Source organism: Paenibacillus sp. XP01, assembly GCF_057364885.1.
The window spans coordinates 1,605,242-1,662,912 of record NZ_CP139481.1; the positions used below are offsets into that span (position 1 = coordinate 1,605,242).

48 protein-coding genes and 2 pseudogenes (2 of these 50 running past the window's edge) are annotated in these 57,671 nt (G+C 46.0%); 43 read left to right on the forward strand and 7 right to left on the reverse strand.

The features are described 5' to 3' along the window. Window positions 1-694 carry the 3' portion of a glycosyltransferase family 2 protein gene (locus SNR34_RS07320; RefSeq protein WP_486181535.1) on the forward strand. The gene continues 410 nt to the left of window position 1, outside the view, so 694 of the gene's 1,104 nt are visible here — the last part of the coding sequence; the start codon falls outside the window, past its left edge; it ends in the stop codon at window positions 692-694. A 158-nt stretch (window positions 695-852) separates the two neighbouring features. Here the strand turns inward: SNR34_RS07320 and SNR34_RS07325 are convergent, their stop codons facing one another. Then, window positions 853-1,368: a hypothetical protein gene (locus SNR34_RS07325; protein ID WP_486181536.1), complete on the reverse strand. Its 516-nt coding sequence runs from the start codon at window positions 1,366-1,368 to the stop codon at window positions 853-855. Between the two features lie 350 nt (window positions 1,369-1,718). Here SNR34_RS07325 and recQ point away from each other — a divergent pair, with 350 nt between their 5' ends. The 15 genes and pseudogenes from recQ (at window position 1,719) to SNR34_RS07400 (ending at window position 17,899) form a co-directional block, all read left to right on the forward strand. Beyond that, a complete protein-coding gene (gene recQ / locus SNR34_RS07330) occupies window positions 1,719-3,599 on the forward strand; it encodes a DNA helicase RecQ (RefSeq protein WP_236414965.1) in 1,881 nt (626 codons plus the stop codon). Window positions 3,600-4,508: 909 nt separating this feature from the next. Continuing rightward, complete coding sequence (locus SNR34_RS07335; protein ID WP_486181537.1) at window positions 4,509-6,515, forward strand: B12-binding domain-containing radical SAM protein; 2,007 nt, start codon at window positions 4,509-4,511, stop codon at window positions 6,513-6,515. Window positions 6,516-7,148: 633 nt separating this feature from the next. Beyond that, window positions 7,149-7,778 carry a GrpB family protein gene (locus SNR34_RS07340; protein ID WP_486181538.1) on the forward strand — a complete coding sequence of 210 codons (630 nt, stop codon included), beginning with the start codon at window positions 7,149-7,151 and terminating at the stop codon, window positions 7,776-7,778. Between the two features lie 301 nt (window positions 7,779-8,079). Further along, window positions 8,080-8,611 (forward strand): annotated as a pseudogene (locus SNR34_RS07345) (GNAT family N-acetyltransferase). A gap of 294 nt (window positions 8,612-8,905) precedes the next feature. Beyond that, window positions 8,906-9,286 (forward strand): GNAT family N-acetyltransferase, encoded by a 381-nt coding sequence (locus SNR34_RS07350; RefSeq protein ID WP_486182422.1) that lies wholly within the window; start codon window positions 8,906-8,908, stop codon window positions 9,284-9,286. Between the two features lie 273 nt (window positions 9,287-9,559). Beyond that, on the forward strand, window positions 9,560-10,033 hold the full coding sequence (locus SNR34_RS07355; RefSeq protein WP_236414961.1) for a hypothetical protein: 474 nt from the start codon (window positions 9,560-9,562) through the stop codon (window positions 10,031-10,033). Between the two features lie 214 nt (window positions 10,034-10,247). Beyond that, on the forward strand, window positions 10,248-10,739 hold the full coding sequence (locus tag SNR34_RS07360) for a hypothetical protein (protein ID WP_236414959.1): 492 nt from the start codon (window positions 10,248-10,250) through the stop codon (window positions 10,737-10,739). Between the two features lie 116 nt (window positions 10,740-10,855). After that, window positions 10,856-11,152: pseudogene (locus SNR34_RS07365) on the forward strand (serine/threonine protein kinase); the annotation flags it as partial. 157 nt (window positions 11,153-11,309) lie between these two features. Then, a complete protein-coding gene (locus tag SNR34_RS07370) occupies window positions 11,310-11,741 on the forward strand; it encodes an NUDIX hydrolase (protein WP_236414958.1) in 432 nt (143 codons plus the stop codon). Window positions 11,742-12,461: 720 nt separating this feature from the next. Continuing rightward, complete coding sequence (gene yqeK / locus SNR34_RS07375) at window positions 12,462-13,073, forward strand: bis(5'-nucleosyl)-tetraphosphatase (symmetrical) YqeK (protein WP_236414956.1); 612 nt, start codon at window positions 12,462-12,464, stop codon at window positions 13,071-13,073. Window positions 13,074-13,174: 101 nt separating this feature from the next. Beyond that, window positions 13,175-13,531, forward strand: coding sequence for a nucleotidyltransferase family protein (locus SNR34_RS07380; RefSeq protein WP_486182423.1), 357 nt, complete (start codon window positions 13,175-13,177; stop codon window positions 13,529-13,531). Window positions 13,532-13,599: 68 nt separating this feature from the next. Continuing rightward, window positions 13,600-14,109, forward strand: a complete 510-nt coding sequence (locus tag SNR34_RS07385) for a DUF6933 domain-containing protein (RefSeq protein ID WP_486181539.1) — start codon at window positions 13,600-13,602, stop codon at window positions 14,107-14,109. 135 nt (window positions 14,110-14,244) lie between these two features. Further along, the gene (locus SNR34_RS07390) at window positions 14,245-15,285 is read left to right on the forward strand and encodes an ABC transporter substrate-binding protein (protein ID WP_486181540.1); all 1,041 of its coding nucleotides are present in this window, start codon (window positions 14,245-14,247) and stop codon (window positions 15,283-15,285) included. A gap of 1 nt (window position 15,286) precedes the next feature. Then, window positions 15,287-16,063, forward strand: a complete 777-nt coding sequence (locus SNR34_RS07395; protein WP_486181541.1) for a ferric iron reductase — start codon at window positions 15,287-15,289, stop codon at window positions 16,061-16,063. 114 nt (window positions 16,064-16,177) lie between these two features. Then, window positions 16,178-17,899: a helix-turn-helix domain-containing protein gene (locus SNR34_RS07400; protein WP_486181542.1), complete on the forward strand. Its 1,722-nt coding sequence runs from the start codon at window positions 16,178-16,180 to the stop codon at window positions 17,897-17,899. Window positions 17,900-18,199: 300 nt separating this feature from the next. Here SNR34_RS07400 and SNR34_RS07405 read toward each other — a convergent pair whose 3' ends face one another. Beyond that, entirely contained in the window at window positions 18,200-20,530 is a 2,331-nt protein-coding gene (locus tag SNR34_RS07405; protein ID WP_486181543.1) for a helix-turn-helix domain-containing protein, read from the reverse strand. Between the two features lie 347 nt (window positions 20,531-20,877). Between SNR34_RS07405 and SNR34_RS07410 the strand changes: the two genes are divergently transcribed. From SNR34_RS07410 to SNR34_RS07425, 4 genes are all read left to right on the forward strand, one after another. Continuing rightward, on the forward strand, window positions 20,878-22,440 hold the full coding sequence (locus tag SNR34_RS07410; protein WP_486181544.1) for an extracellular solute-binding protein: 1,563 nt from the start codon (window positions 20,878-20,880) through the stop codon (window positions 22,438-22,440). Between the two features lie 82 nt (window positions 22,441-22,522). After that, window positions 22,523-23,422 (forward strand): ABC transporter permease, encoded by a 900-nt coding sequence (locus tag SNR34_RS07415; protein ID WP_236414948.1) that lies wholly within the window; start codon window positions 22,523-22,525, stop codon window positions 23,420-23,422. 19 nt (window positions 23,423-23,441) lie between these two features. Then, window positions 23,442-24,311 (forward strand): carbohydrate ABC transporter permease, encoded by an 870-nt coding sequence (locus SNR34_RS07420; protein ID WP_183522861.1) that lies wholly within the window; start codon window positions 23,442-23,444, stop codon window positions 24,309-24,311. 51 nt (window positions 24,312-24,362) lie between these two features. Next, entirely contained in the window at window positions 24,363-28,877 is a 4,515-nt protein-coding gene (locus tag SNR34_RS07425; protein ID WP_486181545.1) for an Ig-like domain-containing protein, read from the forward strand. Between the two features lie 237 nt (window positions 28,878-29,114). On the opposite strand, the gene SNR34_RS07430 is transcribed toward SNR34_RS07425, so the two are convergent. From SNR34_RS07430 to SNR34_RS07440, 3 genes are all read right to left on the reverse strand, one after another. After that, window positions 29,115-30,089 carry an alginate lyase family protein gene (locus SNR34_RS07430; RefSeq protein ID WP_486181546.1) on the reverse strand — a complete coding sequence of 325 codons (975 nt, stop codon included), beginning with the start codon at window positions 30,087-30,089 and terminating at the stop codon, window positions 29,115-29,117. Window positions 30,090-30,167: 78 nt separating this feature from the next. Continuing rightward, window positions 30,168-34,160, reverse strand: a complete 3,993-nt coding sequence (locus tag SNR34_RS07435; protein ID WP_486181547.1) for a glycoside hydrolase family 2 TIM barrel-domain containing protein — start codon at window positions 34,158-34,160, stop codon at window positions 30,168-30,170. 30 nt (window positions 34,161-34,190) lie between these two features. After that, window positions 34,191-34,847 (reverse strand): hypothetical protein, encoded by a 657-nt coding sequence (locus SNR34_RS07440; protein WP_236414944.1) that lies wholly within the window; start codon window positions 34,845-34,847, stop codon window positions 34,191-34,193. A gap of 76 nt (window positions 34,848-34,923) precedes the next feature. Between SNR34_RS07440 and SNR34_RS07445 the strand changes: the two genes are divergently transcribed. After that, the gene (locus tag SNR34_RS07445) at window positions 34,924-35,784 is read left to right on the forward strand and encodes a helix-turn-helix domain-containing protein (RefSeq protein ID WP_339276788.1); all 861 of its coding nucleotides are present in this window, start codon (window positions 34,924-34,926) and stop codon (window positions 35,782-35,784) included. A gap of 70 nt (window positions 35,785-35,854) precedes the next feature. Here the strand turns inward: SNR34_RS07445 and SNR34_RS07450 are convergent, their stop codons facing one another. Further along, entirely contained in the window at window positions 35,855-36,724 is an 870-nt protein-coding gene (locus tag SNR34_RS07450; protein ID WP_486181548.1) for a helix-turn-helix transcriptional regulator, read from the reverse strand. A 158-nt stretch (window positions 36,725-36,882) separates the two neighbouring features. Here SNR34_RS07450 and SNR34_RS07455 point away from each other — a divergent pair, with 158 nt between their 5' ends. The 17 genes from SNR34_RS07455 (at window position 36,883) to SNR34_RS07535 (ending at window position 53,153) form a co-directional block, all read left to right on the forward strand. After that, the gene (locus tag SNR34_RS07455; protein ID WP_486182424.1) at window positions 36,883-38,856 is read left to right on the forward strand and encodes an alpha-amylase family protein; all 1,974 of its coding nucleotides are present in this window, start codon (window positions 36,883-36,885) and stop codon (window positions 38,854-38,856) included. A 26-nt stretch (window positions 38,857-38,882) separates the two neighbouring features. Next, window positions 38,883-40,025, forward strand: a complete 1,143-nt coding sequence (locus SNR34_RS07460; RefSeq protein WP_486181549.1) for a serine hydrolase domain-containing protein — start codon at window positions 38,883-38,885, stop codon at window positions 40,023-40,025. 11 nt (window positions 40,026-40,036) lie between these two features. Next, window positions 40,037-40,837 (forward strand): polysaccharide deacetylase family protein, encoded by an 801-nt coding sequence (locus SNR34_RS07465; protein ID WP_486181550.1) that lies wholly within the window; start codon window positions 40,037-40,039, stop codon window positions 40,835-40,837. 82 nt (window positions 40,838-40,919) lie between these two features. Further along, on the forward strand, window positions 40,920-42,092 hold the full coding sequence (locus tag SNR34_RS07470; RefSeq protein WP_486181551.1) for a glycoside hydrolase family 88 protein: 1,173 nt from the start codon (window positions 40,920-40,922) through the stop codon (window positions 42,090-42,092). Between the two features lie 463 nt (window positions 42,093-42,555). Beyond that, window positions 42,556-42,975 carry a contact-dependent growth inhibition system immunity protein gene (locus SNR34_RS07475; RefSeq protein ID WP_486181552.1) on the forward strand — a complete coding sequence of 140 codons (420 nt, stop codon included), beginning with the start codon at window positions 42,556-42,558 and terminating at the stop codon, window positions 42,973-42,975. Between the two features lie 149 nt (window positions 42,976-43,124). Beyond that, window positions 43,125-43,724 carry a hypothetical protein gene (locus SNR34_RS07480; RefSeq protein ID WP_486181553.1) on the forward strand — a complete coding sequence of 200 codons (600 nt, stop codon included), beginning with the start codon at window positions 43,125-43,127 and terminating at the stop codon, window positions 43,722-43,724. 130 nt (window positions 43,725-43,854) lie between these two features. Beyond that, complete coding sequence (locus SNR34_RS07485) at window positions 43,855-44,328, forward strand: DinB family protein (RefSeq protein ID WP_486181554.1); 474 nt, start codon at window positions 43,855-43,857, stop codon at window positions 44,326-44,328. A 49-nt stretch (window positions 44,329-44,377) separates the two neighbouring features. Further along, window positions 44,378-44,713 (forward strand): hypothetical protein, encoded by a 336-nt coding sequence (locus SNR34_RS07490; protein WP_486181555.1) that lies wholly within the window; start codon window positions 44,378-44,380, stop codon window positions 44,711-44,713. A 717-nt stretch (window positions 44,714-45,430) separates the two neighbouring features. Further along, complete coding sequence (locus SNR34_RS07495) at window positions 45,431-46,201, forward strand: nucleotidyltransferase domain-containing protein (protein WP_486181556.1); 771 nt, start codon at window positions 45,431-45,433, stop codon at window positions 46,199-46,201. 120 nt (window positions 46,202-46,321) lie between these two features. Further along, window positions 46,322-46,465: a GrpB family protein gene (locus SNR34_RS07500; RefSeq protein WP_486182425.1), complete on the forward strand. Its 144-nt coding sequence runs from the start codon at window positions 46,322-46,324 to the stop codon at window positions 46,463-46,465. Between the two features lie 231 nt (window positions 46,466-46,696). Beyond that, complete coding sequence (locus SNR34_RS07505; RefSeq protein WP_486181557.1) at window positions 46,697-47,350, forward strand: lysozyme inhibitor LprI family protein; 654 nt, start codon at window positions 46,697-46,699, stop codon at window positions 47,348-47,350. 283 nt (window positions 47,351-47,633) lie between these two features. Continuing rightward, on the forward strand, window positions 47,634-49,433 hold the full coding sequence (locus tag SNR34_RS07510) for a serine hydrolase domain-containing protein (RefSeq protein ID WP_486181558.1): 1,800 nt from the start codon (window positions 47,634-47,636) through the stop codon (window positions 49,431-49,433). A gap of 132 nt (window positions 49,434-49,565) precedes the next feature. Then, window positions 49,566-49,892 (forward strand): hypothetical protein, encoded by a 327-nt coding sequence (locus tag SNR34_RS07515; protein WP_486181559.1) that lies wholly within the window; start codon window positions 49,566-49,568, stop codon window positions 49,890-49,892. Window positions 49,893-50,372: 480 nt separating this feature from the next. Continuing rightward, window positions 50,373-51,188, forward strand: coding sequence for a site-specific tyrosine recombinase/integron integrase (gene xerA, locus SNR34_RS07520; RefSeq protein WP_486181560.1), 816 nt, complete (start codon window positions 50,373-50,375; stop codon window positions 51,186-51,188). A 197-nt stretch (window positions 51,189-51,385) separates the two neighbouring features. After that, window positions 51,386-51,979, forward strand: a complete 594-nt coding sequence (locus SNR34_RS07525; RefSeq protein WP_343259918.1) for a zinc dependent phospholipase C family protein — start codon at window positions 51,386-51,388, stop codon at window positions 51,977-51,979. A 301-nt stretch (window positions 51,980-52,280) separates the two neighbouring features. Further along, entirely contained in the window at window positions 52,281-52,637 is a 357-nt protein-coding gene (locus SNR34_RS07530) for a hypothetical protein (protein ID WP_236414921.1), read from the forward strand. Between the two features lie 150 nt (window positions 52,638-52,787). After that, window positions 52,788-53,153, forward strand: a complete 366-nt coding sequence (locus SNR34_RS07535; RefSeq protein ID WP_486181561.1) for a DUF3024 domain-containing protein — start codon at window positions 52,788-52,790, stop codon at window positions 53,151-53,153. A gap of 496 nt (window positions 53,154-53,649) precedes the next feature. Here the strand turns inward: SNR34_RS07535 and SNR34_RS07540 are convergent, their stop codons facing one another. Continuing rightward, the gene (locus SNR34_RS07540; RefSeq protein ID WP_486181562.1) at window positions 53,650-54,024 is read right to left on the reverse strand and encodes a hypothetical protein; all 375 of its coding nucleotides are present in this window, start codon (window positions 54,022-54,024) and stop codon (window positions 53,650-53,652) included. Window positions 54,025-54,520: 496 nt separating this feature from the next. Here SNR34_RS07540 and SNR34_RS07545 point away from each other — a divergent pair, with 496 nt between their 5' ends. The 5 genes from SNR34_RS07545 to SNR34_RS07565 all read left to right on the forward strand — a co-directional run. Next, window positions 54,521-54,877, forward strand: coding sequence for a hypothetical protein (locus SNR34_RS07545; RefSeq protein ID WP_486181563.1), 357 nt, complete (start codon window positions 54,521-54,523; stop codon window positions 54,875-54,877). Between the two features lie 348 nt (window positions 54,878-55,225). Further along, window positions 55,226-55,951, forward strand: coding sequence for a hypothetical protein (locus SNR34_RS07550; protein ID WP_486181564.1), 726 nt, complete (start codon window positions 55,226-55,228; stop codon window positions 55,949-55,951). Between the two features lie 129 nt (window positions 55,952-56,080). Next, on the forward strand, window positions 56,081-56,698 hold the full coding sequence (locus SNR34_RS07555; RefSeq protein ID WP_486181565.1) for a hypothetical protein: 618 nt from the start codon (window positions 56,081-56,083) through the stop codon (window positions 56,696-56,698). A 264-nt stretch (window positions 56,699-56,962) separates the two neighbouring features. Beyond that, the gene (locus SNR34_RS07560; RefSeq protein WP_486182426.1) at window positions 56,963-57,559 is read left to right on the forward strand and encodes a chloramphenicol phosphotransferase CPT family protein; all 597 of its coding nucleotides are present in this window, start codon (window positions 56,963-56,965) and stop codon (window positions 57,557-57,559) included. 74 nt (window positions 57,560-57,633) lie between these two features. After that, window positions 57,634-57,671 carry the start of an ABC transporter substrate-binding protein gene (locus SNR34_RS07565; protein ID WP_486181566.1) on the forward strand. It continues 340 nt past the right edge of the window, so only the first 38 of its 378 coding nucleotides appear in the window; it begins with the start codon at window positions 57,634-57,636; its stop codon lies off the right edge, out of view.

Genomic DNA, 57,671 nt, shown 5'->3' on the forward strand with positions numbered 1-57,671 from the left:
CGACGCAGGCTGCCGCTGGCATGGGCGGCTGCACGAGCAGTTGACTTTCCCGCCGCAAGGCACGGTGACGGCAGACATTGCCGTCACGCATCGCCGCGAAGCGGACCATCATTCGGCGCGAAACGTGCGCATTCTGCGCAAATGGGTCGCCGAAAAAGGGATAGGGCATGGACGCCTGCTGTATTATTATGCGGGCGAATGTTATGACCGCCGGCGTTACGCGGCTGCGGCGCGGGCGTACGCCGAGCTGTTAAGGCGGCCGGAAGGGCATGCCGAAGACCGGCTCATCGCCTGCGCCCGGCTGGCGGATTGCTACGGGCGGCTGGGCGATCCCGGCATGAAGCTGGGCAGTCTGCTGCAGTCGTTTCAGTACGATCTGCCGCATCCCGATTTCTGCTGCGCCATCGCCGCTTGTTTCCAAGACAGGCAGGAGTGGATAGCCGCCATCTATTGGTATATGCAGGCGCTGGACGTCGGCAGTCGCGATCCGGGGCTGCGCCCGGTGCCCGTTGCTTGCCGGACCTGGCTGCCTCATGCGGGCTTATCGTTTTGTTACGCCCATACGGGACACATCGGGCAGGCTTTGCTGCATAACGGCAAGGCGTTGGAGTATGTACCCGATGACCCCGGTTTGCTGAGCAACAGAGCCAAACTGGAAGCCATACTGAGCCAAAGCCAGAACGGAAAGCCTTGATATTACGGCGGCTGGAGCAGTGCCCTAGTGTGATTGACTAGTGTGGTTTATACAGTACAACCAAGTGTCGGATCAACCTGTATCATTTCCTGCGAAAAAATGGATGCAAAAATGGAAAAGGGACGGCAAGCATGTGCGCCGTCCCTTTGGTTTATGGTTTATTCGTCTGGTCCGTAGCAGCGGACGTATTCATCCTTCATGCGCAGGCTTTTGCAGGCAAAGCCCCAGCCGTCGTAAATGTCCTCCTCGATGTTCAGCGTCACGCTGTCATCGCGGAACTCGCTCCAATTTTCGATCCGGAGCGTATGCTCGTTTTCCCATTGCAAATGGTTGTTTCCTTGATATTCCGCACGGTAGATCGTCTTGGTGGTCCAAAGGTCATCAGAGCCCCGTTTTTTTACATCGACCCACTGGGTTACGCCGCCCGGGGCGCCGCCGTATGGCACGCCGTACATTTCGGCGACAAGTTCACCGCTTGGCGAAGGCATGGAGTAGACGAGGTCTCCCTGGCGGGAGCGGTCAAAGGTGGAAAAGTAGGGACGCAGGTTAATGTACAGCATCGTTGCGACAACGAGTCCGATCAACAAAAAAGTGAACGCGGAAAAAAGCGGATGACGGTGGATCCAGGGCTGACGCGAAGTTTCGCTGGTCTGGTCGTTAACGTTATGATCCATGCAGCAGAGGCCTCCGTAAAAAGAAATATATTACATATAATACCATATTTGGCGAAGGGGACCATGGGAACTTGCTTCGACTTTGTGACAGAACGAAGAGGATAGAATAGAGTGAATGGTAATCTGGCGGATGTCTTGCGCCGGATTTGTCTCACTTGCCCGGAACTGCAAAACACGGTTGCTCATTCGGGCGTGGAACGTTAAACTAGAAGAAGCGGCGTTTGCTTGACGGACAAGTCATGAGAACGCCATTTTGTTGTCAAGGATACGGCATTTATGCCGTGATCGATGTCAGAATCGGATGAACGAAGCCGGCAATGAACGCCGGTGACACAGTTAGGAGTCTTTAGATGAGCGTGCACATGGCGACCTTGGAAGAAGCGCAGGGTCTTCTGCAAAAATATTATGGATACCCCGATTTCCGCGAGGGTCAAAAAAAGATTGTGGCGAGCCTGCTTGAACAGGCGGACACGCTGGGCATCATGCCGACCGGGGGCGGAAAGTCGATCTGTTATCAGATCCCTGCCCTCTTGTACCCGGGACTGACCCTGGTGGTCTCCCCGCTGATCTCGTTGATGAAGGACCAGGTCGATGCGCTGACGACGGCGGGCATTGCCGCGGCATACATCAACAGCACGCTGAGCGGTCGCGAGGTGAACGACCGCATTCGCGCGGCGCAGCGCGGGGAGCTTAAGCTGCTCTACGTCGCGCCGGAGCGGCTGGAGCTGGATTGGTTCCGCGACGAGATGGCGCAGCTGCCCATCTCCTGCGTGGCCGTGGATGAGGCGCACTGCGTATCGCAGTGGGGCCATGATTTCCGGACGAGCTACCTGGCGGTAGCGCCGTTCGTGGATAGTTTGCCGGAGCGGCCGGTGGTGGCCGCGTTTACCGCAACGGCGACGCCCGAGGTCATGCAGGACATTCTGCGGCTGCTGCAATTGCATGAGCCGCAGACGTTCGTGACCGGACTCGGGCGCGACAATCTGGCGTTCAGCGTGCTGCGCGGCGAGAACAAAAAGGACTTCGTCCTGAACTATGCCCGCGAGCATGCGAACGAGCCGGGCATCGTGTATGCCGCGACCCGCAAGGACGTCGACGATCTGCATCAACGCCTGCTGCATGCGGGACTTGCTGCAGGGCGTTACCATGCAGGCATGACGGACGAGGAACGGGCCGAGAGTCAGGAGCAGTTTTTGTACGACGACATCCGGGTGATGGTCGCGACAAATGCCTTCGGCATGGGGATCGACAAGTCCAACGTGCGTTACGTGCTGCATTACAATATGCCGAAAAACATGGAAGCATACGTGCAGGAAGCCGGGCGCGCAGGCAGGGACGGCGAGCCGAGCCAGTGCATTTTGCTGTTCGGGGCGCAGGACATCATTACGCAGAAATTCCTGATCGAGCAGAACCCGATGGAGGGCGACCGCAAGGCGAACGATTACCGCAAGCTGCAGCAGATGGTCGATTATTGTTATACGACGCGATGCCTGCGCAGCGCGCAGCTCGATTATTTCGGCGAAGTGCATGAGGACAAGCCGTGTGGCATGTGCAGCTCCTGCACGGATGACCGCGAACTGGTGGACATGACGATCGACGCGCAAAAAATCTTCAGCTGCATTCACCGCATGCGCGAGCGGTACGGTGTATCGCTGGTGGCGTCCGTGCTTAAGGGATCACGAGCGAAAAAAGTGCTGGATTACGGCTTCGACTCCCTGCCGACCTATGGCGTGATGGGCAACCGTACGGAACGGGAGATTGCCGAGATCATCAACGTTATGGTATCGGAAGGTTATCTGATGCTGTCCGAGGGACAGTATCCGGTCGTGCGGCTGCAGCCCTTGGCGGTAGAGGTGCTGAAAGGCCAGCGCGAAGTGATGCAGCGGGTCGTGCGCAAAACGGCGGCCACCGCCTCGGGCACGAACTACGGCGGCCGTCGCGGCCGCGATGCGATGCCTTCGGCGGTCAACGAAACGATCTTTGAGCAGCTGCGCCTGATCCGGCGCGATCTGGCGGCGAAGGAGCATGTACCTTCGTACATTATTTTCAACGATGCCACGCTGCGTGAGATGAGCGTGGTCTGCCCTGCGACGGAACGCGACATGCTGACCGTCAAAGGGGTCGGCGAGGTGAAGTACCGCAAGTACGGACAGCCGTTTCTTGAATTTTTCCAGAAGCAGAAGGGCGAAGATGCGGGATTGGATGACGATCTCTTTTACGAATATGAATGAGAGGTCGGATCGACGGATGGGCTAGGGGAAATCAGTTGGGACATTTGGATATAAATGAGGGTACGGTCGAACATGACGATTTGGTTTCTCGGTTGCTGTGGTTAGAGTTGCAACGGATAAGATTACCTGTATATAAACCGCAAAAAACATACACACGTTAACGGAGAGGCAGAACCAATCTGGAGAAGCGAAGCGTTCGCTTAAAAGCTTTCTGAAAGAAAGCTGCATCGGAAACATAGGCTTATCACCGGATTGTCCCCTTAGAAAAGGGGATTGGAAAAATCTGGGATAACAGCGATCGGAAGATGGTACTGCACTCGCAGTGGCCTTGTGTGATTGGTTAATGCGTTTCTATAGATATAAGTTTAGATCGGATCGGATGAGTTCGGGTGTTTTCGGATTAGGTTTGATTAGCTCGAATTAGTTCGGAGTTGGATCAGTATGATTTCGATGGGAAAAGGACGTCGGAACGTGGAGAAAACTGAGTATGGGGTGACCTAGCCGCCGTGTGCACGGAATGTCTTTTGGGAGTGGACAAAGTGAGTTGGATTGTCTTTTCAAAGGGTGGACATTTACGGTGGAACGGGTTGTTCCCGAGGTGCACAACATGTAGATGGGTAAAGTGGTTGTTTGCCCAGATATAGCGGTTTGAAGGGCCGGGCGAGTGGATGTCTTTTTGAAAATAGTGTCCACTGTTTGGTGGACGAAATGGCGAAATGTCCGTGATATGTGGAATGAATGATGATTGATGAATGATGATTGATGATTGATGAATGATTTGAAAAATGATGATTGAAGAATGGTAAAGCAAGGCTTGGAAATGAGCGAATCTGAGGCAAGATGGCGGATAATCTTTTCCTTTTGGCAATGAAAAATAGGGTCTGGTGATCCAGGCAAAGGTTGTGAAGCATGAAGGTTATTCTTTCGACGTTAAATGCAAAGTATATCCATACCTCGCTGGCGATTCGCTGTCTGAAGGCGTATAGCGAGAAGGATTTTGATATCGAACTGGCCGAGTATACGATCAAGGACCCGGTTATGAACATCGTGTCCGATCTGTACCAGCGCGGTGCGGATGTGATCGGGTTTTCGTGTTACATCTGGAATATCGAGGAGACGATCAAGGTTATCGATATTTTGAAAAAGGTTATGCCTGAAGTGAAAATCGTGCTCGGCGGTCCTGAGGTATCGTATGACACGGAATATTGGATGAACCGCATCCAGAACGTCGATTTCATCGTCATGGGCGAAGGCGAAGAGACGTTCCATCAGCTGCTGACCGAAATTTCGACGACGCAGAAGTATCATTTCGTTTATGGCGTGGCGTATCGCAAAGGAGAAGAAGTCATCGTGATGCCGGGGCGCCCGAAAGCAGACCTGAACGATCTGCCGTCGCCGCACCGGTTTGACGAGGATATTCCGCATTTGGGGAAACGGGTGGTTTATTTTGAGACGAGCCGGGGCTGTCCGTTCAGCTGCCAGTTCTGTTTGTCGAGCATCGAGGTCGGCGTGCGGTATTACGATATCGAGCGGACGAAGGCGGATATTCTGTATTTGATCGAAAAGGGCGCGAAGCTGATCAAGTTCGTGGACCGCACGTTCAACATCAAGCGCGATTATGCGATGGAGATGTTCAAATTCCTGATCGAGAACCATCAGGGCACGGTGTTCCAGTTCGAAATCACGGCGGACATTATGCGTCCCGAGGTGCTGGATTATTTGGCAGAGCATGCGCCGCCGGGCATTTTCCGGTTCGAAATCGGCGTACAGTCGACGAATGACCCGACGAACGAACTGGTGAAACGCCGCCAGAACTTTGCGAAGCTGAGCCGCACGGTCAACAAGGTCAAGGCCAGCGGCAAGATCGACCAGCATTTGGATCTCATCGCAGGACTGCCGGAAGAGGATTACAATACGTTCCGCAAAACGTTTAACGACGTGTTTGCGCTGGGACCGGAGGAGCTTCAGCTCGGCTTTCTGAAAATGCTGCGCGGTACCGGACTGCGTCTCGATGCGGAAAAGTACAACTACACGTATATGGATCACGCGCCGTACGAAATTCTGGGCAGCCATGTGCTGCCGTTCAGCGACATCGTACGTTTGAAGCGTCTGGAGGACGTGCTGGAGAAATACTGGAACGCACACCGGATGGACCATACGTTGAAGTATTTGATGGAGCAGGAATTCGATTCGCCGTTCGATTTCTTCCAGGCGTTCGGGGACTACTGGGAAGGTCAGGGCTGGCAGAAGATCGGCCATCAGTTGGAGGATTTGTTCACCCGATTGTATAGCTTCCTGGAGTCGCGGAACACGCCCCATATGGATGTCGTGCTTGGCCTAATGAAGCTGGACTATTTCCTTGGCCACAAATACAAACCGCGCAAAATCTGGTGGGACGATGCGCTGGAGAAGGATCAGTGGGCGGGTTATATGAAAATGCTGGCTGAACGTCCGGAAGACGTTCGTTTGCCGCGCATTGCCGGCGCCGCAGGCACGGCATGGCTGGAAAGCAGCGGCACGAGTGCGCCTGCCGCTGCGGCCAGTCCGGCTGCTGCCGGGGAAGACACTGCCGCGGATGCGGCGGGTGTGAACGGCAGCGAGCTTTTGTCCGCCGGGGATGGAGCGGCGGACGGAGGGGACGGCAGCGCTTCGCGTGCGCTGCCGATGACCTCGGCCATGACCGCACAGACGGTCATGGGCGCACGCTCTTTCGCCGATCTGAGACTCGGCGAAAAAGAGCTGCAGAAGCACGCCGTACTGGACGTGCTTCCGTTCCGGCTTGAGCGGGTGCTCGCTGGAGCCAGCCCGCTTGCCGCGAAAGGCCGGACGCTGCTGGTCGTGGTGTACCAGCAGCATGAAGGGCAGCAGGCGCAGTATTACATGCTGCCGCTGGGAGAAGAAGCCGCTGCCATGTAGGGCGCAGCGGCCTGAGGAGGGCACCGCGAGATCATTGACGCGGTGCATTCCCGTGAGGTGCTGCCCGAATCGGGCGCAGCGCCTCACCCCGACGCGGCTTGCATTGCACAAGCCGCGTTCCGTGCTGTCTTTTACAACATCAAATAGTTTCATTCAACATCGGAAGGTCATTGGATTCCCTATTGGGGATGAAGAAGGGCCTTCCTTTTTTTGTTTTTCAGAATGGTGGAGATATCGCTAAATATCGACCATATCGTTGGCTGTTTCCGGTGCAATCTTCTGATCGATCTTACCGAGTTGACCATGCAGAAGGTTTTTGCAAAGGCAGACAACGCGCTGGAATTGTGAAAAAGGTTAGCGTTCATGCGCCTAAGGGCATCCCTTTACCACTGATTTGCTGGTAAACGGGACAGACCTGTGCTACATTCAGGAGCTGCTTGGTCATACGAGTGGAGCGAACAATCCAGCGATATACATATGTTTAGTACGAAAAATATTCAGGTATTCAGAGTCTGGAAGATTGTATGGACAGGGGGAATTGATTGCTGAACTAAATTTCCCTTTTTCACCAAATTATTCTTCGCAAATGTCACAACATGAGTTATCATATACGTAATTCAGATCATAGATGGAATGAGTGGTAGTGACGAAGTACGTCAATTAGATGTTATTGGAAATATTCGTAAATATAAATCAAATAAACTCAAGGGGAATTCGATGAAGAATCAAAAACCAGTAATTATAGAAGAATATAATGAAGAATGGCCAAAAGCATTCAATATAATAGAATCAATTTTATCCAATAAACTTAGTGGTCTAGCATTACGAATTGAGCATGTTGGAAGTACAGCGGTACCGCATCTTGCAGCCAAGCCAATCATTGATATTGATGTAGTAATTGAATCTATGGAGTACCTACCAGGGGTAATCAAGAGGTTAGACGAACTGGGATATGTACACGAAGGTGATTTAGGAATTAAGAACAGAGAGGCATTTGCAAGAAAGGAAGTTTATGTACCTTACAGTAGTGAAGGCTATGTGAAGCACGAACATCATCTATACGTATGCAATAGAGAAAGTAATGAACTAAAAAGACATATCATGTTTCGAGACATATTAAGAAAGTATCCCTTATTGGTATCTGAGTACACAAATTTGAAGATCCAACTGTCAAGTAAATTCAGAAACAATCGCAAAGCCTATACTGAAGGAAAGACAGAATTTGTTACGAGGATAATGAATGAGTACAAAGATGTTTTGTAGAGTATTTCAGGAAGACGAAGACATCCGATAACAAAGTGTTCCAACTTCTCGACTGTCGTCGCCCGGTCTGCCTGAGGAATTTTTCATTGAAGCAGATTCAGACAGACACATCGATTTCCTTAAGATAAGAGCTATCTAAGGGGAAACGACGTCAGGAACACAAAAACGTTATAGGGAAATCAGCGCAAGATGGATAAAATCATATACAAATCATTATCTCTCGGTATAGCATATACCTCTTTATTGATTTAACAGACTATTAAAGCAGAACAACCAATCACTTAAATTGGAGATGAGTGATATGATCTATTTTGAAACGCTGAGGTTACGTTTTCGTGATTGGAGAGAAACCGACTAGATCCATTTAGTCTTCTTAATGCAGATAAAGAAGTAATGAAGTATTTTCCTAAGACCTTATCAACTGAAGAAACAAAAGACTTTTATAAATTAATTGAATCGGAATTTAAGGAAACTGGCTTTGGATTGTATGCTGTCGAAGTAAAGGGAAATGATGACTTCATTGGGTTTATTGGATTTCACAGAGCAACATTTGAAGCCAGTTTTACTCCATGTATCGAAATTGGTTAGAGACTCAAAAAAGATGCGTGGGGTTACGGATATGCAACTGAAGGTGCTACAGCATGTTTGCAATATGGCTTTAACAACTTGGGGTTTGAGGAAGTATATTGTTTTACAGCTGATATTAATGAACCCTCAAAAAGAGTAATGATCAAGTTTGCATGAGTTATATTAATACATTCCATCATCCAAAAGTTGAAAAGAATAATCCTTTAGAAAAACATGTTCTTTATCATGTGAGAAAAAAAATGTAAATTGATTTCCGGGAGTTTCGAAAAAGGGTCTATACATCATATAACAATGTGTTCACGTATCGACAGTCAAGCCATCTCGATTCCCGGAAGATAAAGTCAAGGAAGTTGTTGCCGGGACACATCCGCACCGCGGCCGGATCCTACGGGTCCTTAAGGTGGTGGGACGTCGTGAACACGGAAACGTTAGGTGAAACTGCCTAAAACCAAATTTGAAAGCAGGTGCATTGCAGTGACTGAAGTTAGAGATTAATCCATGTTGATGAATTAGAAAATCTTTTATTACTTTATAAGTTCCTGCAACCAGATGATCCAGAACTGATTAGAGGTCAAGAATTGTCTAATTACTGGAATGAAATTTTAGATGATAAGAACATGAACATAATAGTTGTCGAACATGATGGTATAATTGTTGCATCTTGTGTACTTGTAATCATTAAAAATCTTACAAGGAATGCAAGACCGTACGGATTAATCGAGAATGTAATAACACATAAGGATTTTAGGAGACAAGGTTTTGGTCAGATGGCTATAGAAAAGGCCAAAAAAATTGGCCAAGAAATGAATTGTTATAAACTGATGCTAATGACGGGATCTCAGAGAGATGAAGTACATAATTTTTATGAAAGAACAGGATTTGTTAAAGGAAAGAAAACAGGATTTATTATAAACATGTGAAGGGCAATTTGGAAGTAATCTCGAAAAAGAGGAATCATTATCTAACAACATGTTCACGCATCGTCGCATTCGCTCCTCGGTCCGGCAGAAGTTGGGAAGCCAAGAAGTAGATTCAGCCGGACAGCCCTGCAAGGCTAAGTGGTGGAGCCGCCCGGCAAGAATCAATCGCTGTGCTTGATTGATGGGCAGCTTAAGCCTTTCGGGCTCGTGAACAAACAACGTTATAGGAAATGTCCGAAAAAACATTTTGAATAAATCGAAGAGGAGTAAGCTATGAAGGAATATATTGAATATTCTTTTTATTTATCATTTTTTGATTTGATAGATGATGTAGATGAAGCATCCAGTCTAGAAGAATTGATGAAAACGTTTAATATAAATTATGATTTAGCGGAATTATATAACCAATATTTATCTTATGGCAAAGGAACATGTAGGGCTGGAAAAGGAGATGTCTTTGTATTTTTAAATAAAAATGATGGGGAAAGTTTTATATTAATAGATTTGTTTCAAGACTTTACCGATCAGTATAATATGGTGAAATTAGGAGTTCGTTGTGAAGTTAATTTTGGAAGGCAGATAAGAGATAAAATCTGGAGTATTCACTCAAGGGCGGAAATCAAAAGCAAAATAAAAGAGAGTAATGATGATTTACTGAAATTGGACATATGCAGCGTAGACTATCCAAAAGAGATTCGTTATGGAAATCAAAAATATTTAAAAAACATTTATTATAAGACATTTTGATAGATGTTCAAGAAGTCGGGTACATCCTATAACATAGTATTCACGGTTCGAGGCTACCGCCCCTTGGTTGCCAGATGTATAATCATGGAAGAGACTCAGACAACAAACGCCCCAGCTTAAGATAAGAGCTATCTAAAGCTGGGGCGTTTCGTAAATAAAAGAACATTATGAGAAAGGACAGTAATGAAATCTGAAAGGAGAATTATCACCCAAAGTGAATAAAGAAGATAGAATTGTTTATTTCAACGAGTTAATAACCATACTTTGCAGTGATTTAAAGATAGAATCTAAAATCAGATATCTTTCAGAACTTATTAAAAACACTAATATTGATCATTTTATTATGAGTGAATTCAAGGGTGATACTTTAGTATTAACAGGCTCTCAAAGTATATATTATGACGAATTGATAGTTTGTTTTAAAGGAGTTTCATATATAAATTGTAGTAGATTTATTCCTACAGAATTTATAAGAATGCCGACAAAAGAAGAATATCTAAGTTGTCTGAATGAAGAGATTATTGAATCGGAGGAGAACTGCATAGTCTTTGATGTGAAACAATTAAATAAACAGTACCGAAATAATTACATTATAATATTTGATGATTTTAATTTTGAAATTAAAAAAAGTTGGTACTTGAGCTACGACAAGTTAATAGAAAGATGGCAAGAAAGTATCAAAAATAGAAATAGGGATAGTAAGTAGTTCAGGAGGCCTGTCCAATCATATAACAATGCATCTACGCTGCGAGGCATACGGCCCTTGATTGTCGGAAGTTAGACGTAGAAGTTTATTCAGACAATACACGCCCCGGCTTAAGTTATCAAAGGAAACCATTTTACAATATTATGGGGAGGCTTTGGGGATATCATCACGATTCATGTCTGCTGAGGAGTTTCAAGTAGGAGCAGAAATTGATAGTCGAACTAATGTTTATAATACGGGAGCCATTGCATTTGGGCTATTGGGTGGAGAATTTGATCGATCCTAAGAGAAATGGGAAGCCAACCAAAAACTTTATTATGTGGCTTGCAATGCAATTAATGATGACAAGCAAAAAAAGGTATCAGTCTGTTAGAGAATTTTCTAATGCTTGGAATAAGAATAAGGAATTTTGAAATGTTTCGAAGAGGGCAGAGGCATCGCATAACATAATATTCATAACAGCGCATTAGCCCTTGGTCCTGCAGGGGCCAAACACCTTAGCATTCGCTGAGATCGTAAATACAGGAACGGTATATGTAAGATATGCAGTGTAGAAGGGATATGATCTCAATGAAACGAGTCGATGTAGTGTACTCACTAATAACAGACCAGTCCAAAACTAAAGTTCTAGCAGTTAAGAATTCTGGTCGATCAAGTTGGTCTCTTCCTGGGGGAGCTGTTGAATTAAATGAAACATTAGATCAAGCTGCTATTCGCGAGGTAAAAGAAGAAACGGGACTTGAAGTTAAAGTCTATGGAATTGTGGCAATCAACGAGTGCAAATTTGAAAACATAAATGAACATGCCATTTTTATTACTTTTAGGGCAGAAATAATAGGCGGTAAAGAACAAATAATTAGACCAGATGAAATCTCAGAAATAGCTTGGTTGGACATAGAACAGGCAGATGAATTGATACCTTATTATAAAGGCGGATTTAAAAACTTAATTCATGGAAATGAAAGTACGTATTTTAATGAAGGTAAAAAGGGATTACTTTGAATGTGGCTCAAGGGAGGTATTGTAATATCATATCCACGCTTCGGAGCATGGGGAGCTCCTCGGTCGCCCGAACGGGAATAGCAGGGAGAGGAAACAGGAGGACACACCTGCACGGACTAACCGCATCGCAGAGAAACTCAATGGATCCAATTAGATATCCCATTGGACATTTTCAGCCCCAAAAGAATCTATCAGGTGAACAATTATGTAATCTCATTCATCAAATTCCAGAACTAATAATAAAACTAAAAGCATTGCTAAATGGACGTAAAGATTACACACTAAATACTCCATATCGAATGAATGGCTGGACCATAAAACAAATCATTCATCATATAGCTGATAATGATATGAACGCATATCTATGATTCAAAAGAGGACTAACGGAAGAAAACCCAGTAGCAACTACCTATCGAGAAGATCTATGGGCAGAATTAAATGACTATAAGGGATTACCAATAGAAAATTCACTAGCACTTATTGAATTACTACACCATCGATTTTTCTATCTACTAATTGGATTAGATCAAAACGATTTTAAACGAACGATACAAACCGAAGTATTAGGGACAATTACATTAGGGATTGCAGTTCAAAGATTTATATGGCACAACAAACGCCGGAACAGCCGGACATACCCGACTCCGTCGGACGTCGTAGATACGGGAATGTTATCGTAAATTCATACGGTATGATCAATGAATCTTTAGGGAGGACTCCATGAAGTCAGTATATAATAATCTTGTTATAAATACCTTGTCGGGAAATCTCAAGGATGATATATATAACTTTTTAGTGGATAATGGCTGCCCCAAAACTGCGGAACATTGTGTCAGGGTAGGCAAAGAAGCGAGAAAGATAGCTGATCGATATCATGCTGATAAGGATTCAGCCGAAATCGCTGGATATTTACATGATATAAGTGCGGTATATTCTAATGATGTAAGGATTCAAGTTTCTTATGATCTGGGTATTGAGGTGCTGCCTGAAGAAGAGACTTTTCCAATGATCATCCATCAGAAGATATCGAAAGAAATGGCTAGAGATATTTTTAACATTAAGGATCAGGAAGTTCTTGATGCAGTTGGATGTCACACGACACTCAAGAAAAATTCAACTATTTTAGACAAGGTTTTGTTTGTTGCAGATAAGATAGAGTGGGATCAAGCTGGTGAACCTCCATATTTACATCAGATTACGCAGAAGCTAGATGATTCGTTGAACCATGCAGCATTCGAATATATTCATTTTTTATGGAAACAGCGAGAAAACCTAAGAGTTATTCATCCGTGGCTTAGAGACGCTTATAATGAATTGAAGGACTTGGTTTAGTCGTTCGAAGAAGGCAAGAACATCCGATAACATAGAATCTACGTTGTGTACCTTAAACTCGAAAAACGGAGTTAACAGAATATTATATTGGTGCTGGCTGTATTGCACAGACCGTTTGGAACTACTCGTTAGGGAATCCTTTAGGATACGGCATTGATGACATTGATATTATTTATTTTGATACTGACCTTTCCTATGAAAAAGAAGATCGAATAATAAATAAATGTAAAGAGGTATATTGTAAGCTGCCCATTAAAGCTGATGTAAAAAATCAAGCAAGGGTTCATTTATGGTACAAAGATAAATTCGGAATTGATCTTAAGCCATATTTATCATTAGAGGAAGCAATTGACTCGTGGCCTACAACAGCCACTTTATATAACAAAACACAAGAAGTGGAAAAGAATATGGCCGGAATTGAATGTTATACCGTGGTAGGCGCAGCGGCCTTAGTTTAGCTGCATGGAACAGTCATAGGAGTAGGGTACAATGAATACTGAGAGAGCACGAAGAGGGGGATTCGTACATGATTATATTCAAAGCAACCCAATTAACATTAAAAGATCTAAATGTCAAACCAGAAACCATCGAAGATACGGATTCTTTCTTTAGTTGGCATGTGAACTTTTTTACGTTATATGGCAGAAAACATTATGTGTTTATGAATGATTGTTCCAGATTAAGCTTAACGGTTACTGGGATTAGAACGAATCAGGCCAGTAAACTGGCAGGAGTCTTTAAAGAGAATTTGGAGGCTTATTTGGCTGTTGAGGAAGTTCCCGATCACCTCGCGAAATATTATTTAGAACAATGTAACGAGAAGACGATAACCAAAACGGATAGCCGAAGTGTTATAAGTACGATGAATGAAATTATGCTTGTGATGAAGTCGGTTGAAACTGAAGATAATGATTATAGAGATCAAGACATACGGCACAAGTGGAATAATAGAATAATTTACAAACCCATCGACTATAACAGACCCATCGAAGTATTTGTTCAAGAGCTTCAAACCAGGTTTGAAATGGAGAATTAGAGAAGTGGGAGTACCATGTCGCATTAGTCCGGCTGAAATGTCGCAAAAGTACATGGCAACGCGATGTGGAGATCGTTTATACTCGCCTTATAATTCGATAATGAAAATCATTATCATATATAAGGGGGAGTCATCATGAATAAAGGGACAAAGGGGCGAGCAACCGGAAGCAAGGTATTTGCCGCTCAAAAATCACGATTTCTAATGGGCTTGCTGCTGGCACTTGTACTTGTGCTGACGGCTTGTGGTGCCGGAGCAGGTACGAATGGGGGCAATGAGCCTGCTGCAACGCCAACGGAGACACCTTCGGAGTCAGAGTCTCAGACGACGGCAGCCTATCCTGTCACAATCTCGCATATGAAAGGGGAATACACGCTAACCGAGAAGCCGAAGACCATTGCTGTGCTTGATGTGAAATTTGTGGATCAATTGCTGGCCGTTGGCGAGCAGCCCGCAGGTAGCGTTATCGCTGGAGGGAATACCACATTTCCGGAATATTTGAGTGATCAGCTAGGGAATGTAGAGGTTCTGGGTACACGGGACGAGCCCAACCTGGAGGCAATTGTAGCATTGAATCCGGATCTTATTTTAATGACCGACTTTCAGGAGAAAGAGTATGAGAATGTCAGCAAAATTGCGCCGACGATCGTACTCGACTTCTACGAGGATTGGCGGGATACGTTAGCCACGATCGGTACGATCACAGGCAAGCAGGCAGAGGCTGAGGCTGTGCGTCAGGCTTATGAGGACAAAATCGTCGGCCTGCGGGCGAAGCTGTCGGAGAAGCTGGGAGATGAAACGGTAGCGCTGATTCGCCCGAGAAAGGAAGGAATTCGTGTACATGGTCTTGAGCATCGGACAGGCGGCATTCTGTATGAGGACTTGGGCTTAAAGGCCCCTGCACTCGTCCAGGAGATCAAAGACGACACCTCCGTTGAAATTTCGATGGAGAAGGTCCCTGATATTGGGGCAGATCATTATTTCCTGCTATCCGATGAGTTGTTTGCCGCAGAGGCTGAGGTTTTGGAGAACAGTTCGGTATGGAAATCTCTGGATGCTGTCAAAAATAACCGCGCATATAACGTGAATGCAACGCTCTGGATTGCTTACTATGGTCCAATTGCCATTAATATTATTGCAGATCAGGCATCGGAAGCGCTGTTGGGATCGAATTAAAATGGACCATTATCTGTCGACGGACGTATGGCAGCAAACGGTGAAAGACTACTCACTCAGGATTGGCGATCCACCTGAAGATAGTCTCCGTACCATTGCTCTAAGCCAGTTGCATGAAGAAGCTGCATGCCGCGAGTATATAAGCTGGCTTACGGAGTATATCGGTGCACCTGACATGAGGGTTGCCGCTTCTATGCTGGCTAAACGAATCGGCTATCTGTGGATTGCCCCGTTGCTGACCGCGATGACCTTTCATCATCAGAAAATGTCCTTCTCGCTGGACAACAGCTACCTCTACCATTCGACTCTTACCGCTACTGAAGGCGGAACACGTTTTCCTTTTCTCGCCGTGAACGGGCTTCGGGCAGAAACGCTAACGGAAGACAGGGAAGTTTGGCGGAAAGAGATGATCGAGGAGTTGTTTGCGGTACGGCTTTCGCCGCTGTTACAGACGCTTGCTACCGTTGGCCCTCTTTCGATGAGTGTCCTCTGGGAAAATATGATGGTGCGTATTGCTCCGCTGTATACTCCTGATGTAGACGATGTTGGGCCAGAAAGCCAGCATATTCAAGCCGATTTTTCATATCTGACTCAAATAGCGTCTGGACAAACCTTTGGCCTAAGAAAGAATCCGTTTACTCGATTCACCGAAAAGAAGGACAACGTTCCGGTTGCGAAGAACAAGCGCCTCACCTGTTGTTTTTACTACCAGATGTCCGGGGAATATTGCAGAAAATGTCCGAAAATTGACAATGAGAATGAATCTCAATTAAAATGACAGCAGCAACAACTTTACCTTTGCTAACGGGCTCGCTTGTATTTTAATAGACGTAAGTCTAGTCAGGTGGGTTCACGTTAGCGAAGGATGCTATTGTCAGGAGATGAGAGAAGTATGCCGCTGCAAGAACAGACAAGTCTATGGAGTGATACGACGATCAAGGTGCTTGACGTGTATAGCGGTATTTTACAGACAGGCAGTGTGCTTAGCGAAACCGAATTGACATCGAATCTGTTGCTGCTGGCAGGAGGCGGAGAAGGGGAGCTCTCAATGAATGGTGAAGTTTGCCGCATTGGGGCTTCTTTTGCTGCTCATATGGTTAAAGGATCATCCTTTACGCTGACTGCCAGCTCAGACAACATGGATTATATCGTGATCATGTACAAGGCATCCTCCATGGAGGGAGCCTCCCTTGTTTTGCCCTCGCATCGCAAACACCCGCTGCGCACTTCGTTTGTTCAGCACCCTGGAACCCAGGCGGAATGGGTTCAGATGGCGGAGAAAATCGCGGCCAAATGGAGCCGGGGCGAAGGGCTGGAACGTTTTCACGCCAATGCGCTGATGCAGGGGATGCTCTACGAACTCATTATGGAGTATGAACGTGGTCAGGGCGGAGCGGAATCAGACATGGTGGATGTTGTCGCTGCGTATATAGCAGGGCATTATCGTCAGAATCTGGAGCTTAAAGAGCTGGCGGCACTTGCCGGATGCAGCGTAAGACAGCTGCAGCGACGGTTCAAACAAGAGAAGCAGCTCGGACCGATGGAATACGTCATCCAGCTGCGGATGGAGAGTGCATCGCGGATGCTGCGTCATACGGATGCTCCCATCGGCGAAATCGCTGAGAGAATGGGGTATCGCGACACGTATTATTTCAGTAGGGCGTTTAAGAAATATTATGGAGTTTCTCCGCAGATCTATCGGCGTAATGCCTCTTCCAGAACAGGTGCGCTCTCTGCGTATTCCTTACTGCAAACCCGCATGGCTTCTTGGTATGAGTTGTCCCAAGGCCCGGTGATTTGCCATATGCGAGGTGAATATAAGGTCACCGCATCTCCACGGCGTATCGCCGTGCTCGATGTTCAATATGCAGATCATTTGCTTGCGCTTGGGTTGTCCCCGGCAGGGAGCGTAGGATCGGGGAGTGCGGCGTTTAATTTCCCTCAATATATTCGGGCGAAACTCCAGGGAACCGAATTGCTCGGAACCTATGAGTACCCCGATCTGGCCGCAGTGGAACGATTGGCTCCGGATCTCATTATTTGTACCGAGGTGCATGATCCGCATTATGAACGGTTAAGCCGAATCGCTCCAGTCCTCATGTTTAAGCGCAATGAGAGCTGGCAGACCATTCTGAGCCTGTTCGGTGAATTGACAGGCAAGCGAGCAGAGGCACAGCAAATACTTGCGGACTATCATCGACGAACCGCATTGCTGTCAGAAGAACTTGCCCCAGTGCTGGCAGGCAAGAGCGTGGCACTGATTCGTCCGTTTGAGTCTATGGTTCGCGTACATACAGCCTCACATCGTACAGGCGCTGTGCTCTATCGAGACCTAGGTCTGCCTGCCCCGTTATTTGTAGCCGATCCCTCCGACACGGCTTATCATATTTCAGTCGACAGACTGCCGGCTGTACATGCCAGCCACTACTTTTTGCTGAGCAATGAAATCATGCAGGAGGGAATGTCAGCGACAGAGCAAAGTGTCTGGGGGATGCTGGATACGGATGACCGACAGCGAATATACTCGGTAGATGCCGCGACATGGATCGGATGTTATGGACCAACGGGCATCAATGGCATTATCGATCAGATTGCTCAGGCACTGTTGGCTTGAAAGCCATTCTGAACATTATAAAACGAAAAGAAACCGTTCCTTGGAAAATGGAAGTGGGCGCAACCATATACCTAAGGGGCGGTTTCTATCTATATCACCTTACAAGGTGAATCGTCCCAGTGATATATCGCTGAGCATGGAATGCCACGAACACCGGAATATGGAGGTTGGGTCAATCTTTTTTCGAATCGAATCATCAGACCCTAGGAATTAAATTTCATGAGATCACAGGATATGTTGAAATTAGGGAAAGTATCTACGCGGCAGGCTGTTCGGCTCTTGGTTCGCGAATGGACCGAATTAGGAGGTTTTGGGACCCTTTCCCTGCGTTAATCGTTGATCTGCCGCTTGTTGGTGCCGAAATTGACCCGGGGTAAGTCCCGTTCTGGCTTTGAAGATTTTATTGAAATAGCTGACGTTCGCGTATCCAATCTCCCGGCAGACCTCCTCAACGGAGGCATCTGTCTGCTTCAACAGCTCCATGGCACGTTTGATGCGCAGCTGGATGAGATAGTCATTAACCGTCATGCCCGTTGACTCCTTGAAGATGCGACCCAAGTAGGACGAGCTGCGTTTTACGTGTTCTGCCACGTTATCCACAGATATATTCTTATTATAATGGTTATCCATGAATTCCGTTGCCAGCTGAAGGGTCACATCCGTCATTTTGGAGCGCTTCTCCCGGTGGTAGTCGATAATCTTGCTGCATATCGTTAAGACACATTCTTCCATATCCTGAACGGTTTCGGCCCGCGCCAGTGCATCGGTATAAGACGATCCTTCACCGATAACAGCGGTCACCTCGCCGCCAGTCTGAACGAGTGTTTTGACCAACTCCCCGCTCAATTGGACATACAGCTGATGAATATTGGCTTTACCCAGCCTTTGCTTCAGCACCTCCCGGGTGATGGCCCGGATCACGGCAGTACATTCCTCTTTATCCGTCTTCAGCAGGGATTGCTGCAGCTTCGTTTCGAGTTCGTACGGATAATAGTAGGTACCTTCTTCCGATTTCCACTCATCAAGGATCGAATAGGGCAGAATTTCGCCCTTCCCAATATAGATTTTCATATTTAGTGCCTCCTGTGTCTCGTTGTAAGCTGTACGCACGGCTTGTTCTCCGGAGTGAATACGGCTGACAGCGATGGTCACAGAGATCCCATAACGACTGAGAAAATATGATTTGAGACTTCTGGCTTGTTCTACAGGAAAGGTATCATCGGCATCCGAATGTAAGGAGAGAAGGATGACCGTGTGCCTGCTGTCTTTGACAAAAATTTCTCCGTCGATATCTTTTCCCAGTTCTTCCATCAGACCGTACTGGAGCAGATGGGAATGGAATAGATCCTCCGATCCCCTCATTGGCTGATGCTCCTCGAGTTCAAGGGTCAGGACGGCAAAACGATTGAAATCAAGCTGTAATCCAAGCAGCTCTGCCGCATGGTCCGGTCTGTTTGGTGCTTCTTCTGGAACGTTGCCCTGGATTAAATCGTTCAGATACTTTTCCTTAATGGCCGTGCGATTTCCGGTGAGGAGTTCATCCACTTTCAGCTTTTCTTTGATTAAAATATCGCGGTTACGTGTCATCTGCTCAAATGAATGACGGATAAAGCCGGCTTCATCCGTGCTGCTTGGGCCGCCCGATTTGTCGCGTCGTTCGGACTCTTCAGAGCTCACAATATAGGAAATCACACTTTGCAGCGGGCGATATAATCTTCTCGATAAAACATAGGAAATAGCAACAGCAGCCGTTATATATAGGATGGCGACTGTCCAAATGAGGACTTTAATTCGGTTCATGCCTTGCAGAAGGACGGATCGTTCGGTGATATCGACGAATCGCCAGCCTGTCATATCCGATGCAGTGTAGGATACGATCTGATCAGAATCGCCAATATAATAGCCGCTGTCCGATGTTACCTGTTCAGCATCCCACTGCTGAAGAAGGGCTTCTCTGTCATGAGCATCGGAATAGAGGAGTTCACCCTGTGGACCAATGACCATGATGGTGCCTTTCTTGCTATTGTAATGACTTAAGTAGTCGGCGAAGAGTCGATCCAGATTCAGATTAATGACGATCGCGCCCTCCACTTGGCCAATCAGCGGCATCTTCTGAATCAGGGAGGTCGCAGGATGTTCCGGAGAAAACCCGTTCGATCTTCCTGTTAACCAGACGGTACGAGATGCTGAGTCTTGATTTAAGGTATCCAGCCAGGATTGGTCAGCAAAGTCGGATATAGGAGATGTCTTTACCTCCGGACGTGATGTCAGGACAAGTTCGAGCGGGGCATAGTACAGATAAATGGAATCGATGTAGGGACTGAGCTTTTTTTGCTCTTCTACGAGAGTGGATAGATCAATTAATGAACTTACAGAGAGCTTGCCTCCAATGGTATGGTACACATAGGATTGAGCCATCAGCAGACTATTGGCCGCATTTCCGATGGTTGTCAGCTCCTTATGAATCAGCTCCTTCTGCTGAGTCAAGACAGATTCATTATAACTGATGGCATTACGGACACTGTTATCAGCCGAAATCATGTAAGTGACCGAAGAAATGAGAACAACAGTGATCAAAGCTATGGCAGTCATCGATAGGAGCAGTTTAACGAACATGGAGTTATTTTTCATGGCTAAAAGTCCCCTCATGGCAATCCCCTCCTTACCTCAGTGGTGGTAGCGCTTACAATAAAATTTGATGATCTCAACAGTTGTGTGCAGTCCATTATATATCACACCTACGGAATTAGAACAGATCGAAATTGAAAAACATACAAAAAACGGAATAACGTCAGTGGCTCTACGCGGCTTCTGAAGCCAAAAACATAAAAAAAATGGAATGAGAGGATTGTGCGCCGGAAGGGTTAAAGCTTAAATTTTAAGTATGTAAAAACCGTTTCCAATACCCGGCCGGGTCGTTATGCAGGATGCGGGATTCTCGAATCCAAAACCAATCCAACAACAGGGGGTAGGTTCTTTTGAGTAAAAGAATCAAAATTGTAAGCGTTATCTTGTTAGCTGTAAGTTTGGCGACAAGCTTGCTTACCGGATGCACTTCCGAGACGAACACCTCAAGCCCGAGTCCAAATGCAGGAGAAACGCCGGGAGCAAACTCCAATCCGATCGAAATCTCCTGGGGCATTCATTTTGCCGCAGATGGAGTTGTCAATGACTCGGAGGTCCAGAAGTGGCTGGAGCAGAAGTTTAATGTAAAGATCAAACCCGTGAAGGTAACGGACGCCAGTATCGCTTCCGGGGAAATACCGGACATATTCATGCTCGGTGATCCTTCTAATGTAATCGCTTACCAAAATCAGGGCGTGTTAATGAGCATTGATCAGAACATGTTGAAGGAGAAAATGCCTGAATATTACGCGGATATTGAGAAAAAGAAAGAGCTTTTTCAGACCGTTACCGTCAATAACGAGCTGTGGGCTATCCCGATGTTTATCGATTTGAAGCCTTACGATCTGGGGATGTTGTGGCGTAAGGACTGGCTGGATCAGGTCGGCATTCAGAAAGTCCCGGAGACGTTGGATGAATTCGAGGAAGCCGTTTATGCCTTTGCACAAAAGGATCCGGACGGTAACGGTGTGAAGGATACGTACGGGTTGACAGGAACGGCTACGTCCACGTGGTCATCCGGATTCTATTCCATCTTCGGGGCATTCGGTGTGGAGCCGACCATGTGGATGGAGAGGGATGGTCAGATTGTAAACGGATCGATCATGCCTGAGACCAAGGAAGCCTTGGCGAAGCTGCGCAAATGGTATGCGGATGGTGTCATCGATCCGGAATTTATTACAGATACACAGGATTCATATCGTAAGAAACTGTATAACAACCGGATCGGCGTCATTGAAGAGCAGATCAGCAAAGGCGCTCTGCCGGAATCGGCAACAATCAAGGAAATGCTGGCACTAAATCCGGATGCCAAGATGGCATTTTCCAAAAATCCGAAGGGACCTGGCGGTGACGGCTCATGGGATTGGGGAATCAAGAGCAATTTCCTGGTTATCGGCAGCAAAGTCAAGGATCAGCCTGAGAAGCTCGAGAAGCTGTTCGAAATTCTACGGGCACAGAGCAGTGATGAAGAGACCATCAATATGACCAGCCTTGGGGTAAAGGGGGAGCAATGGGATTTTGCTGAGAACGGTGCTACCTCGGGGGCGACTACATTCCTGCCTGGATTCGATAAGCAGGAGCAGCGGGATCAACTGGGAATCCGTCTGTTCTCTTTTGGTAACATTACCACCCAGGCTTATCGGGACAAATATTCCGATCCGAAGCTGAATGAGGCGGTCAAAACGTATTCATCTGCTCCAAGATGGACCGATGCGCTGTTATTCTCTGTGCTGCCTTCGGACGGAAAATACAAACAGGAATTGACGTCACTCATGCAAAAATATTTTGCACAAATCATCAGCGGCGAAATTCCTCTGACTGATTTTGATACATTCGTAACGGAATGGAAGGCAAAAGGCGGCGATGAATTAACGAAGGAAGCCAATGAAATGTACCAAGCACAATTCAAAAAATAACCCTGACTTGGCCCAGCCACCCGTGAGGGCTTAATCATCCCTTGCGGGAGGGCTGGCGGTTCGGTTTACAAGGAAGTGCGCCATGAAAACGATAAAAAAACACGGAGAGCTGCTTTTATTATTTCTATTCGCCTTCGCATTCTTCGTCGTATTTAAATACGGCCCTTTATATGGAGTGGTCATTGCCTTCAAGGATTTCCGGGTCGTCGACGGGATATGGGGAAGTCCGTGGGTCGGATTCCGCCATTTTCAGGAATTATTTCAGAATGGGGATTTTTATCGATTACTTAAAAATACCCTGCTCCTGAATTTATATCAGATGATCTTTGCTTTTCCCGCACCAATCATACTGGCGATTTTGCTTAACGAGGTGAGGTCAAGGTATTTCCAGCGGTTTATCCAGACGACCATGTACTTGCCTCATTTTGTATCGTGGGTCGTCATGTCCGGGCTGATTATTTATTTTCTCTCTCCAACGTCCGGCGTTGTAGGGGAAATTGTGAAGTGGTTTGGAGGGGAGCCTGTCTTTTATATGGGAAAGAAGGAATATTTCCGTCCGATTGTAGTCATCTCTTCGATTCTTAAGGATATCGGGTGGGGCTCGATTATCTACTTTGCTGCTTTGGCGGCGATCAACCCGGAGCTGCATGAATCGGCCGTCATTGACGGAGCCAATCGGTGGCAGCGAATCATTCGAATTAATATCCCCTCCATTATGCCCACGGTCGCTATTATGTTCATTCTGAGTCTTGGTGGTTTCCTAAGCGCAAACTTCGAACAAATCATCAATCTGTTAAACCCGGTCAATTACGAAACAGGTGACGTCATCGATACTTATGTCTACAGGGTAGGTCTGCAGCAGTTTCAGTACAGCTACACGGCGGCCATTGGCTTGTTTAAATCGCTGGTAGGGCTCCTGCTGATTCTGGGGGCTAATCTGACCGTGCGAAAATTGAGCCGCGGCGAGAGCGGTCTATGGTAAAGGCAGGAGGAAGACAGTCATGAAAATAAAAAGATGGCAAGAGCTCATTGCACCTGCCATGATCTACCTTATTTTGTCCATCCTGGCACTCATCGTTGTGTACCCGTTCATTCATGTCCTGTCCGTCTCCTTCAGCGGTAGGGGAGAAGCTCTTCGAAGCGGATTTCATTTTTATCCTCGGGATTTTGAGTGGGAAGCATACCGCGGGCTGCTGGACTATCCATTAATCTGGTCAGGATATGCGAATACGCTGTTTCGGATGGTCGTAGGCACGACCTTAACACTTCTCGTTACCGTCTGCGCCGCTTATCCGCTCTCCCGTCCCGATCTGCCCATGAAGCGGCTGCTGATCATGCTGCTGTTGTTCACGATGATCTTCGATGGCGGAATTGTCCCGCAATATCTATTAATCAAAGAACTGCATCTGCTTAACACGCACTGGGTCTATGTGCTGCCATCTGCTGCCAATGCTTTTCATGTGCTTGTGATGATCTCGTTTTTCCGCTCCGTTCCGGATGCGCTGATCGAAGCAGCTCGTATCGACGGGGCAAGGGACTTGCGAATTCTGTTCCGGATCCTGCTCCCGCTGTCCATTCCGTCTCTGGTGACGATCGGGCTCTGGAATCTGGTTTACCACATTAATGCGTTTATGGATAACCTGCTTTACGTCACCGATTCATCCAAATTCGTGCTGCAGCAGGTTGTCCGCCAGATCCTCATCGAGAGCAAACTGGACCCGTTTACTACGGCGACGCTTGCAACACCGCCTGCGCCGGAGAGCTTGAAAATGGCGGCTGTCATTGTCAGCTCTTTGCCGGTGATCGTCATGTATCCTTTCCTGCTTCGATATTTCGAAAAAGGAACCATGATTGGGTCTGTAAAAGGGTAGTGATCATGTGCGTTTTATCTGATTGATCTTAAAAGGGAGGTATTTCCAAAGATGATGAGGAGACGGATCATTATTGCATTAATCCTGGTGTTGTTGGTGGGCTGTCTGCCGGTTACGGGAGCGAATGCGGAAGATATGGTGAACCCTGGTGCTGTCTTTTATATTTCAAATGATGGTGATGATTCGAATCCGGGAACGGAAGCCGCTCCATTCCGCACACTTGAGAAGGCCAGGGATGCAATCCGGCAATTGAAGAAGGGTTCCGGGCTGCCTGAAGGCGGTGTGACGGTCTATTTAAGGGGCGGCATCTATAATCGAAGCGAAAGTTTTCTGCTGGAGGAGCAGGACTCCGGTACGGAGAATAAGCGGATAACCTACAAGGCTTATCCAGGAGAAAGCGTGCGGTTAAACGGCGGTCTGGAACTTCAGAAAAGCTGGTTCTCTCCGGTAACAGACACGAGTGTCCTGGACCGAATCATCAGTGCGGATGCCAGAACGAAGGTTCTGCAGATGGACTTGAAAGCTCAAGGCATCACCGATTACGGTGTAATGAGCCGGCATGGTTATTATAAAGCCAATGACGTCAGTCAGGTTCCTCCGATGGAGCTGTATGTCGAAGGTCAAGGCATGACCCTTGCTCGCTGGCCCAACAATGGAACGGTCCAGATGGGGACCATCACGGATCCCGGACCTACCCGTAGTGACCCGGATTTGCAGACACGCGGCGGGACCTTTACCTACAATTACGAAAGACCGGATCTCTGGGAAGAAGCGGATGACATCTGGTTGGATGGCATATTCGGTTACAGCTGGGAATGGTCGTACAACCAAGTCGCATCCATCGATACAAGTAACAAGACGATTACCTTGGCATACGGAGAGATGAGCGGTCTGTTTACCAACTGGTACCCGGACTTCCATTTTGCCCAGAACCTGCTTGAGGAGATCGATATGCCAGGTGAATATTACATCGACCGGAAGCAGGGCAAACTCTACTTTATGCCTACGGCTGCCTTTGAAAGTGATCATCCTGAGATCATGGTTACGATGCTTAAAACACCGATGATTAACGCGAACAATCTTTCGCATGTGACCTTTGAGGACCTGATCCTGGAGAATGGCCGGGACTCCGCAGCAGTCATTATGGGCGGTGACAGCGTCCGATTGGAGCACTGCGAAATACGGAATTTCTCCAATGGGGGCGTACTGATTAATACGCAGAGCCGCTGGTTGTATAACGACTTTGCCAAAATGGACGGAGTGAATCATGCGGTGATCAGCTCCCATATTCATCACATCGGCGGGACCGGGGTGATTCTGAATGGTGGAGATAAGAAGACGCTTGAGCCAGGAAACAATGTCGTGGAGAACAGCCATATTCATGATTTTGCTTATTACCATAAAGCCTATAATCCGAGCATCTTCCTGACCGGTGCGGGGAACAAGGTTTCCCACAACGAAATTCATGACGCTCCCCATCCGGGAATGCTGATCTTTGGAAATGACCATCTCGTGGAATACAACAACATTTATGACGTCTGCAAAACCTTCTCGGATCTCGGTGCCATCTATATGAATCTGGGCGAGTCGCCTCAGGAACGGGGATCGGTAATCCGCAGGAATTATTTCCACAATATCGGGGAAGGCAAAGCAGGGGTTCAAGGGGTATATCCGGATAACTTTACTATGGGCATTACCATTGAAGAGAACATATTTAACGGCATGGGTAACGATGCCATTCTAAATAACGGCGGTGCCCATATCAAAACCCGGAACAATCTTTTTATTGATGCAAAGGTACCGTATGAATATTCGGACATGTATCTAGGCGATCAACCGGACCAGCAAATATCCAAAAACTATATGCCCAAATGGAAGGCGTTGTTTGAAAAGAACAACCATTTCGAAGGCACGCCGCATATGGAGAAATATCCGGAACTGGCTGATTTCTTCACGGAGAACCGGTATTATCCGGATACCAACACGTTTCAGAACAATGTGATCTATAACCCGACGAGGAAATTAAGCGGCACGAATAATCAGGGAGCAAATGACAAACGAAACCTGCTCCAGTATGCGAACAACTGGATTACGGATCATGATCCCGGCTTCGTTAATTTGGCGAACGGGGATTTGAATTTGAAGCCGGATGCGGAAGTGTTCCAAAAGATTCCTGGTTTCCCGGCCATCCCTTTCAGCGAGATGGGAGTCCAGGGAAAAGCCGGTCCATACCTTGCTCCGGATCACATTGCTGTGGATCGAATCCAATTGTATAACGAAAGCGTAACCATCGGGATTGGGAAGTCATTCGCTCTGTATTCCGCAGTCATTCCCTGGAACGCAACGAACCCCGCTATTCAGTACGCGTCGAGCGACCCTTCGATTGTTAAGGTGGATCAAGGCGGCAAGCTGAAGGGTGTTAGCATAGGGAATGCCACGATTACAGCCGTTTCTGCTGACAACCCGACCTTAAAGGATGAGGTTCAGGTTACTGTTGAAGTTGGGGATGGCATTATCGATTATACCGATTTCGAAAACGGCAGGAACAGCTGGCCGACAGATCCGAATCGAAGCATTGTCGAGGTGGAAGGCGGCAACCATATGTATAAGCTTGTTAAAGGAGCAACAACGCTAAACGAGAATGAATTCAACCATTACGAGCTGACATTTAAGATGAAGACGCCGAAAGTTATCGCAGATGATGCCACATTCTATGTGTTTGACCGGCTGAACTCTGGCGGAAGCGGCGGCAGGATTGGTTACCGGAAGTATGCAAACGGAACATCTGCCTGGCTTTTGTACAATGCGGCCTGGGTTGCAGTGAAGCAGAATACGCTGGCTGCACCTGATCTGCAGCCGGATACGGTCTATCACATGAAAGTTATCGTTAAGGGTCCGGAGATTAGTGTTTACGTGGATAACAAATTGAAGCTGAAGGCAAGTGATTCGACATTCAATGCGTCCGGCCAGGTTGGCTTTTATGCCGGGGGTTTCAGTGAGCTCCTGTTTGATGACATCAAATTCACGGTTCCAAGCAGGGAAGTATCCGGTTTGCTGCTGGGTGAGAGCCATGTCAACATGGTCAAGGGGGAACAAAAGCAGCTGCAAGTTCAATTTGATCCGCTTGATGCCGAGAATAAGGAGGTTATCTTTCATACCTCTCAACCGGGAATTGCCGCTGTGGATGAACATGGATTGGTAACCGCCTTGGCGGAAGGCGAGGCTGAAATCACCGTAACATCAGCTGCCAACCCGGAAGCATCAGCATCCGTGCGCATTCAGGTATCGAATGTGATGCACTTTACGGATTTTGATTCGGGAGCGAACGGATGGCCGGTAGACCCGAACCGCAGTATCGTAACTGTGGATGGCAATAAAAAGTATAAAATTCTCAAAGGTGCCTCGGCCCTTCATCCGAAGACATTTACCGACTATGACCTTACCTTCACGCTGAAGACGCCGGCGGTCATGCCGGATACGGGAACTCTATATGTGTATGATCGTTCCGTCTCCAGCACATCCGGGAAAATTGCATACAAGAAGCTGGCGGACGGCACTTCGCAATGGATTCTTTATAATGGAGCATGGACAGCTCTGAAAACGACGAATCTGCCTGATGAGGACCTGAAGCCTGATACGGAGTATACCATCCGCATCCGGGTCGAAGGTGCCGACATCCACGTGTACGTAAACGGGGAACTCAGGCTTGAAGGTTCGGATACCAAGCACAATCCTTCTGGAACGGTAGGTTTCTACGTAGGCGGGTTCAGCGAGATGTGGTTCGATGACATCCAATTTTCCCTGATCGATACGGATCGAACTGCTCCTGAGACCACGGCCGTGATGAGTCCGGCAGAACCGGACGGCATGAGTGGATGGTATACACAGCCTGTAACCCTTGCCTTGCACTCTTCTGAAGGCTCTTCTGAATCCGCATCGACAGAATATAGTCTGGATGGAGGGGATACCTGGCTGGACTATCAGGACTCCCTGACCTTCAGTCAGGATGGCCGTTATTCCATTCTATACCGTTCACTGGATTCATCCGGAAACGCGGAGGAAGCGAAATCGCTGGAGTTTAATCTGGATGCCTCGGCACCCATGATTTCGGTGGCAGAGCCGCTAGCTAGAGATTATACAAGCGCAGAGTCCCTGAATCTGTCATGGACAGCTGTCGATGAGGTGTCCGGGGTTAATGAATTGAAGAGTACAGCAAGGCTCGATGATCATCAGATCGAGCAGGGAGCGGCGGTGCTTCTCTATACGCTGCCCCTGGGAGCTCACACCTTCACAGTAACCGCCACGGACGAAGCGGGGAATGAACAGGAAGCGGTTGTGACGTTCTCCACTTATGCAGACATCAGCTCACTGAAAGCGCTGGTAACCCTCTTTCGGGAGAAGTCCTGGATTGATAATGGCGGGATCGCTAACAGCCTGCTCAAGAAGCTGGATAATGGGAATACGGAAGCGTTCCTCCATGAGGTTCAAGCCCAGAGCGGCAAACATATTACGGAGGAAGCAGCAGTCTACCTGCTTCGGGATGGGCAGGCTGTAACAACAGAATAGACCACAGAAAAAAAGCCTTTCCGATCATATTCGGAAAGGCTTCTTTTCTTATAGCTATATAGGTTGAACTAGACATTTACACGATAACGGAGAGGGCAGAAAGAATCTGGAGAAGCGAAGCGGTCGCATTTATCACCGGATTTTCCCTTTGAAAAGAGGGGATCAAAAAAATCTGGGGATAACAGTGATCGGAAGATGGTTCTGACCACGTAGTGACTCCGTGTAAAAATCATCAGTTCAACTTATATAACGTTGAAATTGCAGCTCGGGATAGATCCAGGCATAAGCATGATAAAGGCCGCTGTTGATATTAATATTGCCTGTGATCGGACGGTAAGGGGCGACAAAACGTTCAAAGTCCGGATTCTTGTAGATGTTCGCCATCGCCTCGACCAGATCAAGGGGCCATGTGCTGCCAGATAGCTGTGCCGGGAAGATCGGATTATCGTCATATGGCCATTCCTTCAGATGCCCGTTGACATAATGGAAGAATTGTTTGACGGCATACTGGAGGCTTTTTCCGCCCGGTGAGACCCAGCGGAACAAATCCTCTCCCGTCGTGTCCAGGACGAGCTTGGCGGCGGCCGTTACCGGAGCGAGAGCGAAATAATGATACCACAGGGAATGCTTGCCTCTGGACGCTTCTTCCGGAATGAATCCTTCGATGGAGAGGGAGTGGTCGAGATGTTCTTTGAGAGCGGTCACCTCTTCTGCCAAACGAAGCTTATCCTCCATAAAACGATACAGCGCTAGCTGGGCATACAGACTCCAGCTCCACCAGTTGTTGCGGAGGGGGATTCGATCCCACTCCGGCAGACATACCTGGGTCATCCATTGGGTGAACATTTCTCGCTCCTTTTTGCTCCAGTCCACGTATTCTTTGATTTCATTCGCCGCAAGTATGAGTCCAACGCCCAGATAGGCGGATACCAATGGTCCGTCCGCACCTGTAATCTCCCGATTAACCACTGCCCAGCCCATGATGATTTCCTTCGCTTTGTCTGCATAAGCAGCTGTTCCTGTCAGCCGGTAGGCCAGTGCCGTCGTATAGGCCGTCTGGGCGTCCTTTTCCATCCGCCGCTTCGCGAGCGTGTGCCCCTCAGTATCCTGGTAAAAGCCAGGAATCCCCCAAGTGGCAATCGCATGGCTGTTCGCAGATAGACTCTCGTTTGCTTGATCAAGAAGAACTTCAAGTGCAGTCGGATGTTTCATATGCATGCAGCCCACCTCTTCTGAAATGGAATGATTCATTAATATCCTTGTCGTAGTAACCGATACGGAAAAGTAAACTTACTTGGGCTCCACATCATCCAGGGTCAGACGATATTGAAGATACCTCATATATGAACCGCCCGCGTTCCTAAATACCATACCGAACTGGATGTTCTCCCCGGATCCTTGCACGATGGCGATCAGACGATTAATACCGGCACGCAGCTCGATATGTCTCTCCGGTTCGGGAACGTGACTCCCGTTTAGATAAATCTCATATTCGGAGTTCGTGTTGACTTGAAGCTTACCTCGAAGGATACCATCGACCGGATTGCATGAAGGGTCCAAACCATGAATGAAACAGCTCAGGAACCAACGCTCATCCCCAGGATCTTGGATAAGAAAGGCACCGTCCGAAGAGCTTCGCTCTTTCTTAAGCATCCAGCCGTAGAGCCCCTCGCCCAGATTGTTCAGCGAGAATTCCGGATCCGTATAATAGGCCTTCATTTCCTCGTAATTGATCCACGGCTTGCAAGGCAGTGCCATGACCTTTTCAATGGACCAGTGCGCGTCTGTTTTGGAGCTGTGAAGAAGACCGTCGTCTATGGCGGCCCCCAGATTGGCCAAAAGTCGGCTGTATAAGCGTATGGATTTGGCGGAATCCGGTTCAAGGAGCAGTTGAGATAAAATGATACATCCTTGTTCCTGTTCCACTTGCAGTACGAAACTCCCGGCAGGACGTTGATGATCCCGGTTCAGCTCCACCAATGCCAGCCTGCTGTATTCCGACGTATGCCCATGCACAAAATAATCCTTCCATGCTGTCCCTTCTACGCTTGCACATAGTACCGCTGCATCGGTCGTATCCAGACTGTAAGAGGCCAAGGGACGATTAACGACTTCTCTGGGCGAGAGAAAAACCTTGTCGAAGCCGAACAGGTCAACCGGACTTAATCCTTGGACCACAGGCCTATCGTAATTCGCCTGCAAGTGGTACGTTTCATGCTTCAGGATCGAGACAGGGCGCTTCAATAGAGCAGACAGGGCGGCTTCATGACCTGGAGCAGCGGGAAGGATGACGAGTTGACCGCCATGCCGAACATATTCATTCAAAACGGCTATGGAATTCGAATCTAACAGGAGGTTTGGCTCCACGACAACAAGTTGATATGTCGCAAGAAGGCAGCTCGTGATATTCTCGAGCACGTCGAAGGAAAGGCCAAGGGACCGCAGGAAATGCTCTGCTGTTCCTCCCGAATCAACCCATGCACCCGTTCGAATCGATATCGTTTCGACGTTTCCTGCATAAGCGAGCATGTTGCGCAGCAAGCAGCAGGCCGCAGGGACGCTGTCGAAATGCTCCATGAGCTGCAGTTGATTAGCGATGAAGAGGCCGCTGCCGTCCCGGTATTCCAGAAGAGGTGACCACAGATCCCCGCCATCTCCAAAATCCCCTGCGCTGCATTCCAAGATCATATTGAAGTTGCCCTTGATCGGTTTCTCGAAAGCGGCGTGGATGATAGGAGGGGGGCCATCCTCACGGATCCTTTCGTCCCAATACATCAAATCATCATCGTCCAAGCCTTGAAGGATGGGATGGGTATAGCTGCCCGCGTGGGCGCGGATGAAATCCTGCCGCGAAATTGTCAAATGACCCAGAGACAGATGGAGCTGCTCCAACAGCAGAAGACGCCCGCCCCTTCGTACATAATTTTGGAGCGCCATCTCCAGTTGACCGTCCTCATCCTCCAGCCCGCTGCCTGCAACGACGAGGTGATTAGGTGAAAGCTCGCCAAGCTGTTCAAGCCGGATTCGTCTGCATTCCGGGACAAGGACGTTTATCCGATTGAAGTCTTCGTCCCGACCTATGAAGGCCACAGGTCGGCCTATCGAGATATGGCTGGTTTTATAATGTGAGGGATACAGTTTGTACTGCAAATTCAGCTCATGAACGAGCTTGTCATCGTGAAACATTACGGCATGCACGTGTATAGCGGTTACATCCTTAACAGGCTCAGGCTTCCAGGTTACGGTCACGATCTCATGATCCGCCGGTTCTTGGTCGAATAGGAAGAGCTCCTGGTGAAGGAGTCTGTCCTCCTGGCGTACTTCGAATTCAATCCGAGTCTTACTTGAATGGAACGTATCGTTATAGACATCGAAGCTTCTGGAAATCGGCTCATCATCGAAAAAGGAACGATTGTATTCTGCCGGTATCATGGTAACGGGCTTGAAAGAGGCTTCCATGATCGGGAAGGACGGGTTCTTCATATAAAGCGGATATTCCTTCGGAAGAAGACCGTTATTCAGCGTTAGCGCGTATTTCGGAATGACTTTTGGTTTCGGCCCCGGCGTATCTGGAACGGATGGAGGAAGCACAATATCGCGTTCCGGCATGGCCCGCATGAAATAATGGGCGAAGTTGAAAGTGGAGATTCCCGAAACGCCTTGCCGCCTCGCATACTCCACGAACAGCCGCTCCTTCTCGGCAAGACCTTGGATACATTCATCCGTGTTTCGATACGCAGCCAAGCCTACGTACATGCTGCTGTTCTGGGGGCAGACATACCACCAGCCGCCATGCTCGCCGAACACGAGAGGCTTCTTCCGATCCCACGCGTCGATGGTGCCGTCTATGTTATAGTGCCTGCTCTCCACCTCCGTGAGTTCTTTGGGGAGGAGACGGTTATCGCCTTCTGCAATGATCGGGCGGGTAGGATCTAACTCGCGAATGAGGTCCATCATGGAAGGCATATGCTGCTTGAATATATCGCGGCCGTCCACCCAGCGCATCTCGTTCTGCAAGCTCCACAGGATAATGGATGGATGATTGCGGTCCCGCTCTACCAGTCTGCGGACATGGGCTGTGCAGTTCGCGATATAAGCGGGATGATCCGCAGGCATGGATTTGCTCGAACCGTAGATGGCCGTTTCATCCACAATCAGCATGCCCATCTCATCGGCGATATCCAGATAATAGGTCGGATGAGGCGCGGCATGCAGACGAACACAGTTAACTCCTGCCTCCTTGCACATGCCATACCAGTTGCGTACGTACTCCTGCGTTTGTTGGATGGCACCCTGGAAATGCCAGGAGTCACCGCGCAAGTTCATGGGCGTACCGTTAAGGATAAACTGCGGACCCTCGGTCCAGATCTCACGGAAGCCGAATGGCTGTTCCACCCGGTCGATAACCCGCTCACCGTCCAGAAGCAAAAGCTCCAAGCTGTACAAGAAAGGCTGCTCCGGATTCCAGTACTTGGCGTCCTCCCAATCCAGTCGGAACGTGAGCCGGCTTGAATCCCCTTGGCCGCTCACGGCTAACACATCAGCTTCAGCCTGAAGAATGGGGGAGGACGCCGAATCACCGTTTTCGCGCACATGAAGAATAGCCTTGTGGGATGTCTTCAAGGAGGAAGCCAAGGGATGGATTACCGCAGCATCTACGTCCAGCCGATTCTCCCGTACCGACGTTCGGATTGTTACATCCGCAAGCGAAATCTCGGGCCGACTTTCCAGATATACGTCCTGCCATATCCCTCTGGCAATCGAACCGAACCACGAGCCTGCAAGGCCCGTGATTTTTTGTTGACCAGAAGGAATCTCGACCTTGTCAAAACTGCCGCAGACTACATGAAGTTCGTGCTCCGTATCCTTTCTGACCAGTTCGGTAATTTCCACAAAAAGAGGCAGGTAACCATCCTCCCACATGGCTACGAGATGATGGTCAAGATACACGGCAGCCTTTTGCATGATCCCGTCCATACGGAGGAAGATCCGTGTCCCTGGTTCATACATGGCCGAAGGCACCCGGAATGACCGGTGAAGAACTCCCGCTTCGGCGTGCGCCCACTCCTTCGGATATCGAAATACATCATAAGGCGCATATTCGTATTCAGGAATGATCCCGAAGTTCTTTCCCGGAGGCCTTTCGTAGGAGCTTCTCCAGCTGGAGGGAACTTGAACCTTCTGCTCTTCGTAAACCAGCTCTGCAGGAAGGCCGAAGCCAGTGTCCCGCTTGTACAAGGGCATAAAATTCCATTCACCGTTTAAGCAGTATTCAGTTCGCATGATAAGAATGCTCCTTTCGTTTGACATTCGTTATGCCCGGATCACGAGCGGAATTTCCAGCCAGATCCGGGAGCTCCCATCGGACGAATCCCAGGGTATAAAGTGGGGCTCCATCGTTCCCGCCCAGTCGGATGGCGTATGGGATGTGGAGAGCTTGCCTGAATAGGACGGCTTCTCGATGGTTGCCGGATCTTCCGAGTAGAAGAACATCAGATTTTCATGCAGGGCAATCATCCCGTACTTATCGCCATCCCCCGGCTTCTCCTCCTGGTATTGGTAATGGTAAAAGACATAACTGGCGACTTGATCCGGCTTGAGATGGGCGATTCTGGCATAAGGCCGGGCTGGAGCGTTTTTTCTTAACCACTGCTTCTCGCTGACCGGCTTGTGATAGTGGAAAATATCGATCATCGGTACCCACCTTCTAGCACTGCTCGTTCCGGGCCAGGTTTCCAAAGCGTCTTCGCAGTGAGCGAACAGTTCGTGAGGATCAACCGACTGAGCCGGGCTTTCATAATAAAGAAACAGCTGTGTTCCGAAATGGAATAGACTAAGTTGACGGGCCTTGAGTTCCTTCATGCGGGTTTGAAGTACGGGTAAAGCTTCGCGGAACACTTGCTTCAGGTTCATATTCTCGCAGCACTGCGCACGGAAATGATAGCGGTACATAAGCCACCTCAGTTTCATGTCTTTTATCCCCATGTTACTGTAATTTACTTCAGGATTCCTTGACGATAGTGACCTTCTTTAGCATAATAGCGACATGAATAGAAAAAGCCATTATCTGGACCTGGGGCTGGAACCGGATTTTATTTTTCGCATCGAGAAATGCCCTCTAACTCATGATTTTGATGTCCACCAGCATGACTATTCCGAGCTCGTTGTCATTCTTGGAGGTACCGCAACTCACATTATCGAAGGAAGGGAGTATCCGATCTCTGCCGGGCAGGTGTTCTTCATCCATGGCAATGTGTCCCACGGCTATAAAGACGTGGATCATATCGAGTACGTCAACGTCATGTTTCATCCTGACCAGATGACTCAGCTGCAGGAGCTGAAGCTGATGGCTGGCTTCCAGGCATTATTTTATTTCGAGCCGTTCTACCGGAAGGAAATGAACTTCAAAGGAATGCTTACCCTGAATGATGAACAGCTGCGGCAGGTCACCGGTCTGCTTGATGTCATTCTGAGTGAGCATGATCAGCGGCCAGAAGGTTACCGAATGCTGATCCGCTCCTATTTTACGGCACTCATGGGTGTGCTCTCCCGTTATTATGTGGCGAACAACGGGTGGCCTCAGAACAAAGCGCTGCGAATCGCCGAGTCCATTACGTACTTGGAGGAACACTTTCAGGAGCCTCTCAATCTGGATATGCTCGCGGAAAAGGCTTATTTGTCTAAAAGGCAGTTTCTTCGCGAATTCGCAAGGAACTTCCAAACGACGCCCATGGACTATGTGATCCGGCGGAGGCTGGACTATTCCTGTACGCTGCTGCGTAATCCTAACCTGTCTATTTTGCAAGTGGCTCAGGAGAGCGGCTTCCGGGATCAGAATTATTACGCCCGCCAGTTCAAGAAGATTTACCTGTGTACGCCTACGGAATATCGGGAGAAATACGTCTAAACGTTTTGATAAGAAAACAATAGGAACTCATAAGAAAACAGCAGGAACGATTACGTTCCTGCTGTTTTTGTCATGTGCGGCCCAAGCGGGTGCTTCGATATTGACCGGGTGTCATTCCCAGCTTTTTTCGGAATAAGCGAATAAAATAATTGGCATTCTCGATCCCGATCAACACACCGATCTCGGATACGGGAAGGCTCGTATTTTCCAAAAGAGATTTAGCTTTACTCATCTGCAGCTCGTGCAGGTATTGAAGTGGACTCAGTCCCGTGTATTTCTTCAGGCAGCGGGAGAGATAGTCCACATGGAAATGAAGCGTTTCTTCCATATGCTTCGCATCAAAGGGACGGGTAATATGCTCTTCGAGATAGTTTATCGTTTGATCGCACAGTATTCTCGAACGTGGAGCATACTGCAGGCGCATAGCCGACTGCAGTTCGGTCAACAAGCCAGCGAGCTGACCCTGCAGCGGCAAGGAGGTTGCGGGCGACAAGCTTTGGTGAAGCTCCATCATTCGCTGCAGGAAGGGAAGAATGCTTGAGGTGTGCAGGCTTGTGAATTTGGGAATATACATGACCTGCCGGTGCGGAGTGACATCCAGGTTGGAGCCTTTCGTGAAGGGAGTCGACCATGGAATTTGTCCGCTGTCCATCGTTCGGACAGGCTCAGGGTGGGCCAAGTGGAGCCAGTATATTTCGGTTTCTTCCTCGCAAGGGCGATGCCCGACATGCAGACGGTTCGGCTCAAGCGCAAGCAAGGAGCCTGCTGTGATTTCGAATGGCATATCATCTTCGGTCATGTACAAGGTACCTTTCATCACAAACAGCATGTCATACAAGTTAAACGAACGGCTCAGGTGCTGCTGCCCCGGGTTCCAGATGGAGTGACCGATCGTTACTAATTGCGGAAGTGGGGGGATGGTTAGCTCAAGACAATTCATAAGGCCAGCCCTTTCCATTACTTCTTGGTGCACCTATTGTATCATGGACTGAACTGCGAATGGTCGAAATTGTGCTATAAAAAGTCGTCTTTACACCTATTCGTTCAATGCTGGAAAGAATATATTAGGGGTATATGAACGAGAAAGGAAGCGAAATCATGCGATTCCGTCAAGTCCATCTGGATTTTCACACCTCGGAAGCCATTGTCCCCATTGGGGACCGCTTTGACAAAAGGCAGTTTCAGGACATGTTGAAGCTTGGGCATGTCGACTCAATTACAGTGTTCTCCAAGTGCCATCATGGCTGGGCGTATCATCCTTCGGAGGCTAATGAGATTCATCCGGGGTTAAGCTTCGATTTGCTTGCCGCACAGATTGAGGCAGCCCATGAAATCAACGTAAAAACACCAGTGTACCTTTCGGCCGGTTTGGATGAAAAGCTAGCCCGGCGTCACCCCGAGTGGCTGATCCGCGACATGAATGATCGAACGAATTGGGCCGAAGGCTTCATGCAGCCAGGCTATCATCAATTTTGCATGAACTCTCCTTATCTCGATATCCTGATCGAACAGATTAGGGAAGTGTTGCTCCGATATGATGCAGACGGATTGTTTCTCGATATTGTGGGTATACGCAAATGTTACTGTCATAACTGTGTGGATACCATACGGCGTAAAGGGAATGACCCTCGCAACGAGGAAGCGATGAAGAGGCTATGGGAGAGCACATATGCCAATTACACAGCCAGGGTGAAGGAAACGGTGGAATCGATCAAACCAGGTCTGCCCATTTTTCATAACGGCGGACACATCAAACGAGGTCGTCGCGACTTGGCTGCAATGAATACCCATTTGGAACTGGAGTCGCTGCCTACCGGCGGATGGGGGTATGACCATTTCCCTCTTTCGGCCAGGTACGTACAGACTCTCGGATTCGAATTTCTTGGCATGACCGGGAAATTTCATACGGCGTGGGGAGAATTCGGCGGATATAAACATCCAAACGCACTTCGCTATGAAACCGCTCTCAGTCTTGCGAATGGTGCAAAGTGTTCGATTGGGGATCAGCTTCAGCCTGATGGCCGCATGGATCCGGCAACCTATGAATTGATTGGTACGGCCTACCGTGAAGTCGAAAGAAAGGAAGCTTGGTGCGTGAATGCCGCGAACGTTGCGGATGTAGCGTTGTTGTCCTTGGAAGCAACGGGCGTGCACCCTAAAGCCCAAGAAGATGCAAGTCGGAACGATTCGGATGCAGGGGCTGTACGCATGCTGCTGGAGGGCAATATCCTATTTGATGTGATTGATACGGAACAAGATTTTGCGAATTATCAGGTGCTGATTTTACCGGATTATGTGGCGGTGAATGACGAGCTGAAGGATAAGCTGGATTTGTTTTTACAGCAGGGAGGTAAGGTCCTCGCCACAGGCTGGTCAGGTCTGAACCAAGATGGTACGTCCTTCGCCATTGATTTTGGAGTGACATATGTGGGAGTGAATCCATACTGTCCGGACTTTTTCCAGCCGTTGTTCAAGCCTGCGAGCCTGGGGGAAGCTTCGTTTGTCATGTATACGAAAGGCCAGAAGCTCGAACTTGCCGGCGGAACGGAGCTTGGAAGCAGGAAAGACCCGTATTTCAACCGCGATGTCTTTACCTTCTGTTCGCACCAGCACACGCCAAGCAGCGATGTCTATGGCGGACCGGGCATGGTAGAGAGCGGCAGCGGCATCTATCTGGCCTGGAACGTGTTCGAGGATTATGCGAACCAAGGAAGTCTGATCCTGAAGGAGACGATCCTGTATGCGCTGAACCGCCTCATGCCTAATAAAACGCTGAACACCGATCTACCTGCCCAGGGGGTGACCACCCTGCAGAAGCAAAAGCAAGAGAAAAGGCTGGTTCATCATCTGCTGTATGCGTCCCCTGTTCGCCGTGGCAAACAGATCGAAGTGATTGAGGATATCATCCCCCTATATGATGTTGAGGTGTCCATCCGGACTCCCCATCAAGTGAAGGATGTGTATTTGGCACCGCAAGTGCAGTCCATTCCCTTTAAGTGGGAGAAGGGTTCGGTTAGCTACACCGTTCCGAAGCTGGAATGCCATCAGATGGTAGTTATCGATTACGAGTGATATTGAGACAGGAAGGAAGCAAAGCGATGGACTTCAAACCACTATCCCTATTTATCGACCGCTTGACGGATTGGCGTATTCCATGGGCGGAGGTTTTGGTTTTGCACCGCAATCAAGAGGTCTTCCGCTACCGCAGCGGTTATGCTGACTTGGAACAACGTATTCCCATCCACGACAGGCACATCATTCGGCTGTATTCACTGACCAAAATTCTGACCTGCACGGCAGCCCTTCAGCTGGTAGAAAAGGGAGCACTCCTGTTAAATGATCCATTGTCGGACTATCTTCCGGAATATGGCGAGATGGCCGTGAAGGTGACCTTGCCGAGCGGTGAAACGGTATTGGAGAAAGCCCAGAGAGCGATCCGGGTACGGGATCTCTTTACCATGTCGGCCGGGCTCTCTTATGATATCCGTTCCCCTTCAATCCTGGAAGTCGTAAGACGCACAAGCGGAAGAGCACCAACCCGCGAAGTAGCGGCGGCCATCGCCGAAGAACCGCTGTTGTTCGAACCGGGGGCGAGGTGGAGCTACAGTTTAAGCCATGATGTTCTTGCCGCTGTGGTCGAAGTTGTCGATGGAAGACGGTTCGGCGCCTATGTTCGGGATGAAATTACCGGCCCACTCGGGATGTGTGATACTGGCTTCGATGTATCGGAAGAGAAACGGAGCCGTTTGGCTCCACAGTATGAATATAACGAGTCTTTGGGTAAACCTATTCCCATGGAAGGGAACGATTATCGGATCGGTACGGAATATGAGAGCGGCGGTGCCGGGTTGTTCTCCACGGTGGATGACTACGCCGTCTTTCTGAATGCACTTACCCATCAAGGAACAAGCCCCAAAGGCGTTCGAATCCTCGCAGCCGACACGGTGAATCTCATGAGAACAGATCATCTGACGGAGGCCACTCGCAGTCATTTCACGTGGTCGCAGCTTGCGGGGTATGGTTACGGGCTCGGTGTTCGCACCCATCGTTCCAAACAGATCAGCGGGTCGCTCAGTCCGCTTGGTGAATTTGGCTGGAGCGGCGCAGCCGGTGCTCTGGCGATCATGGACCCGTCTTCTCAGCTGACCGTCATGTATGCGCAGCATATGTTGAACAATCAAGAGCCCTATGTGCATCCACGTTTGAGAAATCTCGTATACGCTTGCTTGAACCATCGTTAGGAGGAATTGGCATGAGAATTCGATATGATCGCTTTCCGGGTGGCGTGCATAAGGCCATCACTCTGAGTTTCGATGATGGACAGATTCATGACAGGAGACTGGTCGAGAAGTTTAATGAATATGGTCTCAAAGGCACGTTTCACCTAAACAGCGGTACGCTCGGAAAGGAAGGATTTCTTACAAGGGAGGAGATACGCCCTCTGTTCACAGGGCATGAAGTATCTGCCCATACCGTCAGCCATCCTTTTCTCGAACAGTCGCCAGTGGAACAAATGGTTCAGGAAATCACGGAGGATCGAAAGGGATTGGAGGCTCTGGTTGGTTATCCTGTGCGTGGGATGAGCTATCCTTTTGGTACATATAACGACCAGCTTGTCTCGCTGCTGCCTTCACTCGGGATAGAGTATGCCCGGACAGCAGCAAACGAGTTCGGGTTCAATATGCCTTCAGACTTCCTGAGATGGCATCCGACCTGCCATTATCGGCAAATGGTGGAGTATGCGCAGCAGTTACTTGCTTTAAAGCAGAGGCATACCAAGATGGCTTTGCTGTATGTTTGGGGGCACAGCTATGAGTTTGAGAACGACAACAACTGGGAGCTGATCGATCGGTTTGGAGAACTCGTTGCCGGAAACGAAAACATCTGGTTTGCTACGAATGCTGAAATTGTTTCGTATATGCATGCATTGCGGCAGCTCCGATTCTCGGCAGATTACCGGATCGTCCATAATCCATCTGCACAAAGTGTATGGGTAAGCGTGGAAACGGACGTCGTAGAGCTTGCGGCAGGCGAATTGACCGAGCTCGGTTGATGATCCCTTGTTTGCTGTCATTCTCTGGATCATTTCTCCTAATAGATGAAGAGAGGACTGAAGTGCGATGTCTACCGAGGGAATGCAAACAACGGAATTACAAGGAAAACAACGTTATATACAAGCCATTGAGGACATTCTATCGAAAACGCTAAACAATATGGATAAGTTCGGGACCCGGTTTCCCCATGTTAGTCTGAATGGAACTTATATGTTGAATGATAACGATGACTGGACAGATGGCTTCTGGCCGGGGATATTGTGGTTGTGCTATGAATATTCAAACGATGAACGCTACCGGAAGGCAGCAGAAGGGGCAGTGGCTCGTTTTCGTCAGCGGCTTGAGCAGCATGTCTCTCTGGATCATCATGATATCGGATTTCTGTACAGCTTATCGGCCAAAGCCCAGTGGATCATCACTGGCGATGAAGGCGCTCGGGAGCTGGCACTTGCTGCAGCTGATGTATTAATGAAACGTTGGCGGACTACGAGTGATGGCAGCGGTTATATTCAAGCGTGGGGAGCACCAGATAACGAGCAAGAAGCGGGGAGGATTATTATCGATTGCCTGCTTAATCTGCCGTTATTGTACTGGGCAAGTGAACAGACGGGTGATCCAGCGTATGGTGAAATAGCACAGATCCAAGCAGAGAAAACACGGCGTTATATCGTAAGAGGTGATGATAGTTCGTATCATACGTTTTTCTTGGATGCGAAGACGGGTGTTCCCATCGGCGGCGCGACACATCAAGGTTACAACAATGGTTCGACCTGGACGCGAGGGCAAGCTTGGGGAGTATATGGGTTCGCACTATCCTATCGTTATACTGGAAATAAGGCGTTTCTGGAGACTTCCAAGCGTATGGCCCGCTACTTCCTTGAGCATTTGCCCGAGGACAGTGTTGCTTATTGGGACTTCAATGCTCCTGTAGCTGCGGATACTTACCGGGACAGTTCAGCCTCAGCGATCGTCGCTGCGGGACTGGCGGAGCTCATCTCCCATTTGGCTGTTGGTGATCCAGATCGTCTATATTTCGAGCAGATGCTGGCAACAAGCATGGAATCGCTAATTAACAACTATGCCACGATCGGTGACGATGAAGCGGAAGGCTTTCTTAAGCATGGCTCATACCATGTCCATGGCGGCTTATCCCCTGATGATCATATGATCTGGGGCGATTATTTCTACCTGGAAGCGTTAATCCGTCTTGCGCATGGTATTCCTGGTTATTGGTATGAGCGCAGCGGGAAATAACACTGTAATACCATAGCAAGCGTTATATAAGGCGTTGGAGATATGGATAAGAGACTTGGAAAAAACAACGTACTGACGCTTCGGGATAATGATCCTCCGTCAAACATGGTTCTATGATATGAGCCGTGGCAGAGGACATTGTCCCGTACTCTTTTATAGAGATCATAATGCCTAAGGAGTGGTAGAATTGGTTACAGCAGATATTGTCAGTCCAATCTTGTCCTATTTCTGCACAGATCAAAGAATCATTCGATCAGGCCATGGAATCATATAAAAACAACATCCCTTCAGAAAACCGAAAACCAATCAGCGATAATTACTGTCATACTAAATGAAAGATTTAAGAGATACATATTACTAAAAATGTATTAGTCAACTCAACGATCGTGATGAAATTGGGGCGTCGTGGATACTGAAACGTTATATGACATACTGGAAACCATTTATTTAAGCGGGTGAAACCATGCAGAAAGTGGATTTAACCAAAACTCTTGAAGAGTTAGAAGGCGAAAAGTGGAACGAACCGAATTTTGCTTCTCGGTTGGTTCTCCAAGGATATGAATTAAGAAAGAAACCTCTCTGTGAATGGAATAATGAAGATTTAAGGCTTTTGATCGGGCAACAAATGAGTCTGGATTTTCTTTTACCTTTAGCCTTAGAGAAATTAATGGAGAACCCATTGAGTTCAGGGGATCTGTATATGGGAGATTTATTTTGTTCGGTACTTAAGGTAGGACAAAGATATTGGGAAGAACATAGAGAACTGAAGAACGAATTAGATGAAGTGATCCGAACATATGAAGAGGCGAAGCGGTTCGCCAAAAAGCTTTCTGAAAGAAAGCTGCATCGGAAGCATAGGTTTATCACCGGATTTTCCGCTTAGAAGAGGGGATACCCTAAATGCGAAAAACACAGTATCTATTTAAATTGTCATCGATGTATACTTTGCAATAAACGAAAGCTGAATTAAGGCTGCGGCTCCTGCAGACATTATTGATTTTTTATAAAGAACCCAAGTAGGGGGAATCAAAGATGCCTTATATGAAACCTGTAATTCGAGAACCTTATTATGATAAGCCTGTATGGATTGAGAATGAAGTGGCTCGGAAGGAGTTTGCTTTCTTATCCTCGAATAGCAGTGAAAGTGAAGTTGAATTGTTTTTATTGCATTTATTTGGATACAACAGTATTGATGCATCGATGTCTTTTGAAGAATCCTTTAAAGAGCTTTTGGAGGAAGATGAAGTTGCTATTTTAGGCGGGATTACATTTATACAGGATAGAGAAACGTTTATTATGCCTAGCTGTTGTTGCGGACTTGAAGAACTACAAACAATAATTAATTTAATTAAAGCAAAACAAAGTCCATGGCTAGGGCATGATCCTTCACCAGGAATTACATATTATGAAGATTATGTCTTAGTGTGGTCAGATGATCCAGCAACACAGAAGGAAGAATTATTTTGTATCAGGTTTACCTATAAAGAGCTGTTAGATGGTCTTGAGAAATGCAAAAATGACTTGCTGAAATTTATAAACGAACCCTTATATAAATGGATCATGGCAAGAGATGAAGAAATAGCGGATCGAATGAAGCAAAAAATGCTTCAATGGTTTTTGAAAGACGAATAGTAATGAACGGACTCAGGCAACCACCTCTGCAAGGCTGTTTAGTCTCTGACCCAATCACTGCACTCCTTAAGGCTTTCGGGTTCGTGAATACGGGGAACGTTATAGATAAATCGAAAAGTGAGGTACAAGGATGAGTTATAAATCTATTCTTATAGACCAATTAAACGCCTGTTATAACGATAAGAGTTGGTTCATTCCGCTCCATGACATTTTAAAAGATTTAAATGCTGCACAAGCTGCATGGGAAAATGAAAGTAAACAATCCATTTGGTCGATCGTGAATCATCTTATTTTTTGGAATGAGAAGTGGCTTGAGAGGTATAACGTCGGACAATTTGAATTAGAAAGTTCAATAAACAATGATGATACTTTTTACGTGAATCCGCATACAATAAATGATTTTGAGTGGAAAAAGACCTTAGAGCGACTTGAAACAGTCTTTAATGGTTGGAATAAAGCCCTTGAGGAAAGTGATGATCTCAAACTTATCAAAGAGATTCCTTCCTATTTCAATGCTCCTTGGTGGGGCGTGGTATCCAATTTAAGTATTCATAATGCGTATCACATTGGTCAAATCATGCTGCTTAAGAAACAGATGCATTGATTATTGAGTAGATCAAGAATAACTTGCTGAAATGGGAGGAATAGATCGTATGTATCAGAACGTTTACGAGTTAACTATGACATTCAAGAACCCTCAGTATAGATCCAAGCTTAGTGACTCAGTTGTTCAAAAGCAGATTCAGGCCGTAGTTACTCGATTGAATTCTTATTACAAGAATGCAACGAAGCAACAGGTTAGTCTTAGGAAGTACTTGGAAATTTCATTTGTGAACGGTGAAATATCTATCACACTTGAAACAGAAAATCCACTGCCTAATCCTGAACGAAAGGGACAGTGTATGCGGCAGTTCTCAAGGTTTTTGCTTGAGGATGGATTTGGTCAGTTTCTTACTGCTTATGACCCAAAGAAATTATTATCATCATAAATAATGGCTAGACGATATGTGTGGGAAGTGATGCAGCGATATGGAAATGAATTTTAAAGAAACGAAACTTTCAAACATTGTAAATTGTAGAGAGTACGAATAGAAAGTTCATTCATATATGCGAAATTTGCGGAAAACGTGAGATATGGACGCCTCATGAAGGATTTGAAAAGGGATGTGACTTCATCCAATGTTCAGGCGCATTGTTTAAATTTGCTTGAGCGAAGGATTTCCCATTCTTAAGCGTGAACCAGACCATCAGCGCGATCAGTTTCTATTGCAAACATGTACTTCATCACCCAACGCAAGTCCAGTAATTCATTCCAAGAAGCAGACGAAGCTTACACAAGTGTTGTCCGAAAAGGAAGTTGCACAATTACTCAAATCCGTAACCAACCCTAAACATAAGGCCATATTGTTTCTGACCTATTTTTCCGGGCTTCGTGTAAGTGAAGTTGTGCGTCTGCGTTGCAGCGATTTAGCGATATACGCATGTTAGACTGAAAATATTCAGCGTATTCAAAGTTAGCTGGACCGTCTGGATATGGGGGAGTGATCACTGTGCTAAATCCCCTCTTTCTCCATATTTTTCTTTGGAAATGTCACAACATGGGTTATCATAAACGTAGTTCAGATAATCGGCGAAATGTGTTGTATTTACGAAGTACATAAATTAGATGTTAGCTGAAAGAAGTTCTTAGTTTAGGAGGAGTCTATATGATATTAGAAAAAGTTATAAATAGAATTGTAATACAAAGTGAATATAAGGATTTGGTTGATAAGTATATAGAAAATATACTTACCGAATTTAAAGGTAAGATTCATAGCATATATATGTGTGGCTCGATTCCAAAAGGAACTGCTAAACCTTTTAAGTCAGATGCAGACTTTACTATTGTCTGTGTAAATCCCAAAGATATTGATTACGAAAGATTGACAAATATTAAAGACAGGCTTTTGAAAGAATATCCAGTATTAACTAAGATTGATACAACAATTTGTTCGATTGACGATGTATTAAGTAAACCGAATGAGTGGGGTTTTTGGGTTAAGATTATTTGTGTTTGCATGTATGGTGATGACATTGGTGAAAAAGTACCACCGATCATTATTTCTCCAGAGTTCATTCTAGACTTAAATACAGAGACCACGGAAGAAGTAGGTCGTGTACGTCGTTCACTTTCTACTGCTAGTGATCACACGATGAAAACTAGATATATTAAAGGGTATTCGAAAAGATTAATTCGTGCATTATACTCTTTGGTTTTAGTAGATACAGGTGTATGGCAAGATGACATTATTGAGATGAAGAATGCCATATTAAACTATTGCGAGATTGACTCCGGTTTAGTTGATTATCTGTATGCTTGTTACTTGGATAGTAATAATGTACTTGTTGAAGAGTTTCTGGGAATTGCAGATGAAATATATAGCTATTTTGAGAACGCGTTAAATGCCATGGCTGCTTCCAGAACTTCCCTTGACTAACACCATATTGACGTTCCGGGTCACTCTGAGAAGCGAGTGACCACATCCAGCCCCCTAAGCCCGTCGGGACGTCACTGCATAGGTGTTCGGCAAGCCTCACAACTATAAGTATGCCCATTAATTAGCAATCCCGAATTTGTAGTCGAATATGCCAATCTAAAGAAAGAGCTGGTTATTAAATATAGAGAAAATCGCCAGCCTTATACGAATGGGAAGACCGAATTTGTAAATAAAGTACTTAATGAATGTGGAAAGACATTATAGGTAGTTCAAGGGGGTGGATACATCATATAACAACATATTCACGCTGCGAGGCTGACTCCCCTTGGTCTGCCAAAGGTATTTCGAGGAAGTCGTAACAGGCAGACACTCCTATGAGGCTAAGTCTTCAACCCAGTTGCTGATGGTCCTTTAAAGCCTCTCGGGTTCGTGAATACAACAACGTTATGCGCCATTACCGGTAAATATAAAAGAAAATATTTAAGGGGATAATTTATGAAAGGAAAGATACTCTTATTATTTTTTATGACGATCGTGTTTTCATCTTGTCAAAATAGTAGTCAATCGACTACCTTAAACAGCGAAACTAAATCAATAATGAATTCTAAACTGCCTCCTGATGCAGTGAGTACAGGTAATGGAACAGAATCGAAAGAAATAACGGAAGGTCAATCAGATCCTGCTAACAATAAAATATTACCAATGAGCATTGGGAACCTTGATTTGAAAGGAGAATTTTATGATGAAATGCTTCGAAATCCTATAGATCAAGATTATGAAGTGGAATTAAATGAATTTCAAAATTCCAAAGAGATTATTACAACATTGGAATGGGGGGCGTTGGAAAGCAAATATACAGAGATCTGGGATAAAGAGTTGAATCAAATATATAAAAAGCTTCTTTCTAAGTTGGATAGAGAACCAAGAGAAGCATTAATTGAATCGCAGAAAGAATGGTTAAAGTATCACTTAAGGGAAACAAAATTTGTAGAGAAGACATTTATTGATAATGGTTACCTTGGATCACAAGGATCGGTAAGCCTAGGCACGGTTATACGGGAGAGAATTAGGGAAAGAACGATGCAATTATTTGAATATCGATATTTGCTAGATGGTAAAGTTGAGTTTTTATACCGAAGTCAAAAATAGATTTGGAATCTTGATCAAAGGTTTTGTAGGTGATACTTCGAAGACAAACGGCGCATGACACCATATTCACGCTTCAGGGCCATTCGGCCCTCGGTCCGGCCGATGAATTTCGGGGAAGTAGAGGTAGCTGAACACATTAGATTTCGTGGATGAGATCCATATAAACTCATATGAAAGCGTATACGAAATAGCGGCCATATCTGATCGAATGGAGGATCATTAAAGTATGAAGGACATGAACGGGTTAAATGTAGCGTTATTTTAAATAAAAGGAGTGTAGCTCATGCAAATCAGTCGAAGGTGTTACATCGTAAACAAAGTCATCGCTAGTGTACTGTCATTCATATTCGTCATTATGGCAATAACAGTACCTGCCTACGCTGAACAAGAACAGGTTGAGACTACACCATCCAGGATTCCTTTATCCGAGTTAGAGGAAACGATTGATGCTTATGTTGCCTCGTATGAGAAGTATACGGCTGCCGTTTCCGTTGTGGCGATCAAAGATGGTGAAACCATTGTGAATAAGGCGTATGGCTTTGCGGATATTGAGAATCAGCGAAAGGCAGACACGTCCACTGTTTTTGAATGGGCTTCGATCTCTAAACTGTTGGTCTATACAAGTGTGATGCAGCTTGTCGAACAAGGAAAGCTTGATTTGGAGACGGATATCAGAGAATATCTGCCAGATGGATTTTTCAAAAAGCTCAAATACGATGAACCGATTACCCTAATGAACCTGATGCATCACAATGCGGGTTGGGAAGATCAAACGACGACCGAAGTGTATTATTACGACGAGAAAGAAGATTATGATTTAGGAGAAACGTTGCGTAAAAATGAGCCGAAACAGATCTACAAACCGAATAGCGTCGTTGGTTATTCAAACTATGGCGTTGGACTAGCCGGTTACATCGTGGAATTGGTAAGTGGCCAACCTTTCTATGAATATGTTAATCAACATATTTTTGAACCGCTTCATATGAACGACACTACGATTCATCCAACGGGGCAAAATCGTCCAGACCTCGTGCAAAGAAGGAATGAGATTGAAGGGTATACGAAAGAGTTGAAACGGATCCCTGAGAACAGAGTATATGTAACCTTTTATCCTACTGGGGCAGCCATGGGGACAGCAGAAGATTTAGGGAAATTCCTTGCAGCGCTGATGCCTGTCGATGATAGCCATGTATTATTTGCGAAGAGGGATACGTTAGACGAAATGTTGTCAACAAGTCTATATTATGACGGGACTTCGATACCGCGATTTGCGCATGGGTTCGTTGAGATGGAATACGGGGTACCTACACTGTTGCACGAGGGGAATTTAAAAGGATTTTCAAGCAAAGTTGTCTTTGATCCCAAATCCAAATTTGGAATGGTGGTCATGACGAACATTGCGTTTGAGGAAATTTATTATTATGGGCTTATTAGCAAAATCTTCGGTAACAGTACATACGTTAATTCGGTTACTTCTGAGAAAGGAGGATATTTCCAATCTGCACGACGACCCGCCTCTAGATTTACTGATTTATTTAGGCAGCTGGATATAACCAAATTTTCAAAAGCGGAGTTAAGTAGTCTTTATAATGTGGTCGAGCATAATGGCGTTGTTGAGAAAATTTCCTACACTCCTTACCTGGATTACTTGCCTGTATCGAGTTTAACGGTAAAATTGATTACAATATCATTTATTCCTGTAGCGCTAGCTATCATTTTCAGCTTAGGTGCTTTGATCGGCTATTTAATCCGGATGCTTCTTTACAAATTTAAAAAACGAGGAAATCCTCCAACCCATTTTGATACATATTATTTTGCCATTCATTTCGCAGGCGGGTTGCTGCTTCTGAATCTTTTTATCATCCTTACCAGGCTTCCAAGTTATCCCGCTTATTCTTCGTTACGCATTCATTTAGGGTTTAACCTACTATATGTAGTTCTGGCAGTGGCATATCTTGGCTTGCTTATTTATAAACTGCGGAAGAGCAGTTACGTCAAAAAGCAAAAGGTGATGTACATCATGTCTGGCATCTCCGCTTTTATATTGGCTGTTTTTATTGTCGGATGGCATTTGTATGTTTAGAAAAGTAGGAATTGATAAATGGATGACTTAAGCATATGGAGAGATGCCATGGTTAGACTTCGTAATGCCGATCTCAGGATGCAGGATGTCAAAGGTAAGTTATTCATAGATCAAGGATAAGGTGCTCAAAGAATGGAAGCTAAAATGTTGTTTGACGTTGGTTTAGTCTTTGAAACACCTGAATTCGGAACCGTCGTTATGGGTGCCAATGCAGAGTTAGATGGACTACTTCCTTCAACAATCAAAGAGATAATCGGTGCACAGATAATCATTAAAAAAACGGATGGGGAAGAACAAATATTTGAAGTTGATTCTACTCAAATTAATCATTCTATAGCCGACAAGAAGAATATCGGTAAATGTTTGGGGAAAGAGATATCCCCTGACGAAATATCTGCTGGTTTAATCGTCTACTGTTATTCATCAGGACAAATTGATCAGTGGTGCAGGCTTGAGTAGATGCTATGGAGTAGAGGTTTGTCATTGAACTTGCTATGCTTATCCTCTACTTTTACAACATCATAAATGTTTCGAAAGCATCGGAAGGTTATCTGATTCCCTATGGGATGATAAAGGGCCTTCCTTTTTTGTTTTTCAGAATTTCGGAGAAAACATAACTATGCAAATAAGGGAGAGTTTCCGATGAGTGAACATGCTAAATATGAAGAGAAGATTACTATAACGAAAGGTTCCACAGACTCACTGCACATCCCATACAACCCAGCATATATTCAGCGTATTCGCCAGATTATGGGCAGACAGTGGGAATCCAAACTGAAAATATGAATCATTCCCTACACTATCGCTGCTGTTCAGGAGTTCATAAATCAGTTCGATCCAAATGATGTTCAGATTACTCCGGAGTTATGGGTTGAGAACGAAGATCTACAGCAATGGAAAGCTAGTAGAGGTAACAACAAGTCATGGAGCAAAGAACAGTTGCAGAAGGCGCTAAAGTTACGAGGATACAGCGGTAAAACGATTAAAGCGTATTGTAATCAGGTTGAACGTTTTCTGAGTAGCTTTCCACTTAAAAGTACGGATGTGACTACATCCAATGTTCAGACGTATTGTTTAGGTTTGCTTGAGCGAGGGATCTCCCATTTAAGTGTGAATCAGACGATTAGCGCGCTCCGCTTCTATTGCAAACATGTGCTCCTTCAACCTACGGATATCCAGTATATTCGTCCCAAGAAGCAGACCAAGCTTCCAAAAGTGCTGTCCGAAAAGGAAGTTGCTCAATTACTCCAATCCGTAACCAACCCTAAACATAAGGCCATATTGTTTCTGACCGATTCTTCCGGGCTTCGTGTGGGTGAAGTTGTGCGTCTGCGTTGCAGTGATCTGGATATTGAAAGGAAAACAATCATCGTGAGACAGGGGAAGGGGCACAAGGATCGGAGGACGCTTCTTTCAAATCTTGCCTGGGATATCGTGCAGAAATACATAGCTGAATATAGACCTAATCGTTGGCTGTTTCCGGGGCAATCTTCTGATCGACATCTTACCGAGCGGAGCGTGCAGAAGGTTTTTGAAGAAGCAAGACGACGTGCAGGTATTGAGAAAAAGGTAAGTATTCATGCACTGAGGCATTCCTTTGCCACTCATTTGTTGGAAAACGGGACAGACCTGCGCTACATTCAGGAGCTACTTGGTCATACGAGCGCACGTACAACTCAGCGATATACGCATGTTAGTACGAAGAATATCCAGCGTATTCAAAGCCCGCTGGATCGGATGGATTTGGGGGATTGAGGGCTACTCGAAGCCTCCCTTATTCTCCAAACTTTTCTACGCAAATGTAACATTTTGGGTTATCATATACGTAGTTCGGATAACGTACAGGATGTGTGGTATTTAAGAAGTACATAAATTAGATGTTATATGTAATCCCTGTAAGAGCATAAAGATCAAATTACCATGGAGTGATTTATATTATGGGATCCAGAATCATGCATTTGATTATCGGTCATAAAATTGCCGAAAGATTGAATATTGAAGATAGAACTTCGTTTTTACTAGGTAGCGTTGCTCCAGATGCTGTTGCTACAAAAGACGAGTCTCACTTCTACAGAGGCGAACATCAGAACTTTACAAGACACATAGACTATCAAGAATTTTTAGACAAGTACAACTCATATTCAAATAACAAGTATGTGCTTGGTTATTTTGCCCATTTAATTGCAGATGAACAGTGGATGAAGGGATTTTATATGCCTTGGCTGAGAAATCGAATGGAGGAAGATCCGGGAGTTTATCCACTTTACCATAATGATTTTAAATTACTGAATGGAAAGCTGTTAGAGCATTATGGATGTACGGATGAAATGAGAAATGCAATCCTGAATAAAGCTAGTGAAGTTATGGATTTGGATGAAGTAAAATATCGTGATGCACTCGAATTCGTTCCTTATGTATTAGGTGATATGGAATATGAAGAACAAGACGCAGATGGAGCACTGAATGTCTTTAGTTTTATACAGATCAAAGGATATATCGAAACATCAGTAAATGTGGGAATAATGAATTTGAGTAAATATATGTAAGTAAGAAGAATAGGATCATTAGCGGATTCAGAGAAGACAGGGACAACATATAACATAATATTCACGCTGCGGACATTCGTCCTGGGTCCGGCATACGCCGGACACTCAGCATACGCTGAGTCGTGAATACAGGAACGTTAAGCGTAACTTCTGAAGGGCTGATTAGGATCAAGTTAAGAGCAGAGAATGGTTGAAGTCTGATTAAACCGACGAAGCAGATTCGGAAACGGAGCACGCGCGGCGAGAGTAAATCAGACGTAGCATATGAGTATAATGTAAACATTGAGTAAGGAGAGAAGGAATGAAATTCGAGGACAAGGCTAACGAGAATAATGAAATAAAAATCTCCAAAGATTCAAAGATGTTTTTGGAACTGAGAGAAATCGTTAACCGATTTGATCCTGTAAGTTTAGTAGAAAATGGCGCTCCAGATAATGAGCATGACGATTTAACTACAGCCCTATTAGAACTTCTTTTTAAAGAGTCGCTCGATGAAGTTCGTGATCTTTTGATTAATTGTGAGAGATGGTACGGATATGATCCGAATGATATTAAAGAAGAATATAAAGAAAGATATCACGCAAAGATTGATCGAACACATAAAGAAATTTTAAATTGGTATGCCATGAAAAAAGAATTAAAGATTAAAACGTTGTAGGAATGATGAAGTGAACTTAGAAACACAGAAGCAACGCTTAACATAATATTCACGCTGCGGGCATCCGCCCTTATCCGGCAGTCGCCTGATACCCGACATGCGTCGGGTCGTGAATACAGGAACATTATGCGACATCATCGTGATATAATCATGGCAAAACGAATCAGGGCAGGAGAAACAAAATCCATGGATGACTTTACAAAGAAGCGGATTATGAAAATCATGGACAAATATACACAAAATGCAGCACCAGAACATGTGAAAAACCAGATTAAAATCAGTTATAAGATCAGAGGAAATCAAGTGACATTAATTGAAGAAAGACAAGGATACAAAATTGATCAATGGGTGCAGATGCCTGTAGCTCAGTTCAGATTAGATGAAAACGAATGGGAAATATATTGGCAAGACAGCAAGGGGAAATGGCATTTCATAGATGACATAGAACCGAATGAAGATTTTGAAAAACAGTTAAAGATCGTGGATGAAGGGCATAACGGACTGTTCTGGGGATAAAATCGAAGAAGCCAATGACATCTCATAACATAATATTCAAGCAGCGGCTCCTATGGAGCCTGGGTCTGCGGGGTGGATTTCGAGGGGGCATTTCAGCAGACAACTCTTCGGGTTCATGAATACAGAAACGTTATAGGAAATCAGCGCAAAACAAAAATATAAACATAGCTAAACCAAAGATGAAAGGAGAATACTGATGTATGAGAATTCTGAAAAAAAAGATATGATTCTTTAGAAAGATCCAACTGTTTCATTGGTAGTAATGATGTGTGGCGTAGCGGGCTCTGGTAAAACTACTTTTACTCAGCAGTTAGAGAAAGATGGTTAAAAAATAACCAAATTCAATTTGAAAAAAGACTCAGGGCGTAGAATAAGCAACCCTGAGCCTTTGTTGCGTTCAATAAAATCGTAAGCCTTGGACGATAAATAAGCCCTAGATTGCCGCTGGTATAGTAGACTGTCGTTTTCCTATCCCAATAGGCCATATTATTTAGTGTTATTGTCTTATAATAAGAATGTCTCGAGGTGGTCTTCCAGTGCTTTGAATTTGAGATATTTCCGTGTTAGTAAGATTGCGGCCTACCAAGATTAACGAAGATGTGACGTTGTTGAAATTGAAATTACCCAAGTTAGCCACATTTTGACTGCCACGGAACACCCGGAATGACCCCTGAAAGTTAATTCCCGAAAACAGTACAAGTGTTACTTGAGTGCTTTGCACAACATTTCTGAGTCGAAAGCTTGAAAGCGCATTGTCAAACCGAAACGCTCCAAGATCACGAACCGCAACCCCTCCACGTCTGAAGAGGATCCGACGACCAGAAAAATTGTTACGAGACCAAAGTGAAAGACGTACATCACTGTTTGCCAACTAAATCACTCCTTTTCTAAGGTTGATATAGTGTATTGCGGTTTTTAGGAATGGTGTAGACAAATAGAGCAGGGTAATAGTCTGATTTTACTAAAATAGGATAGGTGTCGGTCGTATGACAAAGAGCGCTGATATAGTCGAAAAATTCAATGAATTTTTTATGGAAGTAGAAAAAAAGCATTACCAAAGGGCTTATGCCGGAGGAGGAGGAAACCTTAAAAAAAGTTAAAACAACGATATGGAAAAGGCATATTTTTACCCTCAAGAGAAGGTTCCTACCCTGTGGCGAAAGAAGGAGATTCGATAAGGAACAACAAGCTTCCAATAGTTTTTCGAAGAAGATACTGAAATCATATAACAACGCATTCACGCATTAGGGCTATCGCCCCTCGGTTGCCGGATGTATAATCATGGAAGAAGCTCAGACAACAACGTTATAGGAAATCAACGGATATATAAACTTCAAAAAAACAATGTCTGTTTATTAGGAGAATATATGAAAATCACTATGGAAATGAGCGAAGCAGCTTATGAAATAGCAAAGAAGGTATATTCAGGGCAAATTACAAGAACTGAAGGAAAGATAGAAATTAATAAGATCACAGGAATGAATGAAGGATCAGCACAAGCGTTTATCACCATATTTTTGGCGATGATGAGCGGAGAAGTCTATAAGAGGGCATTTAATAATGAAACCAATAGATTATTGTTTGAAAGTATAAAAAGAGATTATGGAAAAGAATATTTTATAAAAGCTTTAGATGCATCCCAAAAGCATGTAAATTATTATTCAACACTAGGTAAAGGAAATCTTTCAGGTCTTCAAAGCATAATAAATGAAATGAGACCTTAGAGTATATGGCAATTGCGAAGAAGTCGTTGACATCCTATAACATAATATTCAAGCTACGACTCCTGTCGGAGCCTTGGTCTGCTGGATGCATTTCGAGGAGGCAGTGGATTGGATTTCATGAATCAGACCAGCAAACCGGATATCTACCAGTTACAATTTGAAGAGATGGAGCTAGAGAAAGTGACAAGGCTGTGGGAAGAATAGGGCAATTAATCATGCATGAGAACGCTTGTTTGTAAATGTGGATGCAGGTAAAATATAGATATCATTGAATATGGAGGGGTGAAGATATTACGGAAAAATGGAGAGAGTGGTCGGTGATCGGACCGAGAAGAAGGGGGGATATTCATGGATCAACAGGAATATGGCCGCTATTTGTTAGCGATGGGCGGTGAAGAGTTTGAGCCGGAAGATGATGAGCAGGTTGAAGCAGACCATCTTTACGGATTTTTCCAGTGGTTTATGCCATCGGGAGCAGGTGTTGAACGTGTGTTTGAGCCGATTCCAGACGGCCAGCGTTTCTTGGACAGAATACGTCCGATCTATGCGATGTTGAATCCCGAAGACTTTACCGGCGAATATGTACCGGGTTATTTCAACGGTGGACATGAGGATGCTTCGGAGGCAACGCTGCGTGGTCTGGGGGAGGAGTTAATTCGGGGGTTGAAAGGCCTGTTCTCCATGGTACCGGAGGGTGACGAAGCATCGGACATGGCTAAGGAAGCATTACAAGATTTGGCCTGTCTGACGGAAGTCGTCGTGCTGCCGCAAGGGGAAATTGGCACGTTAGAGCAAAGAGCGATTCAAGGCACGGATGAGGAAGATCGCGATGCCGTTTACGAAGCACTTGGAGAACTGCTCAGCTCACGCAGCGATTACGATGAAGCTATCGAAATCTTGAGCGAAGCATACTATTCTATCGCTTGCGATTATTGGGTAGCCTATTATTTGCAATGGCCCCGTTATCAAGGTTTGCAGGAGGCGGAAGACTGCCTGTATCCTTACTTTGAGCTATACCGCTATGGCTATAACCTTCACTGGACTCAAACGAAGCTATTCATTGGCAGGCGTTAAAGAGCGTTGGGGCTGGGAATTAGCGGCAGAACGTCCCATAGCCAAAACAGAGGACAAGAAAAAGAAGAATGAAAGTGGAGTAGAATCGTACGTTTACTCTTGAAGTAGAACACCTGGAGAGACATTGATATGTTAAACGGAGATATTCTAAGCGCTCCAAGTCATGTTGAATATTTTGCTGAACAAGGAGTTATCGGTATGAAGATCGAACCTACGAAAGAGTTTGCTTGTAAGCTAAGCATTATGCTCGAGAGTAAACTGATCTGGTACAAACACTTTCAGCCTTTTTGTGATGACATTATCCTTGCATACACGAAACCGCCGTACTGGATCATCGAATTAGCTGCGGTGCGTTATCAAGGCAGTGCTATTGAAATCGTTAACAAATACATTCTCTCAGAACCTTTTGTTGATGATTACCGTAACTCATTATTCGATCAATACATTGCTTGTTTGTACATAAAGTACGATAGAAGAGAAATATCCTGGGCCAGCTTTTTGCTGGGGTCAGGACAGTATGCAGACAGTTGTGAGGCTGTGAAAGAGCCTTGTGAATACTTTTTTGAATTATTAAATGAATATGAAGCTGAAGAATTCAATATTGAGCTTGAGTATAAACAAAGAGAAGAGATACAGGATAAGTTTCGGAACGAGATTATTGAAATGCAGGCCATGTATGATGTATTTAGGGAATATTTTAAACAATATATTAAGAAGGAAAGAGGGGCATCAGATGGAGCGAGGTAAAGGTGTCAGGAAAGAAGGGAATAAATCAGCCAAGCCAATGGTATAGGCCAAGTGTTGATGCACTTGGTCTTTCTTTAAATTTATGATAACACATGAGAGAAAAGATGAATCAAAGCTAAACTGAAAATAAGGGGGAGCCAAGGAGGCTTCCTTTACACAGTTGAATGAACCCTTCGCTAATGCACTTGAACCAGCTCTGATTTAGTGATAATACAAAAACGTGCTCTAAAAGATAAGCCAATTTAAATGATAAGGGTGATGGATGTGGAACGAGGACTCATTATATTTTTAAACGGAACATCAAGTTCGGGTAAGACGAGCATCGCGATGGAAATGAAAAAGCAGGGAGAAATTCCATTCCATCATCTATCTATAGATCAATTTCTCCATAATTATGATCAGTTCATCGATACTACATATCCAGATATGAAACCAACAAGAGAATTGGAAGCCAATGTGATGTCAGATATCCTTTTCGGCCCGATTGGCTCATTGTACTATGCAACCATTAAACTGTTTTCGGAAATGGGTTTGAATGTCATCGTGGATACGGTTATCAGCAATGACAAGTGGTTTAATGATTTTTATGATTTGCTTTCAGATTATCCGATATTGTTTGTAGGCGTACACTGCTCGAAAGAAGAACTCGCCAGAAGAGAGCAGAGCAGGGGAGATCGTGCGATTGGACTTGCCCATTCCCAGTTCGACTACATCTACGCCTATGATGAATATGATCTGGAAGTGAATACGGAAGAACTCAGTTCGGCTGCATGTGCAGAAAAGATATTAAGCTATATGAAGTCTGAGGAGGAATATTCGGCATTTAAGAAGTTAAGTAGAAGAGAGGTTAATGTTTTATAGAAGGTGAATGCCTCAGATCCCACCACAGGGACTATTGCCTATGTGTCCTGAGCCAGGAAGAACTGGCTACGGTATTGGCAGGAAAAAGCGTAGCTCTGATCCGTCCACTGGA

Excerpts from the sequence above, each read along its gene's own strand:
- SNR34_RS07460 (WP_486181549.1), top strand. The coding sequence starts at position 38,883 with ATGGACTTCAAACCACTATCCCTATTTATCGACCGCTTGACGGATTGG.
- SNR34_RS07340 (WP_486181538.1), top strand. The coding sequence starts at position 7,149 with ATGAGTGGTAGTGACGAAGTACGTCAATTAGATGTTATTGGAAATATT.
- SNR34_RS07400 (WP_486181542.1), top strand. The coding sequence starts at position 16,178 with ATGCCGCTGCAAGAACAGACAAGTCTATGGAGTGATACGACGATCAAG.
- SNR34_RS07530 (WP_236414921.1), top strand. The coding sequence starts at position 52,281 with ATGAAATTCGAGGACAAGGCTAACGAGAATAATGAAATAAAAATCTCC.
- SNR34_RS07325 (WP_486181536.1), bottom strand. The coding sequence starts at position 1,368 with ATGGATCATAACGTTAACGACCAGACCAGCGAAACTTCGCGTCAGCCC.
- SNR34_RS07475 (WP_486181552.1), top strand. The coding sequence starts at position 42,556 with ATGCAGAAAGTGGATTTAACCAAAACTCTTGAAGAGTTAGAAGGCGAA.
- SNR34_RS07385 (WP_486181539.1), top strand. The coding sequence starts at position 13,600 with ATGATTATATTCAAAGCAACCCAATTAACATTAAAAGATCTAAATGTC.
- SNR34_RS07420 (WP_183522861.1), top strand. The coding sequence starts at position 23,442 with ATGAAAATAAAAAGATGGCAAGAGCTCATTGCACCTGCCATGATCTAC.
- SNR34_RS07435 (WP_486181547.1), bottom strand. The coding sequence starts at position 34,160 with ATGCGAACTGAATACTGCTTAAACGGTGAATGGAATTTTATGCCCTTG.
- SNR34_RS07465 (WP_486181550.1), top strand. The coding sequence starts at position 40,037 with ATGAGAATTCGATATGATCGCTTTCCGGGTGGCGTGCATAAGGCCATC.
- SNR34_RS07450 (WP_486181548.1), bottom strand. The coding sequence starts at position 36,724 with ATGAATTGTCTTGAGCTAACCATCCCCCCACTTCCGCAATTAGTAACG.
- SNR34_RS07505 (WP_486181557.1), top strand. The coding sequence starts at position 46,697 with ATGAAAGGAAAGATACTCTTATTATTTTTTATGACGATCGTGTTTTCA.
- SNR34_RS07355 (WP_236414961.1), top strand. The coding sequence starts at position 9,560 with ATGAAGGAATATATTGAATATTCTTTTTATTTATCATTTTTTGATTTG.
- SNR34_RS07425 (WP_486181545.1), top strand. The coding sequence starts at position 24,363 with ATGATGAGGAGACGGATCATTATTGCATTAATCCTGGTGTTGTTGGTG.
- SNR34_RS07440 (WP_236414944.1), bottom strand. The coding sequence starts at position 34,847 with ATGAAACTGAGGTGGCTTATGTACCGCTATCATTTCCGTGCGCAGTGC.
- SNR34_RS07510 (WP_486181558.1), top strand. The coding sequence starts at position 47,634 with ATGCAAATCAGTCGAAGGTGTTACATCGTAAACAAAGTCATCGCTAGT.
- SNR34_RS07445 (WP_339276788.1), top strand. The coding sequence starts at position 34,924 with ATGAATAGAAAAAGCCATTATCTGGACCTGGGGCTGGAACCGGATTTT.
- SNR34_RS07550 (WP_486181564.1), top strand. The coding sequence starts at position 55,226 with ATGGATCAACAGGAATATGGCCGCTATTTGTTAGCGATGGGCGGTGAA.
- SNR34_RS07415 (WP_236414948.1), top strand. The coding sequence starts at position 22,523 with ATGAAAACGATAAAAAAACACGGAGAGCTGCTTTTATTATTTCTATTC.
- SNR34_RS07480 (WP_486181553.1), top strand. The coding sequence starts at position 43,125 with ATGCCTTATATGAAACCTGTAATTCGAGAACCTTATTATGATAAGCCT.
- SNR34_RS07535 (WP_486181561.1), top strand. The coding sequence starts at position 52,788 with ATGGCAAAACGAATCAGGGCAGGAGAAACAAAATCCATGGATGACTTT.
- SNR34_RS07390 (WP_486181540.1), top strand. The coding sequence starts at position 14,245 with ATGAATAAAGGGACAAAGGGGCGAGCAACCGGAAGCAAGGTATTTGCC.
- SNR34_RS07495 (WP_486181556.1), top strand. The coding sequence starts at position 45,431 with ATGATATTAGAAAAAGTTATAAATAGAATTGTAATACAAAGTGAATAT.
- SNR34_RS07430 (WP_486181546.1), bottom strand. The coding sequence starts at position 30,089 with ATGAAACATCCGACTGCACTTGAAGTTCTTCTTGATCAAGCAAACGAG.
- SNR34_RS07485 (WP_486181554.1), top strand. The coding sequence starts at position 43,855 with ATGAGTTATAAATCTATTCTTATAGACCAATTAAACGCCTGTTATAAC.
- SNR34_RS07515 (WP_486181559.1), top strand. The coding sequence starts at position 49,566 with ATGGAAGCTAAAATGTTGTTTGACGTTGGTTTAGTCTTTGAAACACCT.
- yqeK (WP_236414956.1), top strand. The coding sequence starts at position 12,462 with ATGAAGTCAGTATATAATAATCTTGTTATAAATACCTTGTCGGGAAAT.
- SNR34_RS07490 (WP_486181555.1), top strand. The coding sequence starts at position 44,378 with ATGTATCAGAACGTTTACGAGTTAACTATGACATTCAAGAACCCTCAG.
- SNR34_RS07335 (WP_486181537.1), top strand. The coding sequence starts at position 4,509 with ATGAAGGTTATTCTTTCGACGTTAAATGCAAAGTATATCCATACCTCG.
- SNR34_RS07395 (WP_486181541.1), top strand. The coding sequence starts at position 15,287 with ATGGACCATTATCTGTCGACGGACGTATGGCAGCAAACGGTGAAAGAC.
- SNR34_RS07470 (WP_486181551.1), top strand. The coding sequence starts at position 40,920 with ATGCAAACAACGGAATTACAAGGAAAACAACGTTATATACAAGCCATT.
- SNR34_RS07525 (WP_343259918.1), top strand. The coding sequence starts at position 51,386 with ATGCATTTGATTATCGGTCATAAAATTGCCGAAAGATTGAATATTGAA.
- SNR34_RS07370 (WP_236414958.1), top strand. The coding sequence starts at position 11,310 with ATGAAACGAGTCGATGTAGTGTACTCACTAATAACAGACCAGTCCAAA.
- SNR34_RS07455 (WP_486182424.1), top strand. The coding sequence starts at position 36,883 with ATGCGATTCCGTCAAGTCCATCTGGATTTTCACACCTCGGAAGCCATT.
- recQ (WP_236414965.1), top strand. The coding sequence starts at position 1,719 with ATGAGCGTGCACATGGCGACCTTGGAAGAAGCGCAGGGTCTTCTGCAA.
- SNR34_RS07405 (WP_486181543.1), bottom strand. The coding sequence starts at position 20,530 with ATGAAAAATAACTCCATGTTCGTTAAACTGCTCCTATCGATGACTGCC.
- SNR34_RS07555 (WP_486181565.1), top strand. The coding sequence starts at position 56,081 with ATGTTAAACGGAGATATTCTAAGCGCTCCAAGTCATGTTGAATATTTT.
- SNR34_RS07545 (WP_486181563.1), top strand. The coding sequence starts at position 54,521 with ATGAAAATCACTATGGAAATGAGCGAAGCAGCTTATGAAATAGCAAAG.